At 36.3% G+C, this 54572-nt stretch carries 70 protein-coding genes, 1 tRNA gene and 1 other RNA gene (2 of these 72 only partly in view); 46 read left to right on the top strand and 26 right to left on the bottom strand.

Annotation, left to right across the window (positions count from 1 at the left end; genetic code table 11):
* The 9 genes from MLC52_RS06485 to MLC52_RS06445 form a co-directional block, all read left to right on the top strand.
* Positions 1-751: the 3' end of an NADP-dependent isocitrate dehydrogenase gene (locus MLC52_RS06485; protein ID WP_434579680.1), read on the top strand. Its footprint begins 1427 nt before the window's first position; the window shows 751 of its 2178 coding nt (coding positions 1428-2178); its start codon lies beyond the left edge, outside the window; it ends in the stop codon at positions 749-751.
* Between the two features lie 207 nt (positions 752-958).
* Entirely contained in the window at positions 959-1915 is a 957-nt protein-coding gene (gene mdh, locus MLC52_RS06480) for a malate dehydrogenase (RefSeq protein ID WP_151900268.1), read from the top strand.
* Positions 1916-1918: 3 nt separating this feature from the next.
* Positions 1919-3310, top strand: coding sequence for a class II fumarate hydratase (gene fumC, locus MLC52_RS06475; RefSeq protein ID WP_151900269.1), 1392 nt, complete (start codon positions 1919-1921; stop codon positions 3308-3310).
* Positions 3311-3393: 83 nt separating this feature from the next.
* On the top strand, positions 3394-4569 hold the full coding sequence (gene sucC, locus MLC52_RS06470) for an ADP-forming succinate--CoA ligase subunit beta (protein WP_151900270.1): 1176 nt from the start codon (positions 3394-3396) through the stop codon (positions 4567-4569).
* A gap of 3 nt (positions 4570-4572) precedes the next feature.
* Positions 4573-5448 carry a succinate--CoA ligase subunit alpha gene (sucD, locus tag MLC52_RS06465; protein ID WP_151900271.1) on the top strand — a complete coding sequence of 292 codons (876 nt, stop codon included), beginning with the start codon at positions 4573-4575 and terminating at the stop codon, positions 5446-5448.
* Positions 5449-5788: 340 nt separating this feature from the next.
* A complete protein-coding gene (locus MLC52_RS06460; protein ID WP_151900272.1) occupies positions 5789-6139 on the top strand; it encodes a 4Fe-4S binding protein in 351 nt (116 codons plus the stop codon).
* Positions 6136-7290, top strand: a complete 1155-nt coding sequence (locus MLC52_RS06455; protein ID WP_151900273.1) for a 2-oxoglutarate synthase subunit alpha — start codon at positions 6136-6138, stop codon at positions 7288-7290. Before MLC52_RS06460 ends, MLC52_RS06455 begins: the two co-directional genes overlap by 4 nt.
* Positions 7290-8144 (top strand): 2-oxoglutarate ferredoxin oxidoreductase subunit beta, encoded by an 855-nt coding sequence (locus tag MLC52_RS06450; protein ID WP_151900274.1) that lies wholly within the window; start codon positions 7290-7292, stop codon positions 8142-8144. The genes MLC52_RS06455 and MLC52_RS06450 overlap by 1 nt, the downstream gene beginning before the upstream one ends.
* A 10-nt stretch (positions 8145-8154) precedes the next feature.
* Positions 8155-8712, top strand: a complete 558-nt coding sequence (locus tag MLC52_RS06445) for a 2-oxoacid:acceptor oxidoreductase family protein (protein WP_151900275.1) — start codon at positions 8155-8157, stop codon at positions 8710-8712.
* Positions 8713-8808: 96 nt separating this feature from the next.
* Here MLC52_RS06445 and MLC52_RS06440 read toward each other — a convergent pair whose 3' ends face one another.
* Complete coding sequence (locus tag MLC52_RS06440; RefSeq protein WP_151900276.1) at positions 8809-9426, bottom strand: TetR/AcrR family transcriptional regulator; 618 nt, start codon at positions 9424-9426, stop codon at positions 8809-8811.
* 174 nt (positions 9427-9600) lie between these two features.
* On the opposite strand from MLC52_RS06440, the gene rnpB reads away from it, so the two are divergent.
* From rnpB to MLC52_RS06420, 4 genes are all read left to right on the top strand, one after another.
* An RNA gene (rnpB, locus tag MLC52_RS06435) (RNase P RNA component class A) lies at positions 9601-9927 on the top strand.
* 135 nt (positions 9928-10062) lie between these two features.
* Positions 10063-10269: a hypothetical protein gene (locus MLC52_RS06430; RefSeq protein WP_151900277.1), complete on the top strand. Its 207-nt coding sequence runs from the start codon at positions 10063-10065 to the stop codon at positions 10267-10269.
* Positions 10270-10343: 74 nt separating this feature from the next.
* Positions 10344-10889 carry a response regulator gene (locus MLC52_RS06425; protein WP_151900278.1) on the top strand — a complete coding sequence of 182 codons (546 nt, stop codon included), beginning with the start codon at positions 10344-10346 and terminating at the stop codon, positions 10887-10889.
* Positions 10890-10967: 78 nt separating this feature from the next.
* Positions 10968-11042: transfer RNA gene (locus tag MLC52_RS06420), tRNA-Glu, on the top strand.
* Between the two features lie 163 nt (positions 11043-11205).
* On the opposite strand, the gene MLC52_RS06415 is transcribed toward MLC52_RS06420, so the two are convergent.
* The gene (locus MLC52_RS06415; protein ID WP_434579676.1) at positions 11206-13464 is read right to left on the bottom strand and encodes a glutamine--tRNA ligase/YqeY domain fusion protein; all 2259 of its coding nucleotides are present in this window, start codon (positions 13462-13464) and stop codon (positions 11206-11208) included.
* A gap of 191 nt (positions 13465-13655) precedes the next feature.
* On the opposite strand from MLC52_RS06415, the gene gltX reads away from it, so the two are divergent.
* Entirely contained in the window at positions 13656-14921 is a 1266-nt protein-coding gene (gltX, locus tag MLC52_RS06410) for a glutamate--tRNA ligase (protein ID WP_434579674.1), read from the top strand.
* Positions 14918-15196 carry a YggT family protein gene (locus MLC52_RS06405; protein ID WP_151900281.1) on the top strand — a complete coding sequence of 93 codons (279 nt, stop codon included), beginning with the start codon at positions 14918-14920 and terminating at the stop codon, positions 15194-15196. The genes gltX and MLC52_RS06405 overlap by 4 nt, the downstream gene beginning before the upstream one ends.
* A gap of 11 nt (positions 15197-15207) precedes the next feature.
* On the opposite strand, the gene MLC52_RS06400 is transcribed toward MLC52_RS06405, so the two are convergent.
* Positions 15208-15663 carry a hypothetical protein gene (locus MLC52_RS06400; protein WP_434579672.1) on the bottom strand — a complete coding sequence of 152 codons (456 nt, stop codon included), beginning with the start codon at positions 15661-15663 and terminating at the stop codon, positions 15208-15210.
* 97 nt (positions 15664-15760) lie between these two features.
* On the opposite strand from MLC52_RS06400, the gene mobB reads away from it, so the two are divergent.
* The 7 genes from mobB (at position 15761) to MLC52_RS06365 (ending at position 22035) form a co-directional block, all read left to right on the top strand.
* Positions 15761-16264 carry a molybdopterin-guanine dinucleotide biosynthesis protein B gene (mobB, locus tag MLC52_RS06395; RefSeq protein WP_151900283.1) on the top strand — a complete coding sequence of 168 codons (504 nt, stop codon included), beginning with the start codon at positions 15761-15763 and terminating at the stop codon, positions 16262-16264.
* A 12-nt stretch (positions 16265-16276) separates the two neighbouring features.
* Positions 16277-17119 (top strand): class 1 fructose-bisphosphatase, encoded by an 843-nt coding sequence (locus MLC52_RS06390; protein ID WP_346388782.1) that lies wholly within the window; start codon positions 16277-16279, stop codon positions 17117-17119.
* Entirely contained in the window at positions 17103-17309 is a 207-nt protein-coding gene (locus MLC52_RS06385; RefSeq protein WP_151900285.1) for a hypothetical protein, read from the top strand. The genes MLC52_RS06390 and MLC52_RS06385 overlap by 17 nt, the downstream gene beginning before the upstream one ends.
* A 61-nt stretch (positions 17310-17370) precedes the next feature.
* Positions 17371-19317: a methionine--tRNA ligase gene (gene metG / locus MLC52_RS06380; RefSeq protein ID WP_151900286.1), complete on the top strand. Its 1947-nt coding sequence runs from the start codon at positions 17371-17373 to the stop codon at positions 19315-19317.
* Positions 19314-20327: a hypothetical protein gene (locus MLC52_RS06375; RefSeq protein ID WP_346388781.1), complete on the top strand. Its 1014-nt coding sequence runs from the start codon at positions 19314-19316 to the stop codon at positions 20325-20327. Before metG ends, MLC52_RS06375 begins: the two co-directional genes overlap by 4 nt.
* Before the next feature lie 43 nt (positions 20328-20370).
* Positions 20371-20901, top strand: coding sequence for a YceI family protein (locus MLC52_RS06370; protein WP_434579669.1), 531 nt, complete (start codon positions 20371-20373; stop codon positions 20899-20901).
* Positions 20902-22035 carry a TRAP transporter substrate-binding protein gene (locus tag MLC52_RS06365; protein WP_434579667.1) on the top strand — a complete coding sequence of 378 codons (1134 nt, stop codon included), beginning with the start codon at positions 20902-20904 and terminating at the stop codon, positions 22033-22035.
* Here MLC52_RS06365 and MLC52_RS06360 read toward each other — a convergent pair.
* The gene (locus tag MLC52_RS06360; protein WP_434579665.1) at positions 22021-23190 is read right to left on the bottom strand and encodes a response regulator; all 1170 of its coding nucleotides are present in this window, start codon (positions 23188-23190) and stop codon (positions 22021-22023) included. The genes MLC52_RS06365 and MLC52_RS06360 overlap by 15 nt on opposite strands.
* A 104-nt stretch (positions 23191-23294) precedes the next feature.
* On the opposite strand from MLC52_RS06360, the gene MLC52_RS06355 reads away from it, so the two are divergent.
* Complete coding sequence (locus tag MLC52_RS06355; protein ID WP_434579664.1) at positions 23295-24512, top strand: putative glycoside hydrolase; 1218 nt, start codon at positions 23295-23297, stop codon at positions 24510-24512.
* Here the strand turns inward: MLC52_RS06355 and MLC52_RS06350 are convergent.
* Together MLC52_RS06350 and queC are read right to left on the bottom strand one after the other, a co-directional pair.
* Positions 24501-25163, bottom strand: a complete 663-nt coding sequence (locus MLC52_RS06350; RefSeq protein ID WP_434579663.1) for a M48 family metallopeptidase — start codon at positions 25161-25163, stop codon at positions 24501-24503. The genes MLC52_RS06355 and MLC52_RS06350 overlap by 12 nt on opposite strands.
* Positions 25156-25839, bottom strand: a complete 684-nt coding sequence (gene queC / locus MLC52_RS06345) for a 7-cyano-7-deazaguanine synthase QueC (RefSeq protein ID WP_151900294.1) — start codon at positions 25837-25839, stop codon at positions 25156-25158. Before queC ends, MLC52_RS06350 begins: the two co-directional genes overlap by 8 nt.
* A gap of 56 nt (positions 25840-25895) precedes the next feature.
* Here queC and MLC52_RS06340 point away from each other — a divergent pair, with 56 nt between their 5' ends.
* Genes MLC52_RS06340 through MLC52_RS06330 form a run of 3 tightly spaced genes read left to right on the top strand, consistent with a single transcriptional unit; the run spans position 25896 to position 27485 of the window.
* Positions 25896-26075 (top strand): hypothetical protein, encoded by a 180-nt coding sequence (locus MLC52_RS06340; protein WP_151900295.1) that lies wholly within the window; start codon positions 25896-25898, stop codon positions 26073-26075.
* 50 nt (positions 26076-26125) lie between these two features.
* A complete protein-coding gene (gene ybeY / locus MLC52_RS06335; protein WP_418640344.1) occupies positions 26126-26545 on the top strand; it encodes an rRNA maturation RNase YbeY in 420 nt (139 codons plus the stop codon).
* A 10-nt stretch (positions 26546-26555) separates the two neighbouring features.
* Entirely contained in the window at positions 26556-27485 is a 930-nt protein-coding gene (locus tag MLC52_RS06330; RefSeq protein WP_434579662.1) for a calcium/sodium antiporter, read from the top strand.
* Between the two features lie 2 nt (positions 27486-27487).
* Here the strand turns inward: MLC52_RS06330 and mrdA are convergent, their stop codons facing one another.
* The 14 genes from mrdA to MLC52_RS06260 all read right to left on the bottom strand — a co-directional run bounded on the left by mrdA (position 27488) and on the right by MLC52_RS06260 (position 38391).
* Positions 27488-29275: a penicillin-binding protein 2 gene (gene mrdA / locus MLC52_RS06325; RefSeq protein WP_434579660.1), complete on the bottom strand. Its 1788-nt coding sequence runs from the start codon at positions 29273-29275 to the stop codon at positions 27488-27490.
* A complete protein-coding gene (locus MLC52_RS06320) occupies positions 29272-29724 on the bottom strand; it encodes a hypothetical protein (RefSeq protein ID WP_151900299.1) in 453 nt (150 codons plus the stop codon). The genes mrdA and MLC52_RS06320 overlap by 4 nt, the downstream gene beginning before the upstream one ends.
* Positions 29691-30152, bottom strand: coding sequence for an N-acetyltransferase (locus tag MLC52_RS06315; protein ID WP_151900300.1), 462 nt, complete (start codon positions 30150-30152; stop codon positions 29691-29693). Before MLC52_RS06315 ends, MLC52_RS06320 begins: the two co-directional genes overlap by 34 nt.
* The gene (yihA, locus tag MLC52_RS06310; protein ID WP_151900301.1) at positions 30142-30759 is read right to left on the bottom strand and encodes a ribosome biogenesis GTP-binding protein YihA/YsxC; all 618 of its coding nucleotides are present in this window, start codon (positions 30757-30759) and stop codon (positions 30142-30144) included. Before yihA ends, MLC52_RS06315 begins: the two co-directional genes overlap by 11 nt.
* Positions 30756-31229, bottom strand: a complete 474-nt coding sequence (gene lptA / locus MLC52_RS06305) for a lipopolysaccharide transport periplasmic protein LptA (protein ID WP_434579657.1) — start codon at positions 31227-31229, stop codon at positions 30756-30758. Before lptA ends, yihA begins: the two co-directional genes overlap by 4 nt.
* Positions 31230-31691 carry an LPS export ABC transporter periplasmic protein LptC gene (locus tag MLC52_RS06300; protein ID WP_418640338.1) on the bottom strand — a complete coding sequence of 154 codons (462 nt, stop codon included), beginning with the start codon at positions 31689-31691 and terminating at the stop codon, positions 31230-31232.
* A gap of 67 nt (positions 31692-31758) precedes the next feature.
* A complete protein-coding gene (locus tag MLC52_RS06295; protein WP_151900304.1) occupies positions 31759-32253 on the bottom strand; it encodes a KdsC family phosphatase in 495 nt (164 codons plus the stop codon).
* Positions 32250-32822: an imidazoleglycerol-phosphate dehydratase HisB gene (gene hisB / locus MLC52_RS06290; RefSeq protein WP_346388770.1), complete on the bottom strand. Its 573-nt coding sequence runs from the start codon at positions 32820-32822 to the stop codon at positions 32250-32252. The genes MLC52_RS06295 and hisB overlap by 4 nt, the downstream gene beginning before the upstream one ends.
* A gap of 2 nt (positions 32823-32824) precedes the next feature.
* Positions 32825-33607 (bottom strand): septal ring lytic transglycosylase RlpA family protein, encoded by a 783-nt coding sequence (locus MLC52_RS06285; protein ID WP_434579655.1) that lies wholly within the window; start codon positions 33605-33607, stop codon positions 32825-32827.
* Positions 33600-34823 carry a lytic transglycosylase domain-containing protein gene (locus MLC52_RS06280; protein ID WP_230973323.1) on the bottom strand — a complete coding sequence of 408 codons (1224 nt, stop codon included), beginning with the start codon at positions 34821-34823 and terminating at the stop codon, positions 33600-33602. The genes MLC52_RS06285 and MLC52_RS06280 overlap by 8 nt, the downstream gene beginning before the upstream one ends.
* Before the next feature lie 73 nt (positions 34824-34896).
* Positions 34897-35673 carry a TatD family hydrolase gene (locus MLC52_RS06275; protein WP_346388768.1) on the bottom strand — a complete coding sequence of 259 codons (777 nt, stop codon included), beginning with the start codon at positions 35671-35673 and terminating at the stop codon, positions 34897-34899.
* Entirely contained in the window at positions 35663-35833 is a 171-nt protein-coding gene (locus tag MLC52_RS06270; RefSeq protein WP_434579653.1) for a hypothetical protein, read from the bottom strand. Before MLC52_RS06270 ends, MLC52_RS06275 begins: the two co-directional genes overlap by 11 nt.
* The gene (locus tag MLC52_RS06265; protein WP_434579651.1) at positions 35821-37365 is read right to left on the bottom strand and encodes an AAA family ATPase; all 1545 of its coding nucleotides are present in this window, start codon (positions 37363-37365) and stop codon (positions 35821-35823) included. Before MLC52_RS06265 ends, MLC52_RS06270 begins: the two co-directional genes overlap by 13 nt.
* A 12-nt stretch (positions 37366-37377) precedes the next feature.
* Positions 37378-38391 carry an integron integrase gene (locus MLC52_RS06260; protein ID WP_434579649.1) on the bottom strand — a complete coding sequence of 338 codons (1014 nt, stop codon included), beginning with the start codon at positions 38389-38391 and terminating at the stop codon, positions 37378-37380.
* 439 nt (positions 38392-38830) lie between these two features.
* Here MLC52_RS06260 and MLC52_RS06255 point away from each other — a divergent pair, with 439 nt between their 5' ends.
* The 3 genes from MLC52_RS06255 to MLC52_RS06245 all read left to right on the top strand — a co-directional run bounded on the left by MLC52_RS06255 (position 38831) and on the right by MLC52_RS06245 (position 41139).
* Positions 38831-39412: a hypothetical protein gene (locus tag MLC52_RS06255; RefSeq protein WP_434579647.1), complete on the top strand. Its 582-nt coding sequence runs from the start codon at positions 38831-38833 to the stop codon at positions 39410-39412.
* Between the two features lie 80 nt (positions 39413-39492).
* A complete protein-coding gene (locus tag MLC52_RS06250; protein WP_434579646.1) occupies positions 39493-40014 on the top strand; it encodes a GNAT family N-acetyltransferase in 522 nt (173 codons plus the stop codon).
* Positions 40015-40101: 87 nt separating this feature from the next.
* Positions 40102-41139 (top strand): hypothetical protein, encoded by a 1038-nt coding sequence (locus MLC52_RS06245; protein ID WP_434579644.1) that lies wholly within the window; start codon positions 40102-40104, stop codon positions 41137-41139.
* Positions 41140-41529: 390 nt separating this feature from the next.
* Here the strand turns inward: MLC52_RS06245 and MLC52_RS06240 are convergent, their stop codons facing one another.
* Positions 41530-42714 carry an IS3 family transposase gene (locus MLC52_RS06240; RefSeq protein ID WP_434579643.1) on the bottom strand — a complete coding sequence of 395 codons (1185 nt, stop codon included), beginning with the start codon at positions 42712-42714 and terminating at the stop codon, positions 41530-41532.
* 106 nt (positions 42715-42820) lie between these two features.
* On the opposite strand from MLC52_RS06240, the gene MLC52_RS06235 reads away from it, so the two are divergent.
* From MLC52_RS06235 to MLC52_RS06180, 12 genes are all read left to right on the top strand, one after another.
* Positions 42821-44143, top strand: a complete 1323-nt coding sequence (locus tag MLC52_RS06235) for an HNH endonuclease family protein (RefSeq protein ID WP_434579641.1) — start codon at positions 42821-42823, stop codon at positions 44141-44143.
* A 114-nt stretch (positions 44144-44257) separates the two neighbouring features.
* The gene (locus MLC52_RS06230) at positions 44258-44446 is read left to right on the top strand and encodes a hypothetical protein (RefSeq protein WP_151900322.1); all 189 of its coding nucleotides are present in this window, start codon (positions 44258-44260) and stop codon (positions 44444-44446) included.
* Positions 44431-44751, top strand: coding sequence for a type II toxin-antitoxin system RelE/ParE family toxin (locus MLC52_RS06225; RefSeq protein WP_346388762.1), 321 nt, complete (start codon positions 44431-44433; stop codon positions 44749-44751). Before MLC52_RS06230 ends, MLC52_RS06225 begins: the two co-directional genes overlap by 16 nt.
* Before the next feature lie 105 nt (positions 44752-44856).
* Complete coding sequence (locus tag MLC52_RS06220) at positions 44857-45156, top strand: type II toxin-antitoxin system HigB family toxin (protein ID WP_434579638.1); 300 nt, start codon at positions 44857-44859, stop codon at positions 45154-45156.
* A 1-nt stretch (position 45157) separates the two neighbouring features.
* Entirely contained in the window at positions 45158-45529 is a 372-nt protein-coding gene (locus MLC52_RS06215; RefSeq protein WP_434579636.1) for a helix-turn-helix domain-containing protein, read from the top strand.
* A 138-nt stretch (positions 45530-45667) separates the two neighbouring features.
* Positions 45668-45940, top strand: a complete 273-nt coding sequence (locus tag MLC52_RS06210; RefSeq protein ID WP_151900326.1) for a BrnT family toxin — start codon at positions 45668-45670, stop codon at positions 45938-45940.
* Positions 45921-46181 (top strand): type II toxin-antitoxin system BrnA family antitoxin, encoded by a 261-nt coding sequence (gene brnA, locus MLC52_RS06205; protein WP_434579634.1) that lies wholly within the window; start codon positions 45921-45923, stop codon positions 46179-46181. The genes MLC52_RS06210 and brnA overlap by 20 nt, the downstream gene beginning before the upstream one ends.
* Before the next feature lie 118 nt (positions 46182-46299).
* On the top strand, positions 46300-46572 hold the full coding sequence (locus tag MLC52_RS06200; protein WP_151900327.1) for a type II toxin-antitoxin system Phd/YefM family antitoxin: 273 nt from the start codon (positions 46300-46302) through the stop codon (positions 46570-46572).
* Entirely contained in the window at positions 46569-46901 is a 333-nt protein-coding gene (locus tag MLC52_RS06195; RefSeq protein WP_418640326.1) for a type II toxin-antitoxin system RelE/ParE family toxin, read from the top strand. Before MLC52_RS06200 ends, MLC52_RS06195 begins: the two co-directional genes overlap by 4 nt.
* Positions 46902-47079: 178 nt before the next feature.
* Positions 47080-47325, top strand: a complete 246-nt coding sequence (locus tag MLC52_RS06190; protein WP_418640325.1) for a Rho-binding antiterminator — start codon at positions 47080-47082, stop codon at positions 47323-47325.
* Positions 47326-47394: 69 nt separating this feature from the next.
* Positions 47395-47838: a thioredoxin family protein gene (locus MLC52_RS06185; RefSeq protein ID WP_434579631.1), complete on the top strand. Its 444-nt coding sequence runs from the start codon at positions 47395-47397 to the stop codon at positions 47836-47838.
* Between the two features lie 276 nt (positions 47839-48114).
* Positions 48115-48435 (top strand): hypothetical protein, encoded by a 321-nt coding sequence (locus MLC52_RS06180; protein ID WP_434579629.1) that lies wholly within the window; start codon positions 48115-48117, stop codon positions 48433-48435.
* A 32-nt stretch (positions 48436-48467) separates the two neighbouring features.
* Here MLC52_RS06180 and MLC52_RS06175 read toward each other — a convergent pair whose 3' ends face one another.
* Genes MLC52_RS06175 through MLC52_RS06165 form a run of 3 tightly spaced genes read right to left on the bottom strand, consistent with a single transcriptional unit; the run spans position 48468 to position 49638 of the window.
* Entirely contained in the window at positions 48468-48869 is a 402-nt protein-coding gene (locus MLC52_RS06175; RefSeq protein WP_434579627.1) for a bacteriohemerythrin, read from the bottom strand.
* An 18-nt stretch (positions 48870-48887) separates the two neighbouring features.
* The gene (locus tag MLC52_RS06170) at positions 48888-49175 is read right to left on the bottom strand and encodes a NifU family protein (protein WP_151900333.1); all 288 of its coding nucleotides are present in this window, start codon (positions 49173-49175) and stop codon (positions 48888-48890) included.
* 58 nt (positions 49176-49233) lie between these two features.
* Entirely contained in the window at positions 49234-49638 is a 405-nt protein-coding gene (locus tag MLC52_RS06165; protein ID WP_151900334.1) for a hypothetical protein, read from the bottom strand.
* A gap of 96 nt (positions 49639-49734) precedes the next feature.
* Here MLC52_RS06165 and MLC52_RS06160 point away from each other — a divergent pair, with 96 nt between their 5' ends.
* From MLC52_RS06160 to MLC52_RS06150, 3 genes are all read left to right on the top strand, one after another.
* On the top strand, positions 49735-50208 hold the full coding sequence (locus MLC52_RS06160) for a hypothetical protein (protein ID WP_346388755.1): 474 nt from the start codon (positions 49735-49737) through the stop codon (positions 50206-50208).
* 69 nt (positions 50209-50277) lie between these two features.
* On the top strand, positions 50278-50841 hold the full coding sequence (locus MLC52_RS06155) for a hypothetical protein (protein WP_346388754.1): 564 nt from the start codon (positions 50278-50280) through the stop codon (positions 50839-50841).
* A 114-nt stretch (positions 50842-50955) separates the two neighbouring features.
* Positions 50956-51972 (top strand): NAD(P)-binding domain-containing protein, encoded by a 1017-nt coding sequence (locus tag MLC52_RS06150; RefSeq protein WP_346388753.1) that lies wholly within the window; start codon positions 50956-50958, stop codon positions 51970-51972.
* A 25-nt stretch (positions 51973-51997) separates the two neighbouring features.
* Here the strand turns inward: MLC52_RS06150 and MLC52_RS06145 are convergent, their stop codons facing one another.
* Positions 51998-52357 (bottom strand): hypothetical protein, encoded by a 360-nt coding sequence (locus tag MLC52_RS06145; RefSeq protein WP_151900338.1) that lies wholly within the window; start codon positions 52355-52357, stop codon positions 51998-52000.
* Positions 52358-52753 (bottom strand): group III truncated hemoglobin, encoded by a 396-nt coding sequence (locus MLC52_RS06140; RefSeq protein ID WP_151900339.1) that lies wholly within the window; start codon positions 52751-52753, stop codon positions 52358-52360.
* 194 nt (positions 52754-52947) lie between these two features.
* On the opposite strand from MLC52_RS06140, the gene MLC52_RS06135 reads away from it, so the two are divergent.
* Together MLC52_RS06135 and MLC52_RS06130 are read left to right on the top strand one after the other, a co-directional pair.
* On the top strand, positions 52948-53262 hold the full coding sequence (locus tag MLC52_RS06135) for a hypothetical protein (protein WP_151900340.1): 315 nt from the start codon (positions 52948-52950) through the stop codon (positions 53260-53262).
* Between the two features lie 167 nt (positions 53263-53429).
* Positions 53430-54572: the 5' portion of an AAA family ATPase gene (locus MLC52_RS06130; RefSeq protein ID WP_346388751.1), read on the top strand. Its footprint extends 1572 nt past the window's final position; the window shows 1143 of its 2715 coding nt (coding positions 1-1143); its start codon is at positions 53430-53432; the stop codon falls past the right edge of the window.

Genomic DNA, 54572 nt, shown 5'->3' with positions numbered 1-54572 from the left:
TCGTGCACATGATGCGCAGATGATTAAAAAAGTAAACAAATACTTAAATGACCATGACACGACAGGTTTGGATATTAAAATCATGGATGTTGCTTCTGCTACAAGATTCACAAACGAAAGAGTAAGAGCAGGCAAAGACACAATCTCTGTAACCGGTAATGTTCTTCGTGACCACTTGACAGATATGTACCCGATTTTAGAGCTTGGAACATCTGCAAAAATGCTTTCAATTGTTCCATTGTTAGCCGGTGGCGGTCTGTTTGAAACAGGTGCCGGCGGATCTGCTCCTAAACATGTGGATCAGTTCTTAGAGTGCGGTCACCTCAGATGGGATTCATTAGGTGAGTTTTTAGCATTGGCTGAGTCACTTAGAATGATGTACCAAAAAAGTGAAGACAGCAAAATCGGTGCATTGACAGAAGGTCTTGACAAAGCAAACGAAGGTTACCTTGACAATGATAAAGCGCCGAGCAGAAAATGCGGTGAGCCTGATAACAAAGCGTCTCATTACTGGGTAGCACGCTACTGGGCTGAGGCACTCAGTACACAGACTGCTGACACTGCTTTGGCAGAGAAGTTTACGCCGATTGCCGAAACACTTATCAAAAATGAAGAAAAAATTCTTTCCGAGCTTGCTGCTGCGGAAGGTTCTCCGAAAGATATCGGTGGGTATTTCCACCCGGATGATGCCAAAGCTGAAAAAGCAATGCGTCCGTCTGCAACATTGAATGCAATAATTGATTCAATCTAAGTTGAATTATATCGTGCGTAAGGTATACTTACGCACGATATTCCTCTTTTTTATGTAACTCTTATTTTAACAGGTGCTATATACAAAAGATGAATGCCGTTTCATCTAAACTTTCGATGTCTGAATATACTTAAATGTTATGTGTTCGCACATATTGTTTAAGTGTACTGTACTGGTCATCATACTATTTAATATTAAGGAGCATATATGAGTCAAGGAAAAAGAGTAGGGATAGTAGGTGCTGGTAATGTTGGTGCAACAGTAGCATACTCTCTGGCAATGCTTGGATCGTGTCATGAAATTATTCTTCGTGACAATAAAATAGATGTAGCAAAAGGAAAGGCTCTCGATATGTCTCAGGCAGCTTCTGCTGTAAGAAGTCATACCGTGGTTAAAGTTGCTGAAGAGATGTCGGATCTGGTTGACTGTGATGTTGTTGTTGTAACTGCCGGCAGTCCAAGACTTCCAGGTATGAGTCGTGATGACTTATTGATGATAAATGCAAAAATTACAAAAGAAGTTATAAAAGGTATTGCAAAATACTCTCCAAATGCAGTTGTTATCATGGTTTCAAATCCGCTTGATGCGATGACATATGTAGCACTTAAAGAGAGTGGATTTGACAGAAGCCGTGTTATCGGAATGGCTGGAATCCTGGACAGTTCAAGAATGGCAGCATTTATACAGGAAAAGCTTGGTTACGGCGGAGGGCAGATTCGTGCTTCGGTTATGGGCGGACACGGAGATGACATGGTGCCGCTTCCTCGCTACTCAACTGTAGCGGGTGTACCGCTTTCTGATGTGCTGACGAATGATGAAATTGCCGAAATTGTTGACAGAACCCGCCACGGCGGTGCTGAAATTGTGGGATACCTAAAAACAGGTTCAGCTTATTATGCGCCTGCAAAATCAACAGCGATTATGGTGGATGCAATTTTAAAAGATACAAAACAGATTCACCCTTGTGCGGTATGCCTTGAAGGTGAATACGGTTACAGTGATGTAGTTTCGGGGGTTCCTGTAATGCTTGGTGCAAAGGGTGCTGAAAAAATCATTGAAGTGACACTCGATGAAAAAGAAAAAGCAATGTTTGCAAAATCCTGTAAATCAGTTCAGGATTTGATAGATACATTAAAAGAAAATAATTTTTTTGAAGGGAAATAAAGAATGAAGAGCCGTATAGAAAAAGACACCATGGGTGAAATCGAAGTACCTCAAGATGCTTATTGGGGTGCGCAGACACAAAGAAGTATTCAAAACTTTAAAATCGGTGAAGAAAAAATGCCGTATGAGATTACCCGTGCATTTTCATACCTGAAAAAAGCTGTGGCACTTGTCAATAAAGACCTGGGAAAACTCGATGCAAAAAAAGCAGATGCAATTGCGCAGGCTGCTGATGACATGCTGGCAGGAAAACTTGACGGAAACTATCCGCTTGTTGTATGGCAGACCGGTTCAGGTACGCAGTCAAATATGAACAACAATGAAGTGCTTGCAAATCGTGCTACAGAAATACTTGGCGGAGATTTTAGAAAAGAGAAACTGGTACATCCGAATGATGATGTTAACAAGTCACAGTCTTCAAATGATACATATCCGACTGCTTTACATGTAGCGGCTGTTATCGCTGTTGAAGAGAATCTTCTTCCTGCTATTGCCAAACTTAAAGCTACTTTACAGGCAAAAAGTGAAGCGTTTGCCCATATAGTGAAAATAGGCCGCACACACCTGCAGGATGCTACTCCTTTGACTCTTGGACAGGAAATAAGCGGTTGGGTTGAAATGCTGAGCAAATGTGAAAAGATGGCAAAAGACTCTCTTGAAGCAGTCAGAGAGTTGGCACTTGGCGGTACCGCAGTCGGAACAGGGCTTAACGCTCATCCCGAACTTGGTGAAAGAGTTGCTAAAAAGCTCAGTGAATTGACAGGGCATGAATTTGTGACAGCACCAAACAAATTTCACGCACTCACTTCCCATGATGCACTTGTTTTTGCTCACGGTGCGCTCAAAGCACTTGCTGCTGATATGATGAAAATAGCAAATGATGTGCGATGGTTGGCATCAGGTCCCCGTTGCGGCCTTGGTGAAATTGAAATTCCTGCAAATGAGCCTGGAAGTTCTATTATGCCGGGAAAAGTAAATCCTACACAAAGTGAAGCGGTAACAATGGTTACCTGTCAGGTTATGGGAAATGATGCAACAATAGGCTTTGCAGCAAGCCAGGGAAATTTTGAATTAAATGTTTTTAAACCTGTTATAGCATATAACTTTTTACAGTCTGTGCGTCTTTTAAGTGACTCAATCATATCATTTAATGATAATGCCGCTGTGGGAATCAAACCTGTTGAGGCAAAAATAGATCATTATTTACATGATTCATTGATGCTTGTAACAGCTTTGAACCCATATATCGGATATGAAAATGCAGCTAAAATTGCAAAAACTGCGCATGCAAACAATTCAACATTGAAAGAGACAGCTGTTGAACTCGGGCTTTTGACACCTGAACAGTTTGACGAATATGTAAAACCGGAAGAGATGATTGCACCTAAGGCTTAAAAGCCAATGCAAGCGAGGAACTAAATTCCGAGTCGTATAAGGCTTAAAAACAAGCGTCTTTCAATTTTAAACAAGGAGAATAAATGAATATACATGAATATCAGGCAAAAGAAATTTTTGCTGAGTATGGTGTTCCGACACCAAAAGGTAAAATTGCAAACTCGGTGGAAGAGGCTGTAGAAAATGCAAAAGAGTTAGGTGGACCTGTCTGGGTTGTAAAAGCACAAATACATGCAGGTGGTCGTGGACTAGGCGGTGGTGTAAAACTGGCTAAAAGTCTTGATGAAGTAAAACAGTATGCCCAGGAAATTCTTGGTATGACTTTGGTGACACACCAAACAGGGCCTGAAGGAAAACTTGTACAAAAAGTATATATAGAAGACGGTGCTGACATTAAAGACGAGCTTTATCTCTCTGTAGTACTTGACCGCGCACAGGAAATGCCGATTATCATGGCTTCTACCGAAGGCGGGATGGACATAGAAACTGTAGCAGAAAAAACTCCGGAAAAAATCATTAAAGTTACTGTTGATCCTTCTATCGGATTTCAAGGGTTTCATGGTCGTGAATTGGTTTTCGGTCTTGGGATTACAGATAAAAACGAGCAGCGTAAGATGATTGATTTTGCTTCTAAACTCTATAAGCTTTATATGGACAAAGATGCAGAGATGATCGAAATCAATCCGCTTGTAAAAACCGGTTCTGGAGACTTTATTGCACTTGACGGTAAAATGGGATTTGATGATTCGGCACTTGGGCGTCATCCTGAACTTGAAGCAATGAGAGATATTTCAGAAGAAGATCCGGATGAGCGTGAAGCTGCCCAGTATGGTCTTTCTTATATTGCGCTTGACGGTGAAATCGGTTGTATGGTAAACGGTGCAGGGCTTGCTATGGGAACAATGGATACTATTAACTATATGGGCGGAACACCTGCAAACTTCCTCGATGTTGGCGGAAGTGCAAATGCAGAGACTGTTGCAAAAGGTTTTGAAATAATTTTGAAAAATCCAAATGTTAAAGCCATTTTTGTAAATATCTTTGGCGGTATAGTCAGATGTGACCGTATCGCAAACGGTATACTTGAAGCTACAAAACTTGTAGATGTTCATGTACCGGTTATTGTTCGTCTTGATGGTACAAATGCTCCAGAAGCAGCAGAGATTCTTAAAAATGCAAATATACCAAATGTAATTCCAGCGACAGACTTGGCAGACGGTGCTGCAAAAGCTGTTGCTGCAGCAAAAGGAGAGTTATAAGATATGTCAATTTTAGTAAACAAAGATACAAAAGTAATCGTTCAGGGTTTTACCGGTAAAGAGGGTACTTTTCATGCAGAACAGTGTATTGATTACGGTACAAACATTGTCGGTGGTGTGACACCAAACAAAGGTGGTGAAACACATTTGGGTAAACCGGTTTTTAATACGGTCAAAGATGCGGTTGATGCAACCGGTGCAACTGTTTCTATGGTTTTTGTTCCGCCTGCATTTGTTGCAGATGCAGTAATGGAAGCTGCCGATGCAGGAATTGAACTTGCTGTAATCATTACAGAAGGGGCTCCGGTCAAAGATATGATGTTTGCCAAGCAATATGCTACTAAACACAATATGAAAACAATAGGGCCAAACTGTCCTGGTATTATCACTGCCGAGGAGTGTAAAATCGGAATTATGCCTGGAATGATTTTCAAAAAAGGCAATGTCGGACTCATTTCCAAATCCGGAACACTTACTTACGAAGGTGCCAACCAGGTTGTAAAAGAAGGATTTGGTATTTCTACTGCTGTTGGTATCGGCGGGGATCCGATTATCGGACTTTCATACAAGCAGATTCTGCCAATGTTTGAAGCTGATCCTGAAACAGAGGCAATTGTAATGATTGGTGAAATCGGCGGAGACCTTGAGATTCAGGCAGCAAAACTGATAAAAGAGCAGATAACAAAGCCTGTTGTCGCTTTTATAGCAGGGCAAACAGCTCCTAAAGGAAAACGTATGGGTCATGCCGGTGCGATTATTTCCGGTAGTGCAGGTACTGCAAAAGAAAAAATGGAAGCTCTTGAAGCTGCCGGTGTTAAAGTTGTTGTTTCTCCAGCAGAAATCGGAAAAGCTGTTGCTGAAGTTTTAGCAAAAAAATAATTTATTTTTATACTCTTTCACAAAAACTTTCTGAAAATATTAATTTTCCAGAAAGTTTTTTTCCTCTTTTTTTATAATTTATATCTCTTTTTAATCTTTTAAAATCTCACTGCTTGTGTGTAGATACTAAACGGTATATGGTTTTTATAATTTATACTTTAATTTTATTTTTTAAAATTTCAATATAAGTGTGTAAATACTAAACGTTATATGCTCTTTTTAGCAATAAACATCAACTTTTATAATCAAGTTGATAATGATTTGCTATACTCTTAATATGCAAACTAATATATGCAAACTAATATACATAGTTAATTTGTACTTAACAACAGGAGAATAAATGGGAACTTTTAAAACTGAAAACCCAGGAAATGAACCAGTATGGGTAAACACGAACAATTGTAAAGCGTGTGACATTTGTGTGTCTGTGTGTCCTTCCGGTGTATTAGGAATGGTATATGACCCAACATCAACACTGGGTGCAATGATATCAATTGATTATCCGGAAGATTGTATCGGGTGTAATGAATGTGAACTTACATGTCCGGATTTTGCTATTTATGTAGCAGACAGAAAAGAATTGAAAGCTGCAGGAAAAAGTTTTGCAAAACTAACTGATGAAGCGAAAAAAAGACAAGCGGAAATTGTTGCAAACAATTATATGTCTGTGAAACAAAAAGGAGCTAAATAATGAGAGAAGTTATCTCGACAGGTAATGAATTAGCTGCAAAAGCTGCAGTAGAAGCAGGAGCAAGATTTTTTGGAGGATACCCTATTACTCCATCATCTGAAGTAATGCATGAATCTTCTGATTTATTGCCAAAGGTCGGTGGTGTCTGTATTCAGATGGAAGATGAAATCGGGGGTATTTCAGCTGCTATCGGTGCATCAATGACAGGTGTTAAATCTTTTACAGCTACATCTGGTCCTGGTATCTCTTTAAAAGCGGAGCAGATTGGTCTCGCTTTTATTGCTGAAATTCCATTGGTTATCATCAATGTAATGCGTGGCGGTCCTTCTACAGGTCTTCCTACTCGTGTTTCTCAGGCAGATATCGGTCAGGCACAGTATCCTACACACGGTGACTATGCGTCTATCACTCTATGTGCAGGTTCATTAACTGAATGTTATACACAAACAGTACGTGCATTTAACCTGGCTGAAAAATATATGACTCCTGTTTTTATGCTTCTTGATGAAACAATCGGGCACATGCACGGAAAAGCTGATTTACCGGATATTGAAGAAATTGACGCTGCTATTGTAGACCGCGAAAGATTTCATGGCAATCCGGAAGATTACAAGCCATATAAAGCTGAAATGAACAAACCTGCGGTACTTAACCCTATGTTTGAAGGGTATAAATACCACATCACAGGTTTGCATCACGGAGACGAAGGTTTTCCTACCGAAGATGCAGAGCAGTGTGAATTTAACATTGAGCGTTTAGTCGGTAAGATAAATACAGTACACTTGGAAAATGGCGGACTTGATGACCTTCCTGATTATGAAGAAGTTGATTTGGAAGATGCTGATGTTTGTATCATTGCCTATGGTTCAATTGCTCTTGGTGCTTATGAAGCTGTTAAAAAACTTCGCTCAGAAGGTATCAAAGCAGGACTGTTCAGACCAATTATGTTGTGGCCGTCTCCTATTAAAAGATTAGAAGAGATTGGAAAGAAATTTGAAAACAGAATTATGGTGACTGAACTCAATATGGGTCAGTACTCAAAAGAAATTGAACGCGTTATCAAACGTAATGATTTTACTACTTTACTCAAAGCAAACGGTCGTCCGATCGCACCGGCAGAAATGGTAGCAAAAGTTAAGGAGATGATTTAATGGCATTTAATTATGATAAATATTTACGTGTAAACAAGATGCCGACACTGTGGTGTTGGGGTTGTGGTGATGGTGTTATTTTAAAAGCGACTATCCGTGCAATTGAAAAAATGGGATGGGATATGAAAGATGTTTGTATCGTATCCGGAATAGGGTGTTCTGGTCGTTTTTCTTCATATATCGACTGTAATACTGTGCATACAACACACGGTAGAACTGTTGCGTATGCTACAGGAATCAAACTTGCCAAGCCGCATGCACATGTCATCGTTGTTGCAGGTGACGGTGACGGACTTGCAATCGGAGGAAACCACACTATTCACGGCTGTAGAAGAAATATTGATTTGAATTTTATTCTGATCAATAACTTTATTTATGGTCTTACAAATTCACAGACTTCCCCGACAACTCCTCGCGGTATGTGGACTGTTTCTCAAAAGAACGGTAACATTGATCCGACTTTTGATGCCTGTAAACTGGCAATCGGAGCAGGGGCGTCTTTTGTAGCGCGTGAGTCTATGACGGACCCTAAGAAACTTGAAAAAATTCTTGTAAAAGGTTTTTCTCATAAAGGTTTCTCATTTATGGATATCTTTTCCAACTGTCACATCAACCTTGGCCGTAAAAACAAAATGGTTTCTGCAATGGATAACCTGAAATGGATTGATGAAATTACACTTCCGCTGAAAAAATGGGAAGCACTCTCTGAAGAAGAACAGCTTAACATTTTTCCAACCGGTGTTTTAAGAGAAGTTGAACAAGAAGAGTATTGCGATATGTATGCTGAAATTCAAAAAGCAGCACAAGGGCAACGTCCTAAAATCACTCAAGATGATTTTGAGAAAAAAATATAAGGGGTTATAGATGAGACATACTTTAAGATTTACTGGTGTAGGCGGACAGGGTGTTCTCCTTGCCGGTGAAATTATGGCTGCCTGTAAAATTAAAAACGGTGGATATGGACTAAAAACAGCTACTTATACTTCTCAGGTTCGTGGTGGTGCAACTGTTGTTGATATTACACTTGATGATGAAGAGATTCGTTATCCGTATGCAAATGAAGGTGAAATTGATTTTATGCTTTCTGTTGCAGATGTTTCTTATCACCAGTTCAAAAATGGTGTAAGACCTGGAAACAAGATAGTTGTTGATCCAAATCTTGTACACCCGACAGAAGAAGACAGAAAACTGTGGGATATTATTGAAATTCCTATCATTACGATTGCAAAAGAAGAGGTCGGGAATGTAATTACCCAATCTGTTGTTGCTTTGGCAATTACAAACACAATGACCGGTGTACTTCCGGAAGAGTCTTTGATTGAAACAATGCTTTCAAAAGTTCCGCCAAAAGTTCATGAGGCAAACAAAAAAGCATATGCGCTTGGAAAAGCCTATGCTTTAGATGCGATGGGAACAAAATAACTTTTAACCTTTAGCATAAAAAAGCAGTTCTTTATCAGGAACTGCTTTTTTTAAAACAAGTATTTGATATTAATTAGTATCTAATATTCTATAATATCATATTTTGATGCTTTCCCAAAAAAAATCTACATGTTTTTCAAATTGTGTCGCAAGTGAATTTGTCGAACAGGCATCAAATCTCAGTAATGTAACCTGAAGCCTGATATAAAAGAGGGTGCTGATAAACTCATAAGCAATAAGCATTGGATCGCAAGAGCGAATTAAAGAGTTTTGCATCATAATGAAAAATCCTTCTGAGAGCAAGGCAATGTTTTTATCATGGTATTGGCTCATAAACTGTTCTCTGAGGCTTTTATTTTGCATAAGCTCAATCATGAGCAGCCTGAACATGTTTTCGTTTTTTTTGTCAAATGTCAGCATTTTATACTGCATGGTATATTTTTGTAAAAACGGTTTCCCCCTAAATGCCAATTCTTTCACTTCGTCTTCTGAAAACGAAAAGGGCGAAGAGAAGATATTTTTAGCAACTTCAAGAAATATCTCCTCCTTGTTCTTATAGTGATTGTATAAAGCACTCTCTCTTATTCCAACTTCAGCAGCAATTTTACGCACACTGGCTCCTTTGTATCCGTAGTGTGAAAAGAGGGCGGTTGCGGCTGTAAGTATTTTCTCTTTTGTTGTGTTTTTTTTCTTTATATCCCTGTTTTCAGGCATTTAAAGCTCCTTTTCTTTTAAAAGTGAACAATCGTTCTTGTGTATGCAATTATATATGAACAGTTGTTAATATCTTCTTAAATACAAGTGAACAATTGTTCTTATTGCTCCATATTAGTATGAACAGATGTTCATGCTCTAGCCTTTGTTTAGAATTTTTATGTATAATTCCATCAGGCATAAGAGATAGTAACTTGAACCTGTATTCAAGAGGAAAGTCCGAGCTGCTGTAAGACAGTGTTCCATTTAACTAATGGCCGTAGCAATACGAGGGAAAGTGCAACAGAAAACAAACTTCTGCCTTTTGGTAGTAAAGGTGAAAAGGTGGTGTAAGAGACCACCAGTCTTTATAGCGATATAGAGAGCTTGTAAACCCAACATGGCAGCAAGAAACAAATGGTTAGCGTCTTACAATGCTATTGTTTCGCTAGAGGCACAACGCAAGATGTGCAGTAGATTAATGCTATCACTACAAAACTCGGCTTATCTTATGCCTGAAAACCACTCTCAAGAGAGCAGATGATTTTTCAAGAGAATTTACATTATGTTAACCAATATACATATTGTTTAATATGAACTATTTCAAAGACTCTATAGAGAATAAACACTCGAATAAACTCCAGGAACAGATACACAATGGAAAGAAAAGAACAACTTATCAAAGATATACAAAACCTTCTCAACAGCTATGATGGCATACGCCCTACTTCTATTAATCCTGATTTATTACAATTTATGGATGAAAAAACTCTTATAGATACAATTGATGCTTTGTTGACACAAAAAGAAAAAAACAGTGTTTCTGATACAGAGTGGCTTGAGCAATTTAAGACAAATTCTTGAATTTGTTGATAAATGTTAGCGTTATTAACTATTTGTAGTGTATAATATAACAAATTAAAATATAGGAAAAAACAATGGGTAATTTAGATTTAATTCAATTAACAGAACAGACAAAAAAACTTACAGCTATGGTTGTAGAAGATGAAAAAGTAACGAACGAACTTTTGAGTTCTACGTTTAAAAACTTTTTTGCAAAAGTGGAATCATGTTTCGACGGTGATACGGCATTAAAAGTATATGAGCAGATGAAGCCGGATGTAGTTTTTGTCGACATTATTATGGAAGGAATGGACGGGATAGAACTTTCTCGTAAAATTCGTGAAATTAATCCAAGTCAAATCATTATAGTGATCTCTGCAAGTAACGATATGGAAAAAATTTCTGCATCAATTGAAGTGGGTGTAAACAGTTTTATTCAAAAGCCTATTGACACGAAAAAAATTATAGAGCTTTTAGGTAATGTTGTTTCTATGGTGGCTAAAAAGAAAAAAGTAGAGACAAAAACATTTTCAATCTCTCTTCCTTTGGATTTATACGAAACTGTAAACGAGAATGCAAAAGCAGAAAGTATTTCTAAAAATGCCGTCATTATCAGAGCACTTCGTAGCTTTTATGAATAATTAACGAAATATATAGATTTTATCTTTTTTTAAGGATATTGTCTATATAATTTCGGCTCAACAAAAGTTGAGCATGTTGGCCCCGTCGTCTAGCGGTTAGGATCCATGGTTTTCATCCATGTTACAGGAGTTCGATTCTCCTCGGGGTCACCAACTTTTCTTCCTTTTTCCCAATCATAAAATATCATCTATACAACTGTCAAATACAATAATACACTCGCCTATTCAAAAATCATTCGGAACCCGTACTTTCAATGCTAAAGAAAGAGTGCGGGCTTTGTGCCTTTAACTAAGGCCAGGAGGTTGTGAAAAAATATCAAATCGCCAATTTTTGTTTTACAAGCTCATTGACAATTTTAGGATTTGCTTTACCCCCTGTCTTTTTCAATACCTGTCCTACAAAGAAACCAAACAGCTTGTTATTCCCTGCTTTGTATTTTGCCACATTATCAGGATTGTTTGCAATAACTTCATCAATAACAGGTAAAATTTGAGCCGGATCACTGATCTGCACCAGCCCTTTTGCTTGAACTATCTGCGTCGGGTTTTCTCCACTCTTTGACATATCCTCAAACACCTGTTTGGCAATTTTACTTGAGATAATATCTTCTTCAATCATTTTTGCCAGTTGTGCTATATGCACGGGGCCGAATTTCAGCGTCTCTGCATCTGTGTTTTTAAGCACTCTGGCTACTTCATTGACTACAATATTTGAGAGTGTGACAGGCGCGTTACATGTACAGAGTGCCTCTTCAAAAAAGTCACAGAGAAAGGCATCACGGGCCAGCGTATTTGCAACCTCATTGTTGAGTTTCAGCGTATCTGTATATTTTTCAAATACTTTTTTCTGCTCCTCTGTCATAGGTGTTACTTCACCGTCTATTTGTACCTGTTTGGCTTTTTGTTGTGTTGCCTGCTGTTTTGGTTTTTCTTTTTTCGTCCAGGAGTCTTTCAGTCCGACAATTTTGTTAAATACAGGGTGCGCATCGCTGTAATCAACCGGATCAGCATAAAAATAGCCTTGTCTCTCAAACTGAAACCTCTCATCCGGTTTTTCAAGTATCACAGCAGGTTCAATCAGCGCATTTTTAATGATTTGCAAAGAGTTTGGATTTAAGTCTTCAATCCCCTCCGGTGCTTCAGTTTTAAACAGTCTGTCGTACAGACGGATCTCTATTTTTTTTGCCTCTGCTGCGCTCACCCATTGAATGGCACTTTTTACTTTGATGCCGCTTGTATCTTTCGTACCGCTTTTTGAATCAGGATAATACTCTGCTTTTATTTCTGTAATATTTCCATCGGCATCTTTAATGATCTCTTTACATGTAATGATATAGCCGTGTCTTAGTCTCACAGGCTGCTCAGGAGTAAGACGGAAGTAGCCTTTTGGAGGATTCTCTTCAAAGTCTGCCCGTTCGATATAAAGTTCTTTTGAAAAAGGAATCTTTCTTGAACCCTCTTTTGGAACATCATGCGGATAGTACGGTGCCTCAATCTCCTCAGAACCTTCATAGTTTTCAATTGTGACCTTCAAAGGGTCCATCACGCACATGACACGGGGAACTTTTGTGTTTAAATCATCGCGTATAGAAAATTCAAGCTGTGCAACATCAACCACAGAGTTTGCTTTTGCTATACCGATTTGCTCACAAAAATTTAAAATGGACTCCGGTGTGTATCCTCTCCTTCTGTACCCTGCAATTGTAGGCAGACGAGGATCGTCCCATCCGCTTACATAGCCTCCCTCAACCAGTTCCAAAAGTTTTCTTTTGCTCATAACCGTATAGTTGATATTGAGTCTTGCAAATTCATACTGATAGGGACGGGGCGGTTTCAATTCAAGCGTATCGAGTACCCAGTCGTAAATATCACGATTGTTTTCAAACTCCAAGGTACAAATTGAGTGTGTGACTCCCTCTATATAATCAGACAAACAGTGTGCAAAATCATACATCGGGTAGATTGACCATGTATCCCCTGCTCTAAAGTGATGTGCATGTCTTATACGGTATAAAAGCGGGTCTCTCATTTTCATATTGGCTGCACCCATATCTATCTTAGCCCGTAAAACATGCTCACCGTCTTTAAATTCGCCCTTTTTCATTCTTTGGAAAAGATCGAGATTTTCTTCAACACTTCTGCTTGCATATTTACTGCGCTTTCCGGGCTGTGTAACAGTGCCGCGGTATTGGCGTATTTCATCTTCGCTCAGACTGTCGACATAGGCTTTGCCCATTTTAATAAGCTGCACCGCATAATCATATATCTGAGAAAAATAATCAGAGGTAAAATAAAGATTCTCACCCCAGTCAAATCCAAGCCATCTGACGGCATCTTCAAGAGCTTCTACATACTTTGTATCTTCTTTTGTCGGATTGGTGTCATCCATTCGCAGGTTGCAGTGACCGTTATAATCACGGGCAATACCAAAATTTATAGATATGGACTTGGCATGTCCGATATGCGGAAAACCGTTGGGCTCGGGCGGAAACCTTGTTACTATCTCTTTGTATTTTCCTGATTTTAAATCATTTTCAACTATTGTACGTAAAAAATCTTTTTTTTTATTGTTCATTGTTTTTAAACCTTTTATTATCAGCCATTGAGTCTTTTTAGTCTTTTAAAAATACAAAGCCCGCACGCGAAAGTACGGGTCTTGAGAAACTGCTTCACTTAATGGCATTGAAGGAGTACATTTTAACAAATCATAGCTTATAATTAATCAAAAGTTTGTTAGAATTACAAAAAATTTATCTAGGAATGTTAATGCTAAGATTTGCGTCCAGCCCTATTGGAGACATGCATATAAATGATTTAAGAATTGCACTCTTAAACTACATTGTATCAAAACAAAAAAATGAAGATTTCATTGTAAGAATAGAAGATATAGACAAAGAAAAAGTTATGCAGAATAAAGACCAGGAAACCCTGGATATTTTAGGGCTTTTTGGAATTGAATATTCTCACGTGGTGTATCAAAGCCAAAACCTTCGTTTTCATTCGGCTATGGCTCTGCAACTTTTGCATGAGAAAAAAGCTTTTTCCTGTTTTTGTTCCGATGAATGGTTGCAAAAAAAGCGCAGTGAAGCAGAAAAAGCGCAAAAAGAGTACCATTATGATGATGCATGCAGAAATCTTCCTGCCGAACTTGTCATTGACAATACAGCCCCTTTTACTGTAAGAATAGTACGTCCTGATACACCAGTCATTGTAAAAGACCGGCTTAAAGGTGCAATCAGTTTTGAACCTGATGCTGTTGACAGTTTTGTGATCATGAATCACGATAAAACGCCTGCCTATGATTTTGCCTGTGCGGTAGATGATATGCTGAGTGATGTTTCAATGATTATTTGCGATGAAAAATATCTTAACAATACACCAAAACAGGTACATGTAAGAAACCAGCTCCAATATAACAAAGAGATTGAATATGCCCACCTGCACGGTATACAGAACAGTGTCAGTGTAAAACAGCTTTTGGAAGAAGGATATTTGCCCGAAGCTATTTCAAATTATTTAATATCAATCGGCAGCAATCCTCCAAAAGAGATTTTTACACTCAAAGAAGCGACAGAATGGTTTGACCTGGACAAACTTGCAGATAATCCTGTTCGTTTTGATCAGGATAGGCTGAAACAGATCAACAAAGAGCATTTAAAAAACCTGGATGCAACAGAGTTGTCTCGTTATGTAGGATTTGCCGACCCGGAAATCGGAGAACTTACACGTATTTATCTTGAAGAAGCGGGGACTACAAAAGAGTTGAAAGAAAAAATTGCTTCTATTTTTGCAAAAAGAGTTACTGCCCACGAATCTGCAGAAGAAATGAAGTCAATGGCAAAAGCGATAAAAAATGCGCCCTACTTTGAAGAGTATAATGATTTTAAAAACTATATCATGGATAAAACAGGGCTTAAAGATGAAAACTTTTTACAACCGTTGCGTATACTTCTTACAAATGCCGAACATGGGCCTGCTATAGAAAAAGTATATAAATATCTGAAAAACTATCTGAAGGAGATTATCAAATGAGTGCATTAGTTGAAATTATACAGGGGATCGGCGGAATTTTTATAGGACTTGTAAATGTCTATATCTGGGTGATTATTATTGCAGCGCTGCTGAGTTTTGTGAATCCCGATCCATATAACCCTGTTGTGCAGTTTCTTCACAGAGTAACAAATCCGGCATACGCGTTTGTAAGAAGATTTATGCGAACAGATTTAAATGGTCTGGATTTCGCACCGCTTATCATTATTATAGCACTGCAGGTTCTTATTGTAATTTTACAGTCCATACTTTATTAAAGGTGTCCTCTTCAACGTTTAAAAGTCAGAATTGTACTGTTTTGTCCTAATTGGATTTTTAAATGCAAAGTCTCTTTGTTCTGCTTTGCAAATCCGACAAGGTAGTACTTGTTCCATTTTGCATGAAATGATGTAAGTGCTGTAAATTCATTTTGGACAGGTAATGATTCTACAAGGATTGCAGGTTTTTCGTTGAGATAAAATTCTACTTTGCTCTTTTTGTTTTTTTTATAAAGATAGAGATAGAAATATTCATAATCTTTGTAAATTTTCGGATCTGTTTTGTTTAAATACACAGCAGTTACAATTGCGACCACGTCAGCTTTTGTATTGACAACTTTGCTGCTTTGCAGATTGTCTTCGGCCAACTCTTGAGAATTTTTTAAATGAAATCTTTCAAATGCATTTTTTTGCGCGCACCCCAAAAAAGTTATCAGTAATAAGAGTATTGGTAGTGAAAATTTCATTTTTTGGCCCTATTCTTTTTTGGAATTATATCTTATTAAACTCTTCTTTTGTATAATGGCCTAAAATTTTTAAAGAAAAGTCACAAGGACTTATATATTGAAAAAAAGATTAGCAGTTGCATTTACCGGACCCTCTAACAGCGGTAAAACAACATTGATACTCAAAGTTGCCAGAAAACTCATACATGAACATCATTTGGAAGTAGCTATCATAAAGCATGACCCAAAAGACAAGGCTAGATTTGATGTTGTCGGCAAAGACAGTTACAAATTCAGTGATACCGGGGCAGAAGTCATTGTGACTTCTCCAAACAGAACAACCTACTTTTCACACCGTCATGCCGATTTGGATGAAATGATACGCATGTTTCGTGATTTTGATATTTTACTCGTTGAAGGGCTGAAAAATCTGCCTCTGCCAAGAATAAGCATATTTAGAAACAGTATAGATGAAGACTACTTTCCTTATATGAATGCGCTTGCTGTTGATGAAAGTATAGATATTGAAAAATACACTTTGCCAAAAGATGTTGATGTTTTAGATTTAAATGACACAGATGAAGTGATAACATGGATACAAAAAAATGCAAAAAAAGTTTAAAAAGGAAAAAAAATGAGAGATATATTTGATGCAATTCAAAAAAGTGCCAAAAGAATTAAAGAAGCAATTGATACAAAAGACATAGGATACTCACAGCTCGAAAACAGTTCTGGCGAAACACAGCTTGAACTTGACATAAAATGTGACATGATTATTGAAGAAGAATTTTCCAAAGTTACTTCTATCCATACGGTTGCCAGTGAAGAAAAAGAGCATGAAGAGGTTTTACATGAAAACGGCAAATATTTTATTGCCTACGACCCGCTTGACGGTTCATCATTAATAGATGTAAATTTGAGCGTAGGATCGATTTTTGGCATTTATGAGGGTGCGTTTGGAACACAAAAAATGGTTGCTGCCTGCTATGTTGTTTATGGTCCGCGCGTTGAAATGGTCTTTTCACAAAACAAAACAAAGCTTTATCTGCTGCAGGCCGGTGAATTTGAGTTTGTCAAAGAGATACGACTCAACGAAAAAGGCAAACTGATGGCTCCGGGAGGAACGCAGCAAAACTGGAAAAAATACCACAAAGCCATGATAGACGGTTTTTTTGCAGAGGGATACCGTCTGCGATACTCCGGCGGTATGGTACCTGACCTGCATCAGATTCTGCTCAAAGGCGGCGGACTTTTCAGCTATCCTGCTACAAGTGATAAACCAGAAGGAAAACTTCGCCGTTTGTTTGAAGTGTTTCCTTTTGCTTTTGTGTTTAAAACTTCAGGAGGAGAGGCCGTTGACGGAAAAGATGAAATTTTAACTCTTGGTCATGCACATATTCATGACACTTCACCATGTTTTTTTGGTTCAAAATATGAAATAGACCGAGTGAAAGAAGTATATGCAAGAAACGCATAAAAAGCCTAAAGACAAATTTGAACTGCATCTTGATGAAATGATACAAAAAGTTCAGGAGTGTCAAGAGCAAAAAAATCATAAAAGCTGCAGTGTGTGTGAACACTATTTTGGCTGCGAGCTGCGAAATGAATATATAAAAGCCGTTTATAACAGCATGTCAAAAGGCGAAACAGGCGGTTTTGAATTTTAATACTATTGGCAATAGTAAACATTTTAGATAAAATACATTAAATATTTAACAGGAACATACATTGAGTAAATACATAACAACACCTATATACTATGTCAACGGAGAGGCTCACATCGGGCATGCTTACACGACTTTCATTGCAGATACTCTGGCACGCTATGAGAGACTCAAAGGTGAAGATACTTTCTTTTTGACAGGAACAGATGAGCACGGACAAAAGATAGAAGAGTCTGCAAAAAAAGCAGGAAAACCTACACAGGAGTTTGCAGACGAAATCAGTGCGACTTTTAAGAATCTTTGGGATGAGTTCGGTATAAGTTATGATAAGTTTATACGAACAACTGATGAAGAACACAAAAAAGGTGTACAAAAAGCTTTTGAAGTGATGTATGCAAAAGGTGATATTTACAAGGACTTCTATGAAGGCCATTATTGTGTAAGTTGTGAAACATTTTTTCCCGAAACACAGCTTATAGACAGTGAATTTTGCCCTGACTGCGGAAGAACGACAAGTGTGGTAAAGGAAGAGAGCTATTTTTTCAGACTTTCAAACTATGAAGATAAGCTGCTGGAACATTATGCAAGTCATCCTGATTTTATTATGCCCCGATCGCGTGCAAATGAAGTTGTGAATTTTGTAAAAGGCGGTCTGCGTGACCTTTCTGTAACACGTACATCGTTTAGCTGGGGGGTGAAAATGCCTAAAAGTATCGGGGATGACAAACATGTTATGTATGTTTGGCTTGACGCACTTTTAAACTATATCACAGCTCTTGGTTATGGTTCGGATGAAAAACTTATGAATTATTGGCCGGCTGATGTTCATTTTGTCGGGAAAGATATTCTTCGTTTTCATGCTATTTACTGGCCTGCATTTTTAATGAGTCTGGATCTCCCTCTTCCTAAGCATATCGGTGCGCATGGCTGGTGGACACGAGACGGTGAAAAAATGAGCAAGTCAAAAGGAAATGTTGTTTCTCCAAAAGAAGTTGCGGATGCCTATGGTGTAGAAAATCTCCGTTACTTTATGCTTAGAGAAGTTCCTTTTGGCCAAGACGGTGATTTTTCACAACGTGCTTTTATAGACCGTATAAACTCTGAACTTTCAAATGATCTTGGAAACCTGCTCAATCGTATCATAGGTATGAGTGGAAAATATTCTGATTTTCAAATAGACAGCGTAGATGTAGAAAAATACCATTCTAAAGAGATTGAGCAAATGAATCTGATTTTGGATTCTCTTGATACATTTTTAGAAAATCTGCAACCACACAGATATCTTGAAGAACTGTGGAAACTTTTTGCAATAGGAAACGGTGTTATACAAGAGTATGAACCATGGGTAAAAATGAAAAACGGACAAAAAGACGAAGCACTCGCTACTGTAGCTGTTGTTGCAAATATACTGGCAAAAGCGGCTGTAATGCTTCACCCTGTTATGCCAAATACAACAAATATCATAGCGGATGCACTCTCTTTTGAAATAAATACAGCAAGTTACAAAGAGCTTATACTAGAGAAAAAACTGTTGAAATTATTTAATATTAAAAAGGTGCCGCCTCTTTTTCCCAGAATCGAAGAACCTTTGATGCAAGAAGTGCCAAAGGCAGAACCTGTGACAGCAACAAAAAAAGAACAAAGTTCCAAAAAACAAACAAAAGAGACGAAAAAAGAAAATGACAACCTTATTGAAATTGGTCAATTTTTTGAAACATCTCTGAAAGTCGGAACTGTTGTAGAAGCTGAGGAAGTACCAAAAAGTAAAAAACTTTTAAAATTACAGATTGATTTAGGCGAAGAGAATTTGAGACAGGTTGTTGCCGGTATAAAAGAGTTTTATTCTCCTGATAATTTGATAAATACTCAAGTGTGTGTTGTAGCCAACCTCAAACCTGCCAAATTAATGGGAATGATAAGTGAAGGAATGCTTCTTGCTGCCAAAGATGAAGACGGTCTTTGTCTAATCAGACCCGAAAAACCTAAAAAAGCAGGCACACCTGTTGGATGAGACTGGAAAATACTTTAGCACTTATACACGGAGAACTGGTAAATACTCCCTTTGTAAGTAATTTTAACAATATTGTTTTTGATGCAAAAGCGGTGAAAAGAGGTGACCTTTTTATAGCTTTTGATGAAGGTTCCATAGAAGATGCTGTTTTTAACGGTGCCTACGGTGTAGTGTTTGACAAGCCTACGCAGATAACAGACAGTGAGATAGCCTGGATAAAAGTGAAAGATTTGGAAGACGCAATCAAACGACTTTTGCGTTTTGAACTTATCGCTAAAGAGATATCAGTATATGCCTGTGATGAGATTGTTCTCAAAATTGCTTTACAGGTTGTTACAGAACCGAGCTTCATCGCTTTACACGGCGATATTAAAAGCATCTTTAAAGAGTTGTCAAATATAGAAAACGGTTCCACTCTTCTCTTTAGCCCTACTCTTACTTCTTCGGATTTATTTACAAAAATCAAAGAGTTGCCAAAAAGTAAGGCACAAAGTATCAATATCATTGAACAGACACTTTTTGAAACATCTTTCATTTATGACAATGTTTTTTATGAAAGACAACTTATCTCACCATTCTTTATGCCCTATCTTGAGCAACTGCTTTATCTTTTTAAAGTGCTGAAAATTAATTTCAGACTAAGAAAATTTACGCCGATTGATCATTTTGAAGCAGTTTTTACAAATAAAAGTTTTGAGATAAAAGAGTTTGGAACCAGTGACAAAGTATTGATATTTGAAAAAAGCACCTCTTTGATAGAGAATGAAATACTTTTTTTGCAAAAACAGGCAAGCTGGGCCAAAATTATTTATATTATTCCCTCTACATGTAAACAAAGGCTCGATGCTGATCTTCTGAAACAGAAAAATTTATTTTTTTATAAAAATAAAAATGAAATCAAAAATATTTTACAGGCAAACAATTTTCATTTTGCCCTGATAGTCGGTGTAGATAAATCAATACTGGAAAAACCTTTAATAAGGCAAACTCAACTGACTTTGGATTTTTAAAAAATAATGGTATATTACAAGAGTTAACTACAAAGGATAAAAAATGAAAAAAATCATATTAGCGTTACTTTTAGCCGGGGCTTCACTTTATGCACTTGAAGTGCAAAACACGACAGTAAAGTTTACCGCATTCAAAACATATGCGAAAAAAGGTGTGAGCGGCGTTTTTGACAAAATCAGAGTCAAAACACAAAAAGCGGATACAGTTACTACTCTTTTAAGAAATGCAACAGCGGAGATAGAAACATCGAGTGTCAACAGTGGAAACAAAGACAGAGACGCAAAACTGGTTGCACAGTTTTTTAATGTTCAAGATGTCAAGCGCATTAAAGCAAAAATTATTGATGTTACAAAAAATACTCTTATATTGCAATTGAACATGAATAATAAAACTTTAAATATTCCTATGAGCTACAGTATTGCAAACAACACAGTTAATGCAAAAGGGACAATAGATTTGGCAGATTTTATGATGTTGCAGTCTTTGAAATCAATCAACAAGGCATGTTATGCTCTTCATCAGGGTAAAACATGGCAAGATGTAAACATATACTTTACAATGCAATATAAATAGATGAATCGCAGAGATTTTCTAAGTACCGCAACACTCACTTCTGCAGCCATAGCCCTCGGTGGCTGTAATGAAGGGAACCATGTCGCAATAGACTATTCAAAACATCCTAAAAAACACAATGATGCTGTGAAAAATGTTCATTTTAATAAAAACAAAAAAACAGTTATCAAGCTGGCAACAAGCTGGCCTGCACATTTCCCTATAATGGGTACGGGTGTTGAAGAGTTTGCACAGCGTCTTCATGCCATCAGCGGTGGCAGTTTGGAGATAAAAATTTATCCTAAAAATGTTCTTGTTCCTGCTTTGGCTGTCTTTGATGCCTGTTCCAGCGGGCAGATAGATGCTTTTCACTCCGGTCCCTATTACTGGAAAGGAAAAAATTCTGCTTTTTCTCTTTACAGTGGTATTCCTTTTGGTTTTACCGCTGAAGAAGTAAACTCATGGATGCTCTATGGTGACGGTATGAATTTATGGAGAGAACATTATGCAAAACACAATCTCTATCCGTTTTTAGGCGGAAACACAAATATTCAAATGGGCGGATGGTTTCGAAAACCTATAAACTCTTTGGCTGATATGCAGGGACTTAAAATGCGAATTCCCGGTCTTGGCGGAGAGGTTTTTTCACGCATGGGGGTCAATCCTGTTTTGTTGCCTGCGGGAGAAATTTATACTTCTTTAGAGCGTGGTGTCATTGATGCAACAGAGTGGGTGGGCCCTGCCCTTGACATTAAAATGGGGTTTTATAAAGTTGCTCCTTATTATTATTCCGGTTGGCATGAACCGGGTTCTGTTCTTGAATTAACATTCAATAAACATACATGGAACAAGCTTGCCAGTGAACATCAGTCTATGGTTGAAGTGGCTGCAAGTGAAATGAATGCAAATATGGCAACGAAATTTCATCATGAGAATATTTACGCTTTGCAAAAACTCAAAAGTTTACATGTAACGCTTGCACAGTTTCCGGATGATGTAACCGAAGCCGGGAAAAAAGCACTTCAGGAAGTCATCCATGATCTCAGCAGCAAAAACAATGATTTTGCCGAAGTGTATGCCTCTATAAAAGCATACCTGAACCTTTCTAAAGAGTGGAGTGATGTGAGTCTTGGATATTTTCTAAATGTCAGATAAGCCCTCTCTTTGTATAAATATGTAAGTTATATCATCCTCCTGATCAAAAACCTGTTTTTTTCTTTTTGCTTCAAGTTCATTGATGTCTTTAGCTTCTTTAAAATCTTTTCCAAGGTACTTCCCGTAAAATTCCGAAGAATCCCTGACGGAGTTTTCATTGAGTCCGTCACTGAAAACAAGTATCTTGGATATTTTTTTTATATCAAGGATTGTAGTATTTACACTTTTTGTATAGCTTGCCAAAGGAGGATTGTTCGATTTTATTTTTGCAACATCATTACTGTCATCTTTTATACATAAAATCGCAGGCATGGAAAACATAGCATATTCCAGTCTCTTTTTACTGCTAAAATAGAGAAAAGTTGCACAGATAACCTCTTCTTCAAGTAAATTCGGCGCGATAAACTCCAAAAGCTGTTTTATGAGTTGTGTTAAAGAAAATTTTTTGTTTTTTATCATTTGATTTATTATGTTGTTCGCAGATGCACTGCACAGCATGGCTGTAACAGCTGCCGATATTCCTTTTCCCATACCGTCAACCAAAAACATAAAATATCCATCATCTGAAATCTTTCTTATAATATAACTGTCCCCGCTTAAAATATCTTTTGGTTGATAAAAAACTTCACATGTAAAGTGTAAAAATTTTTTATTTTCCTGCAGGTCATTTTTTATAATTGTTGTCTCTTTTTGATAGGTTAAAGTTTCCTGATAATTAGAGTAAAGCAGTTTTTCTTTTTGTGTCTGCATCAGCAGCCTGTCTGCAAGTACTGATTTTGCAACAAACTCCAAAGTAGAAAAAATTGACTGTGAGGAAATGGGTTTTTTGATAAAGCTTGTGATATGCAAATCAATCGCATTTCTCAGTATTTCCAGGTTTTCCAATCCGGTGAGTAAAATAACAGGGATGCTCGGATCCACTTCTCTGATTTTTTGTGTCATTTGCAAACCACTCATCAACGGCATGGAATAATCTGTCAATACAATATCTATAGACTCTTTTTGAAAAAGTTCAAATCCCTCCATTCCATTATAAGCAGTATAAACATTTTTAAAAAACATACAAAAAAGGGAATTATATATTTCTATAACATTTTTATCATCATCGACACAAAGTATATTTAAAGTATTGTAGATTTTAAGACTGTTTTTCATAAGTAATGCTCAATTAAAGATTTTATACTATTTTAGCAATATTATATTAACTTTGTTAGCTTAATCATAGTAGTATTTCAAAAAATAGAACAAAAGGGATTTCATTGAAAAAAATACTGTTGTTATGCACCTTTCTTTCAACTTTCACTTACGCTTCTTTTAAAGGAAAGATTGTTGATGAAAAAACTCTGCAGCCTGTAAAATCTGCTTTTGTCAGCGATTCAACAACAACTGTCAAAAGTGATGAAAACGGTTCGTTCTTTATAGCTTCAAAAGAAAACAGATACCATATCAAAGCCTATGGATACAGACCTTATACGTTTACATCTGATACAAACACAACAACATTGAAACTTGAACCCATTCATGTAAAAGCACTCTACTTAACCTTCTGGGGTGCCAGCAACAACTCCGGTACGTTAAAAAAAATACTCCATCTCATAGAGACAACCGAGGCAAATGCCGTGGTGGTAGATGTTAAAAACGAATACGGTTCTACCCAGTTTTGGACTGGCTTCAAGCAGGCCAATGAGTATGGTGCCTACAAGCAGCGTACGAACAGAGATATTAAAAAATTTATAAAAACTATGAAAGAGCGGCATATCTATACCATTGCCAGAATTGTAACCTTTAAAGATGAACTGCAGGCTTCTCACAATATTGACTACGCCATCAAAAAAAATAAAAAAATATGGAGAAATCATGACAATATGGCCTGGGTGGACCCTTTTGACAAACGTGCGCACAATTATGCCATAGCTATTGCCGAAGAAGCTGCAAAGGCCGGCTATGATGAAATCAATTTTGACTATATCCGCTTTCCTGCAAAAAAAGGATTGCAGTTTTGCAGACAATGCACGCAACCAAACCGGATAAAAGCAATAGAGAGTTTTTTGAAAGAGGCACAGAGAAGATTAAAAAAATACGGTGTTTTTATCTCTGTTGACACCTATGGAAATATTTGCTGGGCAAAAGATGACAACGGCATAGGACAGACTGTTACATCACTGGCAAATTACGCAGACTACTTATGTCCGATGCTCTACCCTTCAGGCTTTTCAAGCGGCTCTTTTTATTTTAAATATCCGGCGAAACACCCCTATGAGGTTGTATATCGAAGTATAAAAAAGATTCAAGACAGAATTCCAAGCAATAGAGTCCGCCCATGGCTGCAGTATTTTAAAGATTATACATCTTCAAGAAAAGCGTATAAGAGAGAAGAGATACAGGCACAAATCAAAGCTGCAGAGGATATAGGAACAAACGGATGGATGCTCTGGTCGCCTTCAAGCAAGTATCATCAGGAGTATTTACAAAGATAGAGAAATATTTTTCAGTTTTTTTCTGAGTATTTTTGCGTGAGGCAGGTATTTTGCAACCAGGTCATGAAAATCTTTTGAGTGGTTCATATGGACAAGATGTGCAAGTTCGTGGACTATTACATAATCTATCAGCTCTTTATGTACTTTTATCAGTTGGGTGTTGAATGTAATGATTTTTGCAGAGCTACAGCTTCCCCACCGGCTTTTCATCTTTCTGAATTTTAAAGTTTTGTATTCCTGTTGCATTATCTGGGCAAAATAGTCTACTCTTTGAGGCAGATACTCTTTGGCTGTATATGTATAAAAATTATCATATGCAGACAGAACTTTTGTCTTGTCTGATGTTTGCAAGCGCTGCAGTTTTTTTCGCAGGTAATGCGCTTCATCACTGTCTATACTGTAAATTTCGCCAAACAGCAGCACTTCATCCTCCAGGTTTACATGTAAAGGCTTGCGCAGAGAATTTTTATGTAACTGTTTTCGAATCCAGGACTCTTTATCCTGAAAAAACTCTATCGCATACTTTTTTTGCCTGTATGGCGTTTTTATGATAATGCTTGAATCATGCTTTATCTGTATGTAACTGTGCTTAAGTTTTGGAGCATATACAAGCTGTGCCGTAAGCTCTTTACATGTAACCGTTTTATGCATAGGGAATCGGGTCGCTCACGCCTGCTTTTTCAAAGCCGTTTAAACGGAGTCTGCAGCTGTCGCACACACCGCAGGCCTTGTCTTCGTTTTTATAGCAACTCCATGTCAGTTCCAAAGGAACATTCAGTTTTAGGGCTTCTTCTACGATCTGCGATTTTTTGAGGTGCACCAGCGGCATTTTTATTTCTATCTTTGTGTCATCTTTTGTGCCTAGATTGATTGCTTTTTGCATAGCCTGTATATATTCTTCCCTGCAATCCGGATACCCGCTGCTGTCCTCTTCAACAACGCCTATACTGATAACCTCTGCACCCTCTTTTTCAGCTATTGCTGCGGCCATAGAGAGAAATATGCCGTTTCTAAACGGTACATACGTTACAGGAACACCCTCTTCTACTCCGCCTGTAGGTACTTCTATGTTTATGTCTGTCAGTGCAGAAGCACCAAGTTGTTTAAAAAAATCCAAATCTAAAATATACTTTTGCTTTACATGTAAACTTTGACATATATTTTCAAAACATGCAAGCTCTTTTGCCTGTGTTCTTTGGTCATAATTAAAATGAACTGCTATAACTTCATAGCCTTGATTCTTCATCATATAGGCGCTTAACGTAGAATCCATGCCTCCGCTCATGATGCAAACAGCTTTTTTATTTGTGTTATTTTCTTTTTTCATGGTACAATTTTACCATAAGTGTTATATACTTTAGTATTTCAAACAAGGAGGAAGTTATGGAAGTATCATCTTCAACACAAACTTCATCAGGGCTGGGACAAACAGATATTATGAAAAAAGCGCAGGATGTACAGGCGCAGCAAATAGAAAAAATTATTCAGGCTGCTCAGGAGCAATCCAAACAAATGACTGCACAAAAAACCGGTGTAGGAAGCAATCTTAATATTACAGGCTGAATTTTTCCTCTTTCTTGGCAGATGTTTTCTCATCTGCTATAATTCCACTTATGATAGATATTGACAACAAAACTTCTTTTGAAGTAAACAACACGCTGCTCCAAAAAATTGCTTTAAGTATGACAGATAAAGACATAGAACTTGTCATTACTGCAAATGATGAGATACGGCAAATAAACAAAGAGTATAGAAACATAGACAAACCAACCGATGTGCTCAGTTTTCCCTATGAAGAGATGCCTATGAGTCCACTTGGAAGCATAGTTGTTTCTTATGATTTTGTACGTGAAAAAGCTGCAGAGTTCAAGCATACACAAGAAGATGAATTTACACTCCTTTTTATACACGGACTTTTACATCTCCTTGGATATGATCATGAAACAGATAATGGCCAAATGCGAGAAGAAGAAGAACGGCTCATTAATGAGTTTCAGCTTCCGAAAAGTTTAATAGTAAGAACACAGGGATAGGTACTTAACAATGGATTATATTATATTTATTTCGGCAATGGCCGCTTTGATTTACGGGGCTGATTTTATCATTAAAGAGTCAGAACGGATTGCACTGCACTTTAACATTTCACACTTTGTCATCGGTGCGACTTTGGTGGCTTTTGGCACCTCTTTGCCGGAAATGGCGGCTTCTATGGTGGCAGCGGCACACGGAAAAAGCGATATGGCCGTTGCCAATGTCGTAGGAAGTGTCATTTTTAATATCACTTTGGTACTGGGTATTGTTTTTATGATTGCGAAATCCATGAATCCGGACAGGGATCTCTTCTCAAAAGACAGTGCCTGGGTTATTGTGCCTCTGGTAATCTTTTTTATTATGACGCTCGACGGAAAGATCAGCCGCATTGACGGTGCTTTGTTTTTACTTATGATGGTTTCATATATCATATTTTTGTTTTCAAGCAACAAAGAAGAGCTTGAAGGTGAAATAGATGAAGATTTGGTCAAAGAAAAATTTAATTGGTTAAAAAGTGCTCTACTGTTGGGTATTGGTTTTGTTTTAACAATCGGAGGCGCCAATTTTGTTGTAGAGAGCGGTACAAATATAGCAAGAAGTTTACATGTAAGTGAGTGGATTATCGGTCTGTTTTTAATCTCTTTGGGTACTTCTTTGCCTGAACTTGTCGTCTCTCTTGTCGCCGTAAAAAAAGGCAATGCCGAGATGAGTATAGGAAATATCATAGGTTCAAATGTAGCCAATTTTTCTATGGTTTTAGGAGGTGCGGCTCTTTTGAATCCGCTGAGTGTAAATCTGGTAGCTACAAAATTTGACATGCTTATTCTTGCTGCAGCCTCCATAGCGCTTTTGTTTGTTTTGGCAAACAAGCTGTACAACAAAGCCGGAGGCATTTTTCTGCTTATAATTTTAGCACTGTTTATTCAAAATTCTTTTGCATAAAATTATTTTTTCTTGATATACCCAAGTTCTAAAAGCCTGTTGTATATGTCAGAAACTATAGAACCCGCTGCATGCCCGCCGTGTCCGCCGTGTTCTACCATAACAGTTACAACATACTGAGGATGTTTATACGGTCCATAAGTTGTAAACCAGGCATGTGATCTCTTATAGTAAGAGAGTTCATGTTCCTTCTTTCTTTTCAAAATATCCTGTTTTATGCCTATGACCTGTGCCGTCCCTGTTTTGCCTGCTATTTTTACTTTTACATGCAAATAATTCGTGGCCGTTCCGTGAGGAGAATTACATACCTGATACATCGCCTTTTGGATAATAGGAAGTTTTTTCAATTCCACTTTGTTCAACACATTTTTGTAGCTGCTTTTATACTTTTTATCTCCAATAAAAGAAACAAAATGTGGAGTAGGCAGCTTTCCGGTTGCCATAAGCGCTGTTTCTCTGGCAATCTGTATAGGCGTTACAAGAAAATCACCCTGCCCGATTGCCATATTTGCCGTTTCGCCTATATTCCATATTTTATGGTATTTTCGTAGCTTCCATTCACGGGAGGGAACAACACCTATAAATTCATTGGGCAAATCTATACCTGTTTTTTTACCAAAACCATAGCGTTTTAAGCCGGCACTCATTTTTTTATTGCCCAGTACCAGGCTTCCTTTATAGAAAAAATCATCACAACTCTCCCGTATTGCTTTTGTGATGCTGGTGTGTCTGTGCCCTTTTTTCTTCCAGCATCTAAATGTTCTTCCGCCTAACTTCAGGTTTGAGCGGCAGTCAACACTCCAGTGCTCATTCAAGTCCGTAGTGATATATAAAAGCCCCAAAAGAGGTTTAATGGTCGAACCTGGCGGATACAAACCGTGTGTCATTTTATTTGTAAAAGGGTGATCAAGACTTGATGAGAGTTCATCATACATTTTATAGGACATTCCGGAAACAAAAATATTTAAGTCATAATTTGGATAACTGCCCGCAGCTAAAATGGAACCGTCAACATTCATAACAATTACAGCACCGACCTTGTCTTCAAAAAGCTTTGAGATGTACTTTTGCAGCTCCATATCAAGCGTAAGTTTCAGTTTTCTCTCCTCATCAGGACTTTTATAACTTAACTCCTCCACTTCCTGATTGTTGGCATTGACTTTTATCTCTTTTACTCCAGGTGTACCCTGCAGGTAAGAATTATAGTATTTTTCAAGACCTGTTTTTCCGGTATAGCCTATGAGATCAAGCAGAGGGTCTTTGTCAATATCTTTTTGGTTTGCACGAGAAACATAGCCTATCATATGTGCAGCAATATTTTTATACGGATAGTATCTTTTGGGTGCCGGAAGAATTTTAATGTTTTTTCGCAGGTTCAGCATAGAATATACCGGCATCATTTTTTCATACGGTATGAAATGGACAACATCTATGAAGCTGTGGTTATAGTATGAGTCTTTTTTTCTGTAGTTTTTAATAATTTTTTCTTTGTCTAAATCAGGCAGTGCTTTCTTTAAAAAAGAGAGTGTGTCATTAAATTCGTTTTTATGTTTTTTCAAGAGCAAATGAGGTGCAATTTGGATTTTAAATCCAAGTTTGTTAATAGCTACAGGTCGATTGTATCTGTCTACTATCTCACCTCTGACAGGTGCTATCTGCTCATGTTTGATGGTGTTTTGCAATGAAAGCCTGCTGTAGTAACTGTTTGATTCAACGGCTAGATAGAAAACGCGCACTATCAGTGCCAGCCAGATTGATACAAACACAAAAATAATAAATTTTATTTTCATAAGAGACCTATTAAAAAGAATTCAATTACTATATAGTAAATTATATAGTAATTTATATTTGGCTGTGGCAATAAAAAAATATTTGACAACAGTGTCAGAAAAAGAAAATAACCAAGATAGACAAGGATGGCTGTCAGTGCTCGAATACAAACTGAACAGTTGGAATTTTTGGTGATTTGAGGCATAATAAATTTATACAATACATAAAAATAGACAACTGCACTCAAAAGCATATATCCGTAGTTGGCTTCAAAAACAACAAGACACAGCACAACAACAAAAACAGAGAGTGTGTCATCATTGTCAAGTGCACGGGCAAAAAGTACATACAGAAGTGTCAGCATTGGCGGTAAAAACGGATAAATAGTGCCCAGACTGTCATACAGTACAAAAAGCACTATATAAAAGAGTGAGATTACAGGTTTTTGATGAGAGATACTTCGTTGCATATCGGAAAGTGTTTACATTTAATACAATCGGCCCAAATTTTATGTTCGGGAAGGGACTCTTTTGGAATTTCCACAAATCCCAGTCTTTCAAAAAAAGATTGCTTGTAGGTGAGACTCAGTACTTTTTGAAGACCGAGTGCTCTGCCCTCATCAACAGCGCATTCAACCAGGTTTTCTCCTATTTTCTGTCCCCGAAACCCCTCTTTTACAACCAAAGAGCGTATTTCGCCAAGATATCTTGTGTGGATGTGGAGTGCCGCAAAACCGACAAGTTCATCAGCTATAAAAGCCAAAGTATACGAACGGATATTTGTTGCGATTTCATCCTCGCTTCTTTCTAAAATGATACCGCTCTGCACTTCAGGCTGTACCAGATCTCTCATTTTTTCAATATCTGAGAGTTTCGCCTTGGTGTAGTCAATCTTCATCTGTCTTCTCTTGCAGTATTCCATAAATGACTTGAACAATTTTATTGATTCCTCTTTTTTTCGCACTTGAAACCATTAAAGCATTTGGAAACTCTTTTCGAAGTGCACTTTGCTCTTTTTGATTTAATTTGTCAATTTTTGTAAATATTTGCAGTATATATTGGTTTTCTCTTGCCGTGCTAAAAAGAAAATCACTCACTGCCGTATCTATTTCCAAATGGGGATGTCTGCAATCTATAAGGTGTATAAAAATCTTTATCTCTTCCCTGTTGGCTATATAGTCTGTCAGATTTTTTTCCCAATCATGCTTGAGAGATTTTGCTACTTTTGCGTAGCCAAAACCAGGCAGGTCTACAAACTTTGCCACAAGTTTTTCAGAAGATTCTCTGTTTAAAAAAGTAACATCAAAATAATTTATAAGCTTTGTTTTTCCGGGAGTTGAAGAGACTTTAGCCAACCCTTTGTGATTTGTCAAAGCGTTGAGCAGTGAACTTTTTCCAACATTTGAGCGTGCCATAAAAACTACTTCGTTCTGTTCTTCGGATTCCGGAGCTGCATTGACATTCGGAGCCGATGTTATAAACTTTGCCTCAACAATGTCTATCATTTTTTTTCCTTTTCGTCTTTTATATCAAATATCATAATGACAGGCTCTTTTGCAACACCTTTGGCATAGGCTTTCCCGCTTATCGCCTGCAAAATAACTTCATCACCGAAAATCTCTTTTTTATCGTTCAGTTGCTGCAGATGTACATTTCCAAAAAAGTGATACTCTTTTTTTAAAGGCAGGTAGACGACTTTTTGTGCAACACCTCTGTAGTTTGCTCCCTCTACTGTTTTTATTACAAAAGAAGCATTTCCGACAGCTACAAATTTTGTGGGCTTGTTGTTTTTGTCCGTATATACTGTAACCTTGGAGGCGTTAAGTTCATCATTGACTTTTTTAATTCTGACATGTCCGGTAAAAACTGAAATACCTTTTTTCTGGTCGCCTCTGAACTCATCTGCTTTGATTTTAAGCTCTTGTGAAAAGAGTAGAGTCTGTAAAAAAAGTGTTAGCACAAGTAGATATTTCATCTATTTTTCCTCTTTTAATTGATATGTAGCAATAACATTTTTAGAATAAATCTTTTTTGTAATGTTATTGTATTTTATATAGTCGCCGATGACTACATTGTCATTCAGGTAGGCAGTGTATTTTGTATTGCTGACTACATCTGCTGTTTTTTTATTGTAAAGTGCTTCTTGGCTTTTAAATGTCAGTCCGTCTTCTCGCACATAGACAACATGACCGCTCAGCTTGACGATTTCATTTTTATATACACCCAGGTCAGAGACCATATTTGCAATATATTTTTTCGAATTGTCGGTATAGTCCATATCTTTTATCTCATATCTCTCAGCGTATCTTGTTCCGGTGTTTCCAAGTAAAATTGTCGCCAATCCGTGAGTATCAAGTTCATACATCGTAAAATCACTCAATTCAAAGAGTGGCACATCTGTAAAATGGTGTATTTTTACATCCATAGGTTTGAACATGAAAAATATCATCAGCAAAAGCGTAATGACAAAGGTTAAAAATATATTGATATTGATTTTTTACTCCTTACACCCAGACAGATAAAAATGCTTCTTTTTGGTCATTTTCTTTCACTAAAATATCTATCATCTCTCTTACCGCACCATTGCCGCCGCTTTTTGAGAGTGTTGTATTGACAAGTTCTTTAATTGCATCATGCCCGTCACTCGGAGTAAAACTTCTCCCGGCAAGACGCAGCATATTATAATCATTCAGATCATCGCCGATTACGCCAACCTCATAAAACTCCAGACCGAGTTCAGCAATGATTTTTCTTAGAATACTCTCTTTGTCCCGTATACCCTGGTACAAATGCTGCACTCCCAGTTCTTTGGCTCTTTTTTCAACGATAGAGGAATTTCTTCCTGTTATAATGGCAACCTGATTTCCCGTTTTTATCCAGGTTGTTATGCCAAGTCCGTCTTTTACATTAAAATTTTTGCTTTCAAATCCCTCTGCCGAGTATATAAGTTTACCATCAGTTAAACAACCGTCAACATCCAATACTATCAGTTTAATCATAAAACATCTTTTGTACTTGGGATGCCGACTCTCTCATTCTTTGCCGTTGCCCGTCTGAGTGCAACAGCGACCGCCTTAAATGCCGCTTCTATAATGTGGTGTTTGTTTTTCCCGCGGCACTCTATAATGTGCATGCTTATTCTTGCGTTTAAGGCAAAGGCACGAAAAAACTCTTCAACAAGCTCTGTATCAAACTGCCCTACTTTTCCACTGACACTGAGTTCATAGACCAAAAAAGGACGATTGCTCAGATCCAAATCGCAGGAGACACAGGCCTCATCCATCACAATGTTTGCACTCCCAAAACGCTCCATATTTTTTACAGGGTAAAGAGTCTGAGCAAGCACAGAGCCTAAAACAATGCCCACATCCTCAACACTGTGATGGTCATCTATGTGCGTATCCCCTTTACATGTAACGTCCAAATCAATGAGAGAGTGTTTGGAAAAACTCTCAAGCATATGGTCTAAAAAGCCGACACCCGTATTAATATTACTTTTGCCTGTACCGTTGATATCGAGTGATACTGTTATATCTGTCTCTTTGGTTGTTCTTGTTTTTGTAATCATTTTTAATCCTCTCTCACTATAAATGCACCTTTGAATATGCCGTTTGCCTTGTAGTCTCTTGCTTCTTGTTCACTTTTAAAGCCTTTGATCCAGACTTTGAACATTCTGCCGTTTGGTGTCTGCATATCTTTGATGACTGTTGTATATCCGTCGGTATTGTTATACTTTTCCTGTGTCCTTATTGCGCCGTTTATATTTGAAAAAGAGGCAATCTGCAATGCAAAACTGCTTAATTCCACACTCTTAGGTGATTTTTTCAACTGTTTTTTATTTGGTATCTTGTTTTTGCCTTTTCCTGCAAAACCAAGCACTTCAAGTGTTACAGGAGCAGTTCCCGTGCCTATCATGTCGATTTTTGAGGCTGCCGCTTTTGAGAGGTCTATGATTCTTGTCGAGACAAAAGGCCCTCTGTCATTGATGCGAACCACCGTACTTTTTCCGTTTCTTCTGTTGGTCACTCTTACAATGGTATTCATCGGCAGTGTTTTATGTGCAGCTGTCATATCCCACATATTGTATCTTTCACCGTTAGATGTAAACTTTCCGTGAAAATCCGGTCCGTACCAGCTTGCATTGCCTCGGAATCTGTCTCCGACACTTACGACAGTCGGATAGTACCGTTTTCCGTGTACCACATAAGGACGCATCGTCGGATGTGAATATTTTTTCTGACTGTATGCAGGGCTTGAGTATTTATGATGTATGTAGCTGCTCGGTCCTCTTGTGCTGCATCCGCTTGTAAACAAAGTAATACCAAGCACCGATAAAAAAAATATTTTATTCATACAGCTTCAACCTTTCGCCGACCCGAATCAAAGATCCTTTGATGTTGTTTTGTGCCCGTATGTTTTTAATGCTGATTTTATGGGCTCTTGCGATGGAGCCTAAAGAATCACCTTTTTTTACCATATAATAATGCGTACTTTGAAATTTTTTGTGTTTAGTGTTTTTGGCTATGGGAATGACAAGCTTTTGTTTGATTCGTAAACGGTTTGTGCGCAGTTTGTTGAAATCTTTAATCACCTTGTACGAAACACCGTATTTTTTGCCAATACGGGAAAGGTTTTCTCCCCGTCTGACTACATGTATCTTGTAGATATTCTGTATGGGTTCCTGAAAATACTTTTGCTTGTATTCTGCGAGTTTGATATACGGTATATATACATCGTATCCATCTGCATATGGCGGAACAAAATCATATTTTAAATGCCTGTTGAGCTTTTTCAAATCTTTTAAGGGAATATGAATAAGTTTTGAGAGTCGTGCCAAAGACTCTCCGCGAGGCAGTTTCACGGTTGCAATCGAGTAGGCGTTTGCACGATTTAAAAGGTACTCATACTCACTGTGCAGCATATACTGCTCGTCACTGCCTATCAGGGCAAGGGCAACAATTTTGCGGATATAGTAGCGGCTCTCCCTCGGGATATAGTGTTTTTTAGGATTGAGTAAAACAGAAAGTTTGTCTGTTTTTGCCTTTCTGATTGCCTTGCTTAACGCACCGCCGCCACAGTTATAGGCAATGGCAGCCAAATACCATTTTCCAAACCGCTTATGCAGTGCTGAAAGGTATTTTGCCGCCGCTTCGGTTGATTTGATCAAATCGCGTCTCTCATCTACATACTCGTCAATTTTCAGGTGAAAAAGTTTGCCTGTTGCGGGCATAAACTGCCACAGTCCGGCTGCTCGTTTATTAGAATAGGCCTTTGTGTGAAAATTTGATTCAGCCATGGCAAGATAAAGAAACTCCTGAGGAACATTGTATTTTGAGAGTGTACTCTTAATAGCAGGAATAAACAGATAGGCATCTTCCATCGCCTTGAAAAAATGTTTGTCTCTTGACAATGTTTTTGCTTTCATTCTGTTCATTACAGGGTCATACAAAAATGACGGTTCTATATCAAATGAGTCCAACAATGCCAGTTCTTTGTTGTAGTTTGATTCATACGTCAAATTCGCCAAAAGAAGAAACGGGAAACACAGGGTTAATATATATTTAATCATAGACAACTTTTTAATTTTAATTTATGCTATTTTAGCCAAAATTCTATTAAAAAAAGTTGTAACCACTATGATATTAAGAAATATGAAAGAGTTTCAGGGCATTTTCTGTGGTCAAATTTTCTATTTCCTCTTTTGGAATCTCTAAGATTTCTGACATTTTTTGTGCCACAAGAGTTGTATAAAGCGGTTCGTTTCTCTCTCCTCTGTGTGGTGTAGGCGTCAAATACGGACCGTCTGTTTCTATAAGAAGTTTCTCTTTTGGTATACGTGGTAAAATATTGACAAGCTTTTTGGCATTTTTAAAAGTCAAAACACCGCCTATGCCAAAGTAGAAGTTTTCATTTGCCAAACTTAAAAGCTCATCGTCGGCATTAAAACAGTGCAGCACACCACCCACTTCACCTGCATTATGCTCCAGCAGCAGCATTTTTGCATCATGCGAAGCGTTGCGGATATGGACTATTAAAGGCTTTTTGTGTTTTTTGGCAAACTCTATCTGTGCTGCAAAAACCTTTGCCTGCGCCTCTTTTTCCTGTGCTTTTTCTGCATCACTGCCTTCAAGACGAAAGTAATCCAGCCCGCATTCACCGATTGCCACACATTTTTCATGTTCCACGTACTTTTCAAAATAGGATATATCAAAACCCTCGATGTCATACGGATGCACCCCTATGGCAAAATAGACATCTTCATATCGTTCTGCAATGCTTATGGCTTTTTTCAAACTGCCAAGATCCGCTCCGGGAATGATAAAACGCTTCACCCCACCCTCTCTGGCACGCTCCAACACCGCATCCAAATCTTCATCATACCGGTCATCATCCAAATGTATATGTGTGTCAATTATCATTTTTCTTTTCTCTTCTCTTCTTTACATGTAATATATTTCGTATCATTAAAAATATAAAAAACACAGAAACCAAAACAGAACCGACTGCAAGGAGTGTATTGCCTGCATTATAAAAACTGTATGCCAAAAAAAGCCCTACAATAGAGATTACGAAACACATTTATTGGCTTCCAGCAGCTCTTTTGCAAACTTTTTTGCTTCACTCGAAACAGTCTCTCCACTGATAATTCTGGCTATTTCATCGACTCGTTCGTTCATGTTCAGCTCTTTTGTTTTTGATATTTTACCATCTTTATAGACCAAAAAGTGCTGATTTCCCATAGAAGTCAGTTGCGGCTGATGGGAAATCACAAATATCTGAAAATGTTTTGAGAGTTTTTTCAACACTTTTGCCACGCTCATAGACTCCTCACCGCTTAGATTCGCATCTATTTCATCCAGCATCAATACCCCGCCGTTGTTGCTCATAAACTCTGACTTTAAAGCCAAAACTGCCAGACGGAGCCTGTTAAACTCACCCGTACTTATTTTGGAAAGTTCCGTGTCATTGAGTTCAATCTCCAGCTTGTCCTGTCCGTAAAGGTTGTATGATATTGTGCGCATGTGGATCTTTGCATCTCTTAAATACAAATTATGCAAGTAGCGATTTAAGTCTTTGACAAAACCCGGCAAAGCTTTTTCACGGCAGGAACTCAATGCATCGGCAAGCTCTTTAACTTCTGCAGAGAGCTTTTCATACCTTGTATGCAAATCGTTTTTTGCACTTTCAATATTTTCATATTTAACAAGTTCAAGCTCTTTTTGCTTTTTATACTCCAGTGCTTCTTCTATGCTTCCGTACCTGCGTTTGAGTCCGCTTAAGGCCTCTATACGGTTCAGCACCTCCTCCACATCAACATCATCCAATGCGCTAAAACGCTCCTGCGAACTCTCCAAGATACTTCGCAACTCATTCATGGCATCATCAAAAAAACTGCTCGATTCATCCAAAGCATCCAGGGCAGATGAAACCAAATGCTCGTAATTGAAAATCTCATTTGCCGACTCTATACTGCCTAAAACTTTCTCTTTTTTTGAAAGCGCTTTTTTAATTTGCAACAGTTCTTCATCTTCGCCTATAACAGGGTTTATGTCTTCTATTTTTTTTATCTCATACGCTGCAAACTCTTTTAACTCAACAATTTTTCTCTCTTCTTCTTCTATTACATGTAATGCTTTTTTTACTTCTTGATATTCTAAAAAGCTTTTTTTATAGGACTCTTTTATCTTCGCAATTTTTTGGGATTTGCTCTCTGCCCTTTTATCTAAAATGTCAAGCAGGTTTTCATTTTCAAAATCGCTGAAGTCTTTTAAACTCAAATGACGAAGATATTGGGATGCAACCCGACTGATAGCTTTGCGAGAAAGGCTTTGGTTGTTAATAAAGTAACGAGATTTTTCTTTTTTGATGTGTTTAAACACGTTGATATCATCATTTTCAATGCCGCACTCCTCTTCGTCAATCGTCCAGGTAACACTTGCTTCACAAACAGAAGCATCACAAGACGCACCCCCGAGCGATGAAAGTATAGACTCCATAAGTATAGACTTCCCGCTCCCACTGGGACCGGTAAACACAACCAGACCCGATTGCAAATTAAGCTCCGCTTCTTTAAAACTCAAATAATCTTTCAAGTAAAATCTTTCTATCATTCTTTTGCCTTTTTAAAAGTCCAAAGGACTTATGAGTTTTGCTTTGTTCATCTCAGAAACTACGTGTCTGGCACTAAATGCCGATACCACCGTCGCTAAAGCGAAAGTGTGGTGTAACCACTTAAGTGTTTCTACAGATTTATGCCCTAAAAGCTCTTGAATACTTCTTAAGTCTATGCCTGCTTGCAGTAAATGAGTCGCATAACTATGTCGAAATATATGTGAAGTCACACGTTTATTTATGTTTGCTTTTTGTGCTGCTGCTTTTATATTTCTGCCTAATGTTTTTGGATGAATATGGTGCCTTCTAATCGTATCACTCCGAGGGTCTTTTGAGACTTTAGTCATAGGGAAAATATATTGCCACTTTGTTTCAAACTTTGCTTTTGGAGATTTTCTTTCATAAGCATGAGGCATATATACAGAACCGTATCCATCCTTTATATCTTTAGCATGTATGCCTTTAACATAGTCAATTTGTGCAAAAAGTCTTTGCTTTATTACTTGAGGAAGAGGAACTGTTCTATCTTTTAAACTTTTAGAATTCCATATATAAAGTTTATCAAATCCAAAATCTATATCCTTAATCCTTATATTTAATGCTTCGCTCATTCGTAAGCCACAGCCATACATAAGATATACTATAAGTTGATATATCCCTGTCAGATTTTCTAAAATTTTCTGTACTTCATCTTTGGTTAAAACAACTGGTATATGTTTTCTTTCTTGTGCTCGTAAAGCCTGAATATTTTCATTTGACAAGTCTATATCTAAAACTTGAGTATATAAAAATAAAAGTGCAGAAAAAGCTTGATTCTGTGTAGTAGGACTTACTTTTCTCTTAACTGCCAAATAAGTTAAAAATTCTTCTATCTCATTCTTGCCCATTTCAACGGGATGCTTTTTTTTATGAAAAAATATATACTGTTTTATCCAGCCAGTATAAGACTGCTCTGTTTTAATACTGTAATGCTTAAATCTAATTTTTTCACGAACCAAATCAAGTAGTTTTTTCTTCATTTGCATAATAACTCCTTTAGAACTAGACAGACATTATGTCCTTTCTCTACAGTTTATCTTTATTAGAAAGACATTTTGTCCAACTATTAGACTATTTTTCAGTAAAAGGTACATTTAGAATTTTTACAATAGTAGCTCTTTTTTTGTTTTAAACTAATTTTTATTGCAAACTGTCATATTTTTAAAAATAGAAAGACAATTATCATGTCTCACTATTTTTGTTTTTTAAGGTTTATGTGTATATAATGTCTCCTATTAAATAGTTATCCGCTCACTGCGTGACCGGATAACGGGGGCGCGGGTTGAACACCCGCTAGTCATCTGTCGCACAGCGCCAGATAACAAGCGGGAGGAATGAGCAACAACATCAGAAAATAAATTTTCAGATGTCGCCGTCATTCACCCGCGCCCCCGTTATGTCACAAATCAAACATAGAAGAAGTAAATGGAACTAAGACCTACAAAATCAGAAGAATTATTTTTATATTTAGGATTTAATAAATTTTATGACCTATTTGAAGAATTAATGGATGATGACTTTTGGGAAAAAGATTCATGGTATCGTTTTAGTAAAGTCTCTCAAGTTTTTACGATTTACACTGAGCTATTAACGTATGAACCATTTAAATATGTTCTTGATAATATAAAACAAACTAGACCACCTATGGAATCTGAGATTGGTGGTGTACTATTTAAATTTGTACGAAACATATTGGCACATTTTCCACTTTATGAATCATGGGATAAAGTATGGATAAATAAAGAACTTGTAAATTGGCAAAAACAAGGGCTTACAATTGATAAATTTTTGAAAAAATATGTTGGTCATAATGAAGTGAAATATAGATTTTGGGAAGAAGAGAAAAAGAAAATGACATATATAAGTATTAGATTTCCAACAACATATAATGATACAAAAATCTATCTCAAAGATATTATTAGTGAAAAAGACGGTGTTAAGTTTTCATTGATTATGATGAAAAACATATTAAATACTCAAGTTGAATCAGTAAAAGAAAAGACATAACAAGTACGAGGAACACAATAATTTACCCTGCGGGGAAATTATCGCTCTCGACAACCGTTATGTGAATAAAGGAATTTTAAATGCAACCACTTATGATGGTTAAAAAACATGAAAACCAAGAATGGAAAGATGAAGAACCAAAAACTTTTGAAACATTATTAGAAGGATATAAAGAATGTATGCCATCTGTTAATAGCATACTGCTTGAAACAAGATACTTTATGAATAATCACATGTTAAATAATGATTTTAAAATAGCACCAAAATACTTTTTGGCTTTTGATGATAGTTCAGTTCAAACAAATGGGATAGTTGCAATAAGTGCTCTATATGTTTTTCCCAAGTTTAGAAACAATGGACTTGCAAAAGCTTTATTGGACCAAATAAAACTTTTGGCACAGCAAAACGTTATATTACAAATTGCAGTAAATGAAAATAAATTTATTGAATTAAAAGATTTTTATTCAAAAGTGGGCTTTCAAACAACAGGTATAGTCAACCCACCCGATAGTTTAGGAATTAAATATATTGATTTATTTTGGTGTATTGCACCAATTAAATTAACATTTACTCCAAACGGAACAGCAATTGAACGTGTATAAAACACATAACAATTACGAGGAGACCAATAATTTACCCTAGCGGGAAAATTATTGCTCACGACGAACGTTATGCACTAAAGGAAATTTATGGATTTACATGACCAATATGAAAAAGCTTATAAAGAAAGACCACATGTTGTAATACTTGGTGCAGGTGCTAGTGTTGCTACAATACCTAATGGCGATAAAAATGGTTTAAAAACATCTGTAATGGATGGTTTTTTAGAAAAATTAGGTATGCTAGAAATTATAAATAATTTAAATTTAAAGACAAAAAGCAATAATTTAGAAGATATTTATTCTGAATTGCATGAAGATGAACACTATGCAGATATTAGAAATGAATTAGATAAAAAAATCAGAGATTATTTTAATCAATTTCAAATACCTGACAACCCTACAATTTATGATTTTTTAATTTTATCTTTAAGAAAAAAAGATTTAATCGCTACTTTTAATTGGGATCCATTATTACTACAAGCTTATATAAAAGTATCAAAGATTACAAATGAACTACCTCAGTTAGCATTTTTACATGGTAATGTAATGATTGGGTATTGTGATCTTGATAGAATTGAAGGTAGTATTGGTGACCTATGCCCAATTTGCAATTCTCTACTTACACCAAGTAGATTACTATATCCGATAAAGCATAAAAACTATAATCAAGATCTTTATACAAAAGCTAATTGGAATAAATTAAAGCGATTTCTATCAAATGCTTATTTAGTGACTATTTTTGGATATAGTGCTCCAAAATCGGATATAGAAGCTATCGATATGATTAAAGACGCTTGGGGTGATATAGAAAAAAGAAATATGGAGGATTTTGAATTTATTGATATAAAAAGTGAAGATGAAATTGTTGATACATGGAATAAATTTATACATACACATCATTATTCACTGACTAATAATTTTTTTAATTCAGTTCTTGCTACATTTCCAAGAAGAACAACAGAAGAATTATTTGATAGAACACAAAATGTAAAATGGCTATCTCCAGATGATAAAACAAAATTCACATCAGATTTAACATTTGAAGATTTAAGTAAGATTATTGACAATTTAGTTGATGAAGAAGACAGATTTAAAGATAGTTATATAACATTAGAAGGTGCTTAACAAAACATAGTAGCGAATAAGTAGCCTACGGCGACTTATTCGCTATATTCAGTCGTTGTCCGCTCACTGCGTGACCGGACAACGGGGGCGCGGGTTGAACACCCGCTAGTTCTCTGTCGCACAGCGCCAGACAACAAGCGGGAGGAGCGAACAACCATTTGAAAACATAAATGTTTGAAAATGGCAGTCACTCACCCGCGCCCCCGTTAGAACAACATCAAAAGGAAAAATAATTGTATAAAACTGAAATATCCAAAAGACTTAACAAAGCAGACTACACAAGATTACCTAGATTATTAGAAATTCAAGGTACTTTTGATGATATTATATAATGCCCCTAAAAATCAAGACAACTTCTCCAGAAATTTAATTTCATCTTCATCTGTTACCCTATGCCACATTTTTTAGATATTCAAGATAAACATTCATTGGTTTTTGATAGTTTATACTTGAATGAAATCTTTTAAAATTATATTTGTGTATATATGCTGCTACTCCTTCTTTTAAATCTTTGATTGTTATATAATCATTTATATAGATATTGCTGTGCTTGAGAGTTCTGAAGAATCTCTCAATTACGATATTATCGATACTTCTGCCTCTGCCATTCATTGATATTTGGATATCATGTTTTTTGAGTAATTGGGTGTGCTCATAACTTGTATACTGGCTCCCCTGATCAGAGTTAAATATCTTAGGCTTAGGATACTTTGCAAGTGCCTCTTGAAGTACATCTGTGGCAAGTGTTGCATCCATACTGTTAGAGATTTTATATGCAAGCACAGCTTTACTGTGCCAGTCGATAATAGCAGCAAGATACATAAACCCACCATTGATGCGAATATAGGTAATATCTCCACTCCACACTTCATTTGGTGTTGAGACATACACTGTTTTTTTCTTGCCGTTTTGAGTCCAGTACTGCTTGAGCAAATATTCATATACTTGATGTTGGGGATGTTTGATACTTGTGACTCTTTTCTTTGTTGGATATATCGCTTGTATCCCTAAAATCCCCATATATTTGAGCACTCTATTTCTTCCAATATTGTAGCCATCCTCTTTGAGTTGTTCATAGATGAGTCGATACCCATATTCTGAATTATCAGTAGCGATTTCATCGATTTTATGGAGTATTTTTATATTCTCTGCACTTATAGGCACGGGGTTATAGTAAAAACTACTTCTACTGACACCAATAAGTTCACACTGCTCTGATATTGAAAGTTGTTTATGCCTGGACTCTATCAGAGCTCTTTTTTCAATCAAGTCCAAGCTCTTTAACTTTCCCACTGCCCACTCCGCCTTTACAGTTGCCTTGCCGAGTGCTTTAGCCAACTGCTCATTTTCAGATTTAAGCTCTTCTATCTCATCTTTATAGGCTTTGGTAGCTCCGCCAACATCAAATGCTAAAGAAGCATTTTCTAAAAACTGCTGTTTCCATTTCCCTAATGATTGTGATGTTACCCCATACTTCGAGGCTAATTGACTTGTTGTCATCTCCTCTTTTAGCATCTCTAAGACTATTTTTGTTTTTTGTTCAGCTGTGTAAGTTTGACCTTTTTTTCTACTCATAATTTCATCTCCATAATTCTTATTATTTTAACTTTTTTGAAAATAAATCTTACTGAATTGTTGTCTTAGATTTTAGGGGCATTATAAACTTCTAGAAGAATCTGAAATGGATGAACCTAAAAGCCGAAGCCAAAGGTATCTTACTGAAGTATATGAAGAAATTAAAAACACTGTTGATGATATTATAGAAAATAAAAAACAGTTTTTAAGAGCAATTGAAAATTTACAAATTTTAGAATTTATTGAAGATGATGAAGGCGATGCAATTAGAATATTTCAAACTGTTAATGACAGAGGAAAAGATTTAACGAGAATGGATAAAATTAAAAGTCTCTTATTTTATTTTTCAAATAAATATTTAAACAAAAAATATGACCATGTAATTAATGAAACTTTTGGCGAGATATTTGAATTATACGATAATATTAAATTAACAGGGGAAAAACAAGGTATAAATATTATTGCTTCAAAGCAATTTAATGAAGATGATATTTTAAGATATCACCATATAACTTTTTCAAGCGAAAGCTATGATCCTACAGTTTCGCAAGTTATGGATAATGTTAAAAGTAAACTCATGACTTTTAGAAAAAATAAGCAGTTTGAAGAACTTGAAGAGTATTTAAAATCTTATTTAGACAGTTTATTAGAGTTTACTAAGGCATTTAATAATGTAATTAATAAGACTAAAACAGAAACTAGATATTATAAAGTTTTCAATATTTTAGGTATGTCAGCTGTATACTATCCAGTTATTATGCAACTAGAAAAGTTAAAGTTATTAGATAACACATTACCTGAAAAGAATATCAAAGTAATTGATATGATTGAAATTATTGATGTACGAGTCTTAAAAATAAGAGAATATGCTGGAAAGAAAAAAATAGGTCAAGTTGCATGGAGTCTTAATAATGAAGAGTGGGATATATCAGAACTTGAAGAACACTTGGTTTGGTTTAATTCATTTGAAATAAATAATGAAAGGTTTAAAAGTGATTTATCCTACCGTAGTTATTATGGCAATACAGGATTATTAAGATTGTTATTTATAGACTATTCTGAAAGATTAGCTAAAACTGAATATTCAATAAATGAGTTAAAAGAAGTAATGCAAACAAATCCAACGATAGAACATGTTTTATCGCAAACTCCAAAATTTACTCCAGAAAGCTATGGCTTTAAAGATGAAGAAGAATTTGAAGAGTTTGAAGGAATAATAGGTAATTTAACTATTTTAGAGAAAAGTATCAATAGTTCAATCCAAAATAAAGATTTAGTTGAAAAAATTAAAGGTTATGATAAAAGTATATTTTTAGTAACAAAAAAACTAGCTACAAAAATTTCTTCAACAAAAGTATTTAATAAAAGTGATTTAGATAATAGAACAAATGAATTAATCATTGATTTATCAACACGCTGGTGGGCATAACTACATAACAAAACAGAGTATCCAATAAATTACCTAGCGGAAATTTATCGGCTATCTTCGACCGTTATACTAAAAAAGAAGATATGTTATAATACAAACAAAAAAGGAGAGTACATGGTAGCCGTAAAACAAGAAGCACAAGAGATGATTCAAAATCTTCCTGACAACTGTACTTATGAAGATATTCAGTATCACCTTTATGTTGTAGAAAAAATTAAAAATGGCATTAGTCGTGCTGAGAATGGTGAAGTTTCATCGCATCAAGATGCAAAACAAAGAATGGATAAATGGCTTTCACACTAGAGTGGTCAGAAGAAGCTCTTGAGGATATTGAGTCAATTGCAACTTACATAGAAAAAGATTCCCCAACCTATGCTAAATCTGTAGTTTCAAAGTTTTTTGAAAAAGCAGAGATATTACAAGGATTTTCAGAACTAGGGCGAAAAGTTCCTGAATTTAATGACACAAAAATTCGAGAAATTTTTGTTTATAGTTATAGACTTATCTATAAATTGAATGAAGATAGTATTTTGTTTGTGGCAGTAGTTCATGGAAAAAGACTTCTTGAAAATCATCAACAAAGTATAACAAAACAGAGTAGCCAATAAATACCTAGCGGAAATTTATCGGCTATCTTCGACCGTTAGTATCCTCAAAAATTTCATCTTACATAATTTAAGTTCTAAAAATGGGAACTATGTTATAATTCGTCTATGAGAATAATTTCAAAGAAAAAACTAAAAGATTTTTACGAGCAGCCAAAATACACAGATTCTAAAAATCCTTTAGAAGCTTGGCATAAAGAAGTTCTAAAACTTGATTGGAATAATCCAAATGAAGTAAAAGAGATGTATCGAAGTGCTAGTATTATTGAAAATGAAAAAGTTGTTTTCAATATTGCTGGAAATAAGTATAGATTGATAGTTTCAATAAACTATTATGCAAAAATTGTTTTTGTAAAATTTATTGGAACACATAAACAATACGATAAAGTTAAAATGGAGGATTTATAAGATGAATATTAAACCAATCAAAAATGAGCAAAACTATAATGAAGCACTGCAAAAAATTGAAGCTTTAATGGGTGCCACACCAAATACACCAGAAATGGATGAGTTAGAGGTGTTAACAACTTTAGTAGAGGCTTACGAAGAACAACACTATAAAATCGATGCACCTGACCCAATAGAAGCTATTAAGTTTAGAATGGAGCAAGAAGGCTTAAAACAAAAAGACTTAGTTTCTATTGTTGGAAGTAAATCTAGAGTATCTGAAATTTTAAATAAAAAAAGAAAACTCACTATTGAGATGATAAGAAATTTACATAAGCAATTGCACATACCAGTAGAAAGTCTTTTTTTAGACTACAAGACTAACTGTGCTTAAATGCTAACAAAACAAAGCTGAGCCCTAAACGTGCCACTCAGCTTCGCCGTTAACTCTCCACAAAAACTTTCAAGACTTGACAAACATGGTATAATTAAAGTATACTTTTTATACTTAAAATACAAAAAAAGGATTTATGTGAAATTTGAGTATGATGATACGAAAAGTCAAATCAATAAAGAGAAACATGGCATAGATTTTGTAGAAGCTCAAAAGCTTTGGCAAGATGAGGATGCACTTGTTGTTCCTGCTAACATTGTTGATAATGAAATTCGCTATGCACTCATCTCAAAAATACTCACAAAATGTTTTGTTGTAATATTTACTATAAGAGAAGACACAAATAGAATTATTAGTGTTCGAAGATGTAGGAAAAATGAGGAGAAGAATTATGAAAACAATAACTGCTAAAGAGTTTGATGAGAAGTTTGATAATGGTGAAGACATAAGTGAATATCTTGATTTTTCACAAGCTACCAGACCTAATACTCTTAAAACAGATACAAAAAAAGTTAATGTAGATTTCCCACAATGGGTTATAGACTCTTTAGACAAAGAAGCAAAAAAGATAGGTGTAACTAGACAGTCTATCATTAAAGTTTGGATTGCTGAAAGGCTCAAAGAAGAAACTGCACATTTGCAAGTAAGTTAACAAAACAGAGTAGCCAATAAATTCCCTAACGGAAACTCATTGGCTATCTTCAACCGTTAGTATAGCACTTGCATATTAAGTCTTAATTTGGTACAATAAAAAGACTGAAGGAGATTTTATGCAAATTGTTGAAGATATAAAACCTATTACATATTTAAAAAGTAGAGCGGCTGACGTTCTCAAACATATTAACGAAACACACCGACCAATGATTATTACTCAAAATGGCGAAGCGAAAGCTGTAATTTGCGATCCAAAAAGTTATGAAGATATGCGAAATGCCATCTCAATACTTAAACTTCTTTCATTTGCTGAGGAAGATATAAAAGAGGGAAATCTTCACTCAGAAGAAGATGTGTTTAAATCTGTTGAGGAACTTCTTAATAGATGAATAAAACATATAAAGTTCAATGGACTTCAAATGCGAAAGAAGACCTCTTAAATATTGTTGAATATATGAAGGAAATTTATCAAAAAATAAAAACTAAAGCTAACTCTAGTAACTTTTTTCCATTAAGAGGCAGAGTTGTACCTGAACTTCAAAAAGAAGGCATTACAATGTATCGCGAACTTATTGCTTCCCCTTGGCGGATTATGTATAAAGTTGATAGTGATACTATTTATATAATGGCTGTTTTTGATTCACGGCAAAATGTAGAAGAGTTACTACTACAAAAACTGATAAGAAGTTCAATACTAACAAAAAAGAATAGCCAATAAATTACCTGGCAGAAATTTATCGGCTATCTTCGACCGTTACAAAAACCAACATTATACCTATTTATAGAGAGCTGATTGTGCAGCATTGGAGGATTATGTATAAAATTGAAAATGACACTGTTTATGTTATGGCTATTGTTGATTCAAGACAAAATGTTGAAGAGTTGTTGTTACAAAAATGATTAGCTGTCAACAATACGACTATATTGAAATAGCATGTATGTACCACTACCCTGTTAAATTAACCATGAAATCAGGTTCTGTTTTTGAAGGAAAAGCACTTGATACAGCCCGTAACGAAAATCATCAGGAATGTATCAAAATAAAAACCGAAAATCATGAAGTATTGGTTGTACTTGATGAAATCAACACACTTGAAACTGCCATAAAAAATCCATATTTTAAGATTATTTCCTTCGTTTAAAACTTAAGTGTTTCTTATTTAAGTTTTAATATAATCAAAACAAAAAGATATGATAAAAGAAGGAAAATTGTGGAAATTATTAAAATAGTATGTTCAGAGTGCAACACTCTTAACAGCAGAAAAGGTGAATCCAAAGAAGAAACCGTTATCTGCAAACAATGCCACTCAGAACTCGACAACCCTTTTGTTGTTGAAGTAGATGATGAAAACTGCATGCTGCACATCAAAGAAAACAGTATTGCGGTATTGGTTGATTTTTATTCTACTGCCTGTGGTCCGTGTATGGCAATGTATGAAGACTATGAAGATGCGGCACTTGGTTTTGGATCGACAGTAAGGTTTTTAAAAATAAATGCCGACAAACATCAAAAAGCAGCAAAAGAGTATGGAGTGGGTGCGCTTCCAACCATTATTGCCTTCAAAGAAGGAGAAGAAGTCGGCCGTATCAGCCAACAGCTCTCTCAGGTTGAGCTTAGTCTTTGGGCACAAGACCTCGAAACATTATACCTGTGAGCTTTATGCTTATGTATTAATTTCTCAAGATAAAGAAGTGCCGGATGTCATTTTAGAGTGTGTCAGTAAACTTGTAAAGGAGCTTAAAAGTCTCGATACTGCCACTTTTGAAAGAATAGTAAACAATCCTTTCTCTCAAGAAGCAAGAGACTTGGCCCGATGGTGGGAAATGTATCAGACCTATATTCCCGTTAGCTAAAAAATTATAAGTGTTTTTAATTTTAAGTGCAATCAAAAAGTACAAAGGTACACTGTCAATTTTAAAAAGGATACAAATTGACAGCAAATAAAAAATATGAAGTCATTACATATGAAGAAAATATAGTTTTTAATTTTACGCTTCCAGAAGATGGAAAAGAAAACCAGTTAAGCAAAGAAGTTATTTTAGTCTGGGATGATGTTTTAGAAAAGTTTTTAGAGACATTTACACAGGAAAAATCTTATACCATTCATTCATTTAAGAATGCAAGAGAGAAAAACAGGTTTATCGAAAATATTGAAAAGGTAACCGACGAAATTATAGATCAGATAGATGAAGATATAAGCCAAAAGATGAAATTTGGATTTGACTACACTTCTCCAACCTACGAAGATTAAAAACAGCCGGTTGATGCCGCTGTTTTAAAGTATTAAGGATTAGCTGATTGAAAATGCTCCGCCATCAGCGTATCCATTGTTTTAACATGATCAAGCATCCATGCTTTTAAATTTCCCTTTATGTAAGCCATAATCGCATTCGTATCTCTTTTTTCTTCAAAATACTTAATGATATGCGCAAGCTCGCTTAAATGTCTGTCATGTTCTGCTTTATGTGAGTTATATGATGGAAATTTTGTTTCCTGCATCATACTTTCTTCTTCTGAAAAATGTATGGAAGTATGTGCAAGAAGCTCCTTGAGCGTTGCAAGCGTTGATTCTATATCGTTGCTGCCTGCAGCTGTCTCAAGTTTGTTTATAAGAAGACTTTCCTCCAGGTGTGTGTCATTCATGCTCGGTACTGCTACCATCGAAAGTTCTTCTTGTACAATCAATTTTTTTCCTTTTGTATGCTAAACTGCATATACTCTGATATTGTCGGTTTCGAGTTGACCGTTTAAAATTCTCTGAATGGAAGTCAGTGTTCCTCCTGAACTTGCACAAGATCCGCAGGCCCCGACATATGAGATATAAATATCAGTCAGACCGTTTGTCTCTTTAAGATCTATAAAATCCAAATCCCCGCCATCTGCATGTAAGAATTCTCTGATTTTTTCATCTATAATTTTATCTACAGCATTAATCTTTTGGATGACACTCATGTTGTCAAAGTCCACTTTTTCCGTTGTTGTTTCGCTCATTATTGTCTCCTTTTTGTGATTATAATACCATTGGATACTTAATAAAAAATAAAAAAAATCAGTTGGTTTTTTTCCCGTTTATCATATGGGTTACGGAAACTTTATCGTTCACAGACTTGATTATAACTTCTGCAAAGTCACCCATTTCATACTTTCTCAGTGTAATTGTTCGCGTCATTTCACCTGCAGTGTCCTTGACAACTTTAAATCCCTCTTCTTTAAAGTGAAGAATACACTCATCAGCATTTGAATAGGCGGAAGATTCTTTTTTTTCTTCATTGTATGGCTTCACCCTGATTTTACCACCACTTTCATCATATGAGATTTTCAATCCTACAGAGGGTATGTTACTTTTCTCTACCCATTGGGTAGTGTCAAACTCTTTTGTCTCACCGTCAGACAACATAAGCAATCCCTTGCCGTCATTACTGTTAAACTGAAATATCATTCCTGTCATGCTCATTTTTCATCCTTGTGTATTTACTGAATTTTAACCTCTTTAGGCTTAAGACAAGAAAGGGTAAGATTCAACTTATAAAACATACCAAAGGAGAGTACTATGCTCATGAAAAATCTGCAGGATGACATCAGTGATGTCGAACTGAAACAAAGATGGCGGCTCTACTGGATAACTACAATCTTTGAATTTTCAAATCTCAAACTCCAGGAAATGGCATGGGTCTACCCCCAAACAGCCAAATGGCCCGATGATGAAGTATGGTCTTCTTCCTTTGATGAATGCATAAGTGCCTATTTTGACATATTAGCACTCGACGATGCTTACGAAAAAGCTGTCCTGCATGCAAATGTTTCCAAACAAGAGGCTGATCATGCAAAAAAGTTTCATCAACTTGCAGCCTTTTATATGGAACCGGATGAAAATCCTCAGGAGATACTGCAGGATGAAGAATGGCTCCGGGTTGTCAGTGCAGCAAAAGAATTCTGGGAGTATTTGAAAAAGAATGTCACATCACAAAGAGAGACAGACTTGATGAATAACTTAGAAAAAAAGTTTCCGTTTTCTTTTGACTAAGCATTTAAGAGACATATAGCTACAATTCACGAAATCAAAAACCATATTATTATGAAGGTAACAGCAAAAATGATAACACAAGAAGAATTAGAATCGATACAAAGCAGTGACGAGAGTGTTCGCAGAGCACTGGCAAACAACCCGGAGACATCCACAGAAGCACTGGATAAATTAAGTGAAGATGAAAACCAGTTTGTACGCGCAAGAGTTGCTGCACATATCAATACTTCACCTGAAACATTAGACAAACTAAGCAAAGACGAAAGTCCGTTTGTTCGTGAATTTGTTGCAGAACACCCAAATACAAAAGTCGAAACGCTCATAGCCCTAAGCAAAGACAGAGAAGTTGTGTCTTGGGTAGCCGGCAATGCAAACACCCCTGTTGATATTTTGGATACGCTCAGTAATGATGAGGATGTATTTGTCAAAATTTCTATTGCAGTGAACCCAAGCACAACACCTGAAATCTTAAATAAACTAAGCAAAGACGAAGATGAAAATGTTCGGGCAGCGGTTGCGAAAAATCCGATTGCGCCGCTTGATATACTTGAAAGGTTAAGCAGTGACGAGCATGAGGATGTACGCAAAATTGTTTCCGAACACCCCTCTAGAGCAGATCAAACCGGTATATAAACAGAGAAATTTTAAAAACATATTAAAAAAATAACATAAACAGATATTAACAAGAGTATTTTCCTGAAATTTACTATACTACGGCCTGAATTTTACGACAAAAAGGGGAAATAAATGGCGCAAAATAATCCAAAGACAGTAGACCTGGCAATAATAGGTGCAGGTCCTGGAGGAATGGCAGCTGCTATAGAAGCAAAACTGGCCGGTATCGAAAATGTTATGGTTATAGACAAGGCACCGCATCATAATGATATGATTCATAAGTTTTACAAAAAAGGCAAAAGAGTAGATAAAGACTGGATGGGAATCAAATTTGAATTTACTGGCAATGTTACTTTTGAAGAGTGTTCAAAAGAAGATTATATTCAACAAATGAATGATAAGTTAAGTGAAGCCGGCGTATTGGACAAATTTGAATACAACCATGAAATAATTAGAATTGAAAAAGAGGAAGATGGACTTTTTTCAATTGTTTATGCTACAGACGGCATAGCCGAAGCTCTTGAAAATATGAAAGCAAAAAATGTTATTCTTTCTGTTGGCCGCATGGGTAAACCCAACAAACCAAAATACAAATTTCCCAAAGAACTCAAAAGTGTACTTAACTTCAACCTTTCCAAAGTTCAAAACGGTGAACATGTAATGATAGTCGGTGGTGGAGATACCGCCGGTGAGTATGCCTATGGTTTGATTGAAATGGAAGGTATGGAAGACTGTGTTGTAACACTCAATTACAGACAGGCTGAAATAAAAAGAATGAATCCGACCAATACAGAAATGTGCATGAAGTACCTTAACAATGGCAAACTTATCAATAAACTCGGTGTAGATGTTGCAAGTGTTGAACCCGGTACAGAAAGAGCAATCAAAGTAAACTTTACAGATGGAACTACCGGTGAATATGACAGAGCAGTCTATGCACTTGGCGGTACTACTCCAAAAGACATCCTTGTAAATTCAGGTGTTAAAACAGGGGAATGGGATGTTCCGGTGTATGATGAAAAAACTTTTGAGACAAATGTAAAAGGTCTTTATACTATTGGTGATGTTGTTACGGATCAGGGAAGTATTGCACTTGCATTCAATCATGCAAGTGATGCTGTCAAAGACATTGCTTCAAAGTTAAAATAGAGTTTATCTATTTTAACTTCGTTGTTTAAGATTTAGATTTATAAGTTGTGTTTACATTATCAATAAATGATTTTGTAAACATTCCTACGCGAGGCTCATCCTCATAATGATAGGCAGCAAATCCGAAAAAATCTTCTGGCGTAATGTCATACTCTATCATTTTGTTTATTGCACCTGTCATATCATTGCTAAAAAACAGTTCTGCAATCTCTTCACCCTGATTTGCACTGTTTTGAGTGTCAGTCGGCCTGTAGCATTTTTGTTTGAGCATTTGTTCTTCAAGTTCGTCAAGTCTGTCGCCCTCTTCTACAGTGGCTGTACCTGTTTTAAGAATTTGCATAACCAGTTGCTGCATTTCTTCTAATATTTTTGCTTGTTCACTCATCTACTCTTCCTCTTCTTCATCTATATCTAAATTGTCAATAAACTGTTCGGCTAAAATATCTGCTTTTTTGTAAAACCTTTGAGCAATTTCAGGAGTAAACATAGTATCAACAACATTTTTAAAAAGCATCAGCCAGCGTTCAAATGTTTCTCTGTACATCTGCCCCAAAAATGCATGCGGAGGGAAGGGATCACCCTTGTAACCAATTTCTGCATTCATCATCAGTAGCCAAAACCCAATTAATGTATTTAAATGTTCATGCCATTTTCCACTCTTCAAATCACTTCCCAGCGCTTTTGTAAAATAAGGGCTTAAAATATCATCTTTGAGTACATCAGCATAAAACCGATGTACCATCTCTTCTACCTTAGCTCTGTCTACGGTATCATAAAGCATATACTCTCCTAATTTTTAATCATAAAAGTATAGCTAAATTTTATCCCAAATGATAATGATAATCTTTTTGCAGTCTTAAATAAAATAATTAATCTAATTCTTATATTTTCAGTTTGTTTTATTTTACTACCATGCTATCTGTTATAATATAAAAATTGGCTACAGAGCTGATACAAATTACGAGGAGTGTTATTATGGTAGAAGAACAAGTAGAAAAATTAAAAAAAGTGGTGGAACTTGTTGATAAGGTTCAGGTTAATCCTGATGTGACTGTCGACTATTTTATTCCTGGTGTTTTGGTTACAGAAAACGTCAAAGGACATGATGAAGCAAAGGGCCCGTATATTCAATTTACGTATGCTGTAAACGGTACTGATTCACATATACAGATTGTACCTTTAACGCTCAATGACCTTGAAAAAACTCCTGAGGATCTGGCAAACTATATTACGTTTTCTCTAGAAACGTTTATGGCTGAAATGGACTCCCGCCAATTTGGTGCACAGTAAAAACCTCTCTGCGACCCAGTGATTTAAAGCTATTTGAGCCTCTTTTGGCCCATAGCTTTAATTTGCCTTTCTCTTTTACCCACTGCCTTTTATCTTATGTTTAGGCTCAACAACAATTCAGTAATATACACAAATTAAAAAATATTATATCAAAAAAAGATGAGAATATGCCAAATTTAAAAGAGTTAGCCCAAGCAGCTATGGACAAAGAAGAAAAGAACAAACCGAGTTTAGCAGAACTGGCACAGGCAGCAGTAGAAAAACATGAAAAAATCATTGAAGACAACTATGCAAAAAAATTGGCGCAGGCAGACAAAGAACCAGTTGCTCAAGCAGTCAACAATATAGAGCTTGCAAGAACTTTAAAAGAAAAACTTTCAAAAGAACTTTTTGGACAGGAACAGGCTATAAATACTGTTGTCAACAGTATGAAAAATGATATCAGTGAAAATAAAAAAGCCCCGAAAGCTACATACCTCTTTTTGGGTTCTCCTGCAACCGGAAAAACTTTTTTGGCTGAGCTTATGAGTGAACATCTGCCAAAATATAAAATCATGAAGTTTGATATGACACAGTACCATCAACAAAATGGTGGTGAACTCTATGGCTATCCTGCCGGATGGAAAGGCTACGGTGTCGGTCAGCTGACAGGCTTTGTACACAGAAATCCCAAAGCGATTATAGTGCTTGATGCTTTTGAAAAATGTGACAACATAATTCAGAGTAATCTTCTAGGTATATTTGAAGGCGGTCAGTTACGTGACGGCTGTGGATGGGACAAGGTTACAGATGCTCCCTGCAGTGAAGATCCAGACATTATATACAATGAAGAAAACGCCAACTATATGGTTGATTTTACACAGGCAATTTTTATCATTACGACCAGTCTCGGAAAAGAGCTTTATCTTGACAATCGTTTTAAAGACCTTGTAAAACAGGATTATATTCAGGCTGAATCTATGATTCTTGAAGCCATTAGACGTGAAAGAAAAAGGGACAGCAGAAGCGGTGGCTGGCAGGAAGCAATTTTGCCGGAACTGGTTTCCAGGTTTTCGCAGGCGAATATCTGTCTTTTTAACAAACTGAACTACGATGCCTATGCGAATATTGCAAAAAAAGTATTTTTGCAATATAAAGACGGATTCAAAGAAAAATACAACATTGAATTTTCAGTTGAAGAGAACTTCGATGATTTTTTAAAAATACAAATACTGAACTTTGCTCCGGAACTGGATGCAAGACGTATAAAAGACAAAGTCAGCACCACTTTTTTTGACAGAATTACCGCATACATAATGGACTCAGGCATA

Source organism: Sulfurimonas sp. NW15, from assembly GCF_051132285.1.
Taxonomy (GTDB): Bacteria; Campylobacterota; Campylobacteria; order Campylobacterales; family Sulfurimonadaceae; genus Sulfurimonas; species Sulfurimonas hydrogeniphila.
This window is presented reverse-complemented; position numbering and strand designations above follow the sequence as displayed.

What these genes read in the sequence shown, in the direction of transcription:
- MLC52_RS06155 (WP_346388754.1), top strand. Translation starts at nt 50,278, where the DNA reads ATGATAACACAAGAAGAATTAGAATCGATACAAAGCAGTGACGAGAGT.
- MLC52_RS06225 (WP_346388762.1), top strand. Translation starts at nt 44,431, where the DNA reads ATGGCTTTCACACTAGAGTGGTCAGAAGAAGCTCTTGAGGATATTGAG.
- MLC52_RS06275 (WP_346388768.1), bottom strand. Translation starts at nt 35,673, where the DNA reads ATGATAATTGACACACATATACATTTGGATGATGACCGGTATGATGAA.
- MLC52_RS06195 (WP_418640326.1), top strand. Translation starts at nt 46,569, where the DNA reads ATGAATAAAACATATAAAGTTCAATGGACTTCAAATGCGAAAGAAGAC.
- mdh (WP_151900268.1), top strand. Translation starts at nt 959, where the DNA reads ATGAGTCAAGGAAAAAGAGTAGGGATAGTAGGTGCTGGTAATGTTGGT.
- MLC52_RS06385 (WP_151900285.1), top strand. Translation starts at nt 17,103, where the DNA reads ATGCAAGAAACGCATAAAAAGCCTAAAGACAAATTTGAACTGCATCTT.
- MLC52_RS06390 (WP_346388782.1), top strand. Translation starts at nt 16,277, where the DNA reads ATGAGAGATATATTTGATGCAATTCAAAAAAGTGCCAAAAGAATTAAA.
- MLC52_RS06415 (WP_434579676.1), bottom strand. Translation starts at nt 13,464, where the DNA reads ATGAACAATAAAAAAAAAGATTTTTTACGTACAATAGTTGAAAATGAT.
- lptA (WP_434579657.1), bottom strand. Translation starts at nt 31,229, where the DNA reads ATGAAATATCTACTTGTGCTAACACTTTTTTTACAGACTCTACTCTTT.
- sucD (WP_151900271.1), top strand. Translation starts at nt 4,573, where the DNA reads ATGTCAATTTTAGTAAACAAAGATACAAAAGTAATCGTTCAGGGTTTT.
- MLC52_RS06340 (WP_151900295.1), top strand. Translation starts at nt 25,896, where the DNA reads ATGGAAGTATCATCTTCAACACAAACTTCATCAGGGCTGGGACAAACA.
- MLC52_RS06350 (WP_434579663.1), bottom strand. Translation starts at nt 25,163, where the DNA reads ATGCATAAAACGGTTACATGTAAAGAGCTTACGGCACAGCTTGTATAT.
- MLC52_RS06375 (WP_346388781.1), top strand. Translation starts at nt 19,314, where the DNA reads ATGAGACTGGAAAATACTTTAGCACTTATACACGGAGAACTGGTAAAT.
- MLC52_RS06140 (WP_151900339.1), bottom strand. Translation starts at nt 52,753, where the DNA reads ATGCTTTATGATACCGTAGACAGAGCTAAGGTAGAAGAGATGGTACAT.
- MLC52_RS06280 (WP_230973323.1), bottom strand. Translation starts at nt 34,823, where the DNA reads ATGATTAAATATATATTAACCCTGTGTTTCCCGTTTCTTCTTTTGGCG.
- MLC52_RS06190 (WP_418640325.1), top strand. Translation starts at nt 47,080, where the DNA reads ATGATTAGCTGTCAACAATACGACTATATTGAAATAGCATGTATGTAC.
- MLC52_RS06165 (WP_151900334.1), bottom strand. Translation starts at nt 49,638, where the DNA reads ATGAGCATGACAGGAATGATATTTCAGTTTAACAGTAATGACGGCAAG.
- queC (WP_151900294.1), bottom strand. Translation starts at nt 25,839, where the DNA reads ATGAAAAAAGAAAATAACACAAATAAAAAAGCTGTTTGCATCATGAGC.
- MLC52_RS06270 (WP_434579653.1), bottom strand. Translation starts at nt 35,833, where the DNA reads ATGTGTTTCGTAATCTCTATTGTAGGGCTTTTTTTGGCATACAGTTTT.
- MLC52_RS06295 (WP_151900304.1), bottom strand. Translation starts at nt 32,253, where the DNA reads ATGATTAAACTGATAGTATTGGATGTTGACGGTTGTTTAACTGATGGT.
- MLC52_RS06245 (WP_434579644.1), top strand. Translation starts at nt 40,102, where the DNA reads ATGGATTTACATGACCAATATGAAAAAGCTTATAAAGAAAGACCACAT.
- MLC52_RS06250 (WP_434579646.1), top strand. Translation starts at nt 39,493, where the DNA reads ATGCAACCACTTATGATGGTTAAAAAACATGAAAACCAAGAATGGAAA.
- sucC (WP_151900270.1), top strand. Translation starts at nt 3,394, where the DNA reads ATGAATATACATGAATATCAGGCAAAAGAAATTTTTGCTGAGTATGGT.
- MLC52_RS06450 (WP_151900274.1), top strand. Translation starts at nt 7,290, where the DNA reads ATGGCATTTAATTATGATAAATATTTACGTGTAAACAAGATGCCGACA.
- gltX (WP_434579674.1), top strand. Translation starts at nt 13,656, where the DNA reads ATGCTAAGATTTGCGTCCAGCCCTATTGGAGACATGCATATAAATGAT.
- MLC52_RS06145 (WP_151900338.1), bottom strand. Translation starts at nt 52,357, where the DNA reads ATGAGTGAACAAGCAAAAATATTAGAAGAAATGCAGCAACTGGTTATG.
- hisB (WP_346388770.1), bottom strand. Translation starts at nt 32,822, where the DNA reads ATGATTACAAAAACAAGAACAACCAAAGAGACAGATATAACAGTATCA.
- MLC52_RS06370 (WP_434579669.1), top strand. Translation starts at nt 20,371, where the DNA reads ATGAAAAAAATCATATTAGCGTTACTTTTAGCCGGGGCTTCACTTTAT.
- MLC52_RS06135 (WP_151900340.1), top strand. Translation starts at nt 52,948, where the DNA reads ATGGTAGAAGAACAAGTAGAAAAATTAAAAAAAGTGGTGGAACTTGTT.
- MLC52_RS06260 (WP_434579649.1), bottom strand. Translation starts at nt 38,391, where the DNA reads ATGCAAATGAAGAAAAAACTACTTGATTTGGTTCGTGAAAAAATTAGA.
- MLC52_RS06320 (WP_151900299.1), bottom strand. Translation starts at nt 29,724, where the DNA reads ATGCAACGAAGTATCTCTCATCAAAAACCTGTAATCTCACTCTTTTAT.
- brnA (WP_434579634.1), top strand. Translation starts at nt 45,921, where the DNA reads ATGAAAACAATAACTGCTAAAGAGTTTGATGAGAAGTTTGATAATGGT.
- MLC52_RS06400 (WP_434579672.1), bottom strand. Translation starts at nt 15,663, where the DNA reads ATGAAATTTTCACTACCAATACTCTTATTACTGATAACTTTTTTGGGG.
- MLC52_RS06265 (WP_434579651.1), bottom strand. Translation starts at nt 37,365, where the DNA reads ATGATAGAAAGATTTTACTTGAAAGATTATTTGAGTTTTAAAGAAGCG.
- MLC52_RS06215 (WP_434579636.1), top strand. Translation starts at nt 45,158, where the DNA reads ATGAATATTAAACCAATCAAAAATGAGCAAAACTATAATGAAGCACTG.
- MLC52_RS06425 (WP_151900278.1), top strand. Translation starts at nt 10,344, where the DNA reads ATGGGTAATTTAGATTTAATTCAATTAACAGAACAGACAAAAAAACTT.
- MLC52_RS06220 (WP_434579638.1), top strand. Translation starts at nt 44,857, where the DNA reads ATGAGAATAATTTCAAAGAAAAAACTAAAAGATTTTTACGAGCAGCCA.
- ybeY (WP_418640344.1), top strand. Translation starts at nt 26,126, where the DNA reads ATGATAGATATTGACAACAAAACTTCTTTTGAAGTAAACAACACGCTG.
- yihA (WP_151900301.1), bottom strand. Translation starts at nt 30,759, where the DNA reads ATGATAGACATTGTTGAGGCAAAGTTTATAACATCGGCTCCGAATGTC.
- MLC52_RS06160 (WP_346388755.1), top strand. Translation starts at nt 49,735, where the DNA reads ATGCTCATGAAAAATCTGCAGGATGACATCAGTGATGTCGAACTGAAA.
- MLC52_RS06200 (WP_151900327.1), top strand. Translation starts at nt 46,300, where the DNA reads ATGCAAATTGTTGAAGATATAAAACCTATTACATATTTAAAAAGTAGA.
- MLC52_RS06365 (WP_434579667.1), top strand. Translation starts at nt 20,902, where the DNA reads ATGAATCGCAGAGATTTTCTAAGTACCGCAACACTCACTTCTGCAGCC.
- MLC52_RS06170 (WP_151900333.1), bottom strand. Translation starts at nt 49,175, where the DNA reads ATGAGCGAAACAACAACGGAAAAAGTGGACTTTGACAACATGAGTGTC.
- MLC52_RS06240 (WP_434579643.1), bottom strand. Translation starts at nt 42,714, where the DNA reads ATGAGTAGAAAAAAAGGTCAAACTTACACAGCTGAACAAAAAACAAAA.
- MLC52_RS06445 (WP_151900275.1), top strand. Translation starts at nt 8,155, where the DNA reads ATGAGACATACTTTAAGATTTACTGGTGTAGGCGGACAGGGTGTTCTC.
- MLC52_RS06460 (WP_151900272.1), top strand. Translation starts at nt 5,789, where the DNA reads ATGGGAACTTTTAAAACTGAAAACCCAGGAAATGAACCAGTATGGGTA.
- MLC52_RS06255 (WP_434579647.1), top strand. Translation starts at nt 38,831, where the DNA reads ATGGAACTAAGACCTACAAAATCAGAAGAATTATTTTTATATTTAGGA.
- MLC52_RS06230 (WP_151900322.1), top strand. Translation starts at nt 44,258, where the DNA reads ATGGTAGCCGTAAAACAAGAAGCACAAGAGATGATTCAAAATCTTCCT.
- MLC52_RS06315 (WP_151900300.1), bottom strand. Translation starts at nt 30,152, where the DNA reads ATGAAGATTGACTACACCAAGGCGAAACTCTCAGATATTGAAAAAATG.
- mrdA (WP_434579660.1), bottom strand. Translation starts at nt 29,275, where the DNA reads ATGAAAATAAAATTTATTATTTTTGTGTTTGTATCAATCTGGCTGGCA.
- MLC52_RS06430 (WP_151900277.1), top strand. Translation starts at nt 10,063, where the DNA reads ATGGAAAGAAAAGAACAACTTATCAAAGATATACAAAACCTTCTCAAC.
- MLC52_RS06285 (WP_434579655.1), bottom strand. Translation starts at nt 33,607, where the DNA reads ATGAATAAAATATTTTTTTTATCGGTGCTTGGTATTACTTTGTTTACA.
- MLC52_RS06440 (WP_151900276.1), bottom strand. Translation starts at nt 9,426, where the DNA reads ATGCCTGAAAACAGGGATATAAAGAAAAAAAACACAACAAAAGAGAAA.
- MLC52_RS06300 (WP_418640338.1), bottom strand. Translation starts at nt 31,691, where the DNA reads ATGTTCAAACCTATGGATGTAAAAATACACCATTTTACAGATGTGCCA.
- MLC52_RS06150 (WP_346388753.1), top strand. Translation starts at nt 50,956, where the DNA reads ATGGCGCAAAATAATCCAAAGACAGTAGACCTGGCAATAATAGGTGCA.
- MLC52_RS06330 (WP_434579662.1), top strand. Translation starts at nt 26,556, where the DNA reads ATGGATTATATTATATTTATTTCGGCAATGGCCGCTTTGATTTACGGG.
- MLC52_RS06235 (WP_434579641.1), top strand. Translation starts at nt 42,821, where the DNA reads ATGGATGAACCTAAAAGCCGAAGCCAAAGGTATCTTACTGAAGTATAT.
- MLC52_RS06405 (WP_151900281.1), top strand. Translation starts at nt 14,918, where the DNA reads ATGAGTGCATTAGTTGAAATTATACAGGGGATCGGCGGAATTTTTATA.
- MLC52_RS06360 (WP_434579665.1), bottom strand. Translation starts at nt 23,190, where the DNA reads ATGAAAAACAGTCTTAAAATCTACAATACTTTAAATATACTTTGTGTC.
- fumC (WP_151900269.1), top strand. Translation starts at nt 1,919, where the DNA reads ATGAAGAGCCGTATAGAAAAAGACACCATGGGTGAAATCGAAGTACCT.